The organism is Haladaptatus sp. W1 (genome assembly GCF_001723155.1).
GTDB classification, from domain to species: domain Archaea; phylum Halobacteriota; class Halobacteria; order Halobacteriales; family Haladaptataceae; genus Haladaptatus; species Haladaptatus paucihalophilus.
The window spans coordinates 1-56,497 of the sequence record NZ_MEIH01000351.1; the positions used below are offsets into that span (position 1 = coordinate 1).

Here is a 56,497-nt window from a genome sequence, read left to right on the forward strand (position 1 = left end):
GATCACAGCGTACGTCGAACAGTCACAATCTCTAATCGACCAAGCACCACAAATGGATGAGGAAAATACGAAGATGAAACTCATCCAGCCACTCATCAAGCTGCTTGGGTGGGATATGTTTTCACCAGAAGTCGAACTCGAATATCCAATGCAAATCGGCCGAGGGAACACCCGTGCAGATTACGCCCTTCTCATCGAAACCGCTCCCGTCGTATTCATCGAAGCGAAGGGCTGCGACAGTACTCTCACTGACGCCGATAGAAGTCAACTGACGAGCTACATGCGGCAGAAAGGGGTCGATTGGGGGCTTCTAACGACTGGCAGTCAATTTGAGATATTCCGCCGTCGCAAAGACAGCTCTCGTCCTGATGAGGTCTCACTAGCACAGTTTTCAATTGCTGAACTCGAAGACAATTGGCACGTCTTGGAACTCCTCTCAAAGGAGCTTGTCAAGACAGGCGAAGCAGACACGATTGCTCATCGTATTGAAGCACGACAGCACGCCGTCGGAACACTCCAACAGCAAAAAGAAACCCTCGCTGAGCGAGTGACGCAGATTGTAATAGAGGAAATTGACGATTCGCTAGCCCAAGAAATCGAACCAAAGTCAAAGGAGTACATTGATTCGCTGATTCACACGCTCGCAAACGGTGATGAAGCAGATCTTCCGGTCGTTGAAAACGGGGGCGAGATTGTGACCACTCCAGATGAAGTCGTCTCTGATACTTCTTCTACAGCCGATACAGAGTATATCGTCCATCTTTCTGCAAACGGGGACTGCGTGTGGTCATGCTCTGATGAAAATCAATCCGATGTGATGGCAGAGACAGTTGATCTCCTGATTCAAGAGTACGATCTCATCGATCAGTTAGAGTCGTTTCCCTATGTTCCTGGCTCCAAAAATGCGATCCTCAATTCAGAGCCGACTCATCCCACCGGAGAGCCAATGCGGATGCAGCGGAACCTCTCTGATGACTACTATCTCTATGTCGCGTTAGATCAGGGGAGTAAGAAACGATATATCACGAGATTCGCCGAGCGATGTGGTTTGACTGCTGAATTCGACGGTGGATGGTGAGAAGATACCTTCTCAGTAATTTCTTTCTCGCCAGCGTCATTCCAACCTCTTCTGGATTTCTTGACTACCGGTTTGTATCGTAACCCTTGTCGCTCAACTTTATCAATTGCTGACCACTACGGGCCAGGAATCACTTCGTAATACATCCCCATACTCCCAAATTTTATTTCGTTGTCGTTAGTTCGGTGGCATATGGTTCTTTCCGATGAACGCCAGATTATTCGCGTTTGGGACGCGTTTGCTGAGGCCGATTTCAAGTATGTAACTGCAAGTGGTGAGTCACGTTCGCTCGATAGTTCGAGAGAGCAGCGCAACGAACGACTGCCTATCCGCCAGAAACTGCTTCAAGACTTTCTTAGTGAGGAGATCGGCGTCACGGAACTCAAAAACAAGATGGCGAGCGAAGTGGGTAGTCACAAACTCTGGGGCTTCAGTGGGTTCAGCGGCCAAATGTTCTTCAATATGCTTGTTTCGACGGCCGAAACAGATGGTGGTACGGATCTTTCGGAGTTGCTTCGAGACGTCCTCGCAGCGCCTGCCGGACGTGAGGAAGTCGCCGAACAAATCAAACAACTTGGGGAATACGTCGAGCAACTAAAGATTCGAGCAGAGGATCGAAACTCCGTACCGAGTCCTGGATACATTCCGTATTTTGTCTCCTATTTCTGGCAGCTACAGAATCCAAACACGTATCCTATCTACTATACGTCAATTCGGCGTGCGATGTCGGATCTCGCTATCTGGGAACCCTCAGGAGACCTGGCCGAAGACTACCTCGAATTCTGGGAACTCAACGAGGAAATCCGCGACACAATAGAGAACCACACGGGAGAGGAAATCCATCTCTGGACCATCGAACGGATGTGTCTCTTCTGGCTGAACAGGACTGAACTCAGCGAAGAAGCGACGATCACTCAAGACGGTTCGACAAACAGTGAGCCTACCCCTCAAGCAGAATCCCACTCTCTGCCCGATAGCTACATCCCACCGATCGTCTCTGTGCTTCCCGATCTCGCCCGGAACACAGAGGATATTCAGAGTATTGCCGAAGAGATGGGTCAAGCTGTCGAAACACTATTCGAAGATAGACTCGCGAAATGCCTTCGAATGCTCGGCTATGCCGTCGACGAACGTGGACAGGGGACAGGCCAGAATCCCGATGGCATAGCGAAAGCTCGCCAGTATAACTACGCCCTCATATACGACGCCAAAGTTCGGCAAAACGGCTACCGGTTTTCAACAAACGACGAACGACAGTTCCGAGACTATATCGACGCCGAAGTTCAGTACCTCCAAAACCAAGGCTTCCGAAACATCTACTTCGTAGTCTTTTCAGGCACCTTCGATGCCGACCGTCCGGACGCAATTCGAAGACTCAAGATCGCGACTCAAATTCAAGAAGTACGCCTCATTGAGGCTGCTGCACTCCTCGAACTTTTAGAAACCCGGCTCAGGGATCCCTCCTTTTCACTCGGGCCAACCGGAGCTAACGGCCCCGGAATGCAAGATCTCTTCGCGGAAAGTGGTGTGCTCACTTCAGCAGAAATCCAAGAACAGCATGGGCCGTGAACTCCCCCACTTCTAAAATAACATCTTCAGTAGAAGCCGGAGGATCATTAGCCAAAGATTCGTATGGTGTCCGGTACCGATAAAAACTCACCACACAGAATACCAAGTATCGATGGAGGACGTGCCCCAACCAGCGAGCGACCCCTACCAACTGGGCGACGACGTACAGGTCTATGTCTCAGAGACTGATCCTGATAGCGATCACCACGAGAAAGAAGGCACCATCACGGATGTCCTGCAGGACACTCTTGGAGACGAGACCGGGCGGGAACTAGACTCCTACAGCTACCGCATCGAAACCGATAGCGAGGAAATCGATGTCTGGTTCCGACATCGCGACTTGGTACCGGTATCACAGTAACCAATTACCGATACGTCCACTGGAATGGGCAACCACGAAACCAAACCAACGTGGCCACAGATCCGAGATGCACTCGGAGCCAACGTGGATCCCCTTTGCAGTGCGTGGCTCACGGGACGTTTTGTGAACCTGACGAAGGAAGTCACTCAAGTGAGTGATGTTGTCCTCGCATTCGAGAGCTTCGATGCTATGGACGAATTCGAATATGATGGACGCTATCCGGAGACGATTGCGGTCGATGGCATCACCCGAGAGCTAGATCTTATCATCGGTGATCCTGAGAGTGATTATGATGATGGTGAGAGCAAATTGCTCTATGCGCGTTCCAACGACGAATTCGAATACCGTCACTCAATCGAGAGGGTACGCAGATCACATTCTGAATGGCTTCTTTTGTTTGAGAGTGCTACCTTCCCATTAGATCGCGATCACCTATACCAACGAACGATTGCTATTCCGGTCGAACCTATATCACTCGCCGTGCTTCTAGCTTCTTTTTACGGACCTCACCATCGTCCGAAAGCCTGTTCAATACCTCCTACGCCGTCCGACGTGGCCACCCACGCTCTCTCGGAATCCCGTTTGTTATCGAAGCTCTCCACTCTCTTCTTCGATAGTCCGAAGTTCGATTGTCTAACTATGGAGAGAGAGTGAGATCATATGAACTGCAGAAGCTAGTGCATCACCATTCGATCGCACTTCTGATTTCGAAGTCTTCCTCCGGAGTCTCAAACCGATCTGGCGCAAAGATGTCGGCATCAAACGTCGGCGTGGCCCCAGTGAGCAACTCTGCGATCAGGTGACCAGCAACTGCGCTGTACATGATACCTTCACCGTTGAACCCACAGCATACGTAAACTCCGTTTGAATGGATTTCCCCGACCAGAGGATGGCGGTCAGGTGTTGCCGAACAAAGCCCTCCCCACTTCCCAGTCATCTGGCTTTCTTGAAGTTGGTCAGAGATCTGTGGTGCTTTCTCTGCAACCTCTTGGATGAACTCTTCACGGGCTGTCGAGCTGAACGTTTCGGGGTTAAGCTCAGTTTTTCCAGTGCCACCCCCGATCAGAATTTCCCCATTCACTTCTGATCGATAGTACAGCTCAAGATCGGGATCATTGATAAGTGGTAGCTCGACCGTTTGTCCAGGGTCTAACATTGCGATCTGACTGACCCGGGGCTTTAACGGAAGTGAGACATTGATATCGCTCACCAGCGATTTGCTCCATGCTCCTGCTGCCACGATCACCGCCGAAGCGGTATATGACCTTTCGCTCGTCGTCACACGAGTGCTACCTGATGCGAGGGTGTCAATTGATTCGACCGACTCACTTAGCACATCTGCACCCTCACATATTGCGTCCTCCAGAACGGTGACAGTCGCTGTGTATGGGTCGAGCGAGAACCCATTCTCGAACATAAATCCAGCTTCGATATCATCCGTGATGAGTGCTGGAACCCGATCTCCGATCTCGTCACCAGTCAGTAGGTGCGATTCGATCGTGGTTTCTTCGTGCAACTGTTCGAGGTACGTTACTGACGTTGCGTCTCGTGCAAGCGTGTACGCATCTCCATAATGGAGATCGAGTTTTGAATCCTGAGCCATCTCTTCCCAGAATCGGATGATGTACTTGTGCTCGTCCGGATGCGTTCCCGTACTCAAGAACTGATCGGGGGTAATAAACCCAGCAGCACGTCCGCTTGCTTTGCTTGCTGGCTGGTCTTTTTCGAATACGGCGACGTCCTCAATCCCCGCAGCAGTGAGATGGTAGGCACAGCTGGCACCGGCTACTCCGCCACCGATGATGATGACTTCAAAATCATTCATAGATGGACCCTCAAATACTACTCCGATTCCACGTCTACATCGTACACGTCAGCTGCAGTCTCTGGACTAACCATTCCATTACGCACATCCTCGCGGACTGCATCTAGATCTCGATTAGTTGGATCGCCCCATCCGCCTCCGCCTTGGGTCTCGATGGTGAACGATTCACCTGGTTGGAACGGTTCGCTCCCGATCAGACACATCTCCCACTCGTCGCCGTCTTTTTTCCAGCCGCCAATCACTTCTTCGTCGTCCATACCATGGTTTTTGATGAGCCGTCCGAGACCACCAGAATGGCCGTCGTTGACGCCGGGACTGCCTTCTTTGGTTCGACTTGTTTCAACACTCAGCTCGGCGTACCCGTGGAAGCGGAACGTTTCACGCAGACCTAGTCCACCACGATGTTTACCATCACCACCAGAGTCAGTGATGAACTCGCGTTCCTCCACAGTCACTGGGAAGAGCAGTTCTGCACGTTCGACAGGCAAGTCCATGCAGTTTCCAAGTGGATCTGCAGTCGTCTCCATCCCATCTCCAGTGGGTGTACCACCCCATCCACCAGGGGGAAGATCTGACCACACGTATCCAGCGTCTGTTTCCGGGTCTTCTTGCTGGACAGTAAACCAATTACACTCAGAGTAGGTCGGAGCGACGATTTTGTCCGGGATGGCATCCGCAAGTGCTTGCCAAATTACGGCACAGATCTTCGAGGCAGCGAACGTTGTACATCCGATCACGGGCCGTGGCCAGTTGGGATTCACCCACGAACCTTCAGGCAGTTCGATATCGATCGGTCTGTACATCCCCGCATTGGCTGGTGCCTCGGGGTCAGTAAAGAATTTCAGTGCGTAGTAGACTGCTGAATATGTATTTGCTTTCGGCGAATTCACGGATCCGGGCACTGCATCATCGGTTCCTTCGAAGTCCACTGTAATCTCATCACCGTCTACGATGAGTGTCACATCGAGATAGATCGAATCCTTCGTGATTCCGTCACAGTCACCGTAGTCCTGGGCGCTGTATTCGCCGTCTGGAATCTTGCGGATCGCTTCTCGCGTCCGCTCTTCGGTGTAATCCAATACATCATGCATTCCCTGTCGTACCGTGCCAGCACCGTACTTCCGTTCGAGCCGATGTAGTTCATCTTTGGCGGCTGTCAGCGCAGCACGATGGGCTTGTACGTCTCCTTCGATGTACTGTGGAACTCGGGTATTACTTTTCAGCACCCCAAGAAGCGCCTCGTTTATTTCCCCGTCCTCGACAATCTTCGTGGGCGGGATTCGAAGTCCCTCCTCCGCGAGGTGGGTTCCCCACGACTGTCCTCCTGGACCTCCACCACCGAGATCTGTCCAGTGCCCACGACTGACGCCAAAGCCCAAGAGCTCGTCGGACTCATCGTAGATTGGTTGTGTCCAAGTAACGTCGTTGATGTGCGTTCCTCCATTGTATGGGTCGTTAAGCAAGACGATATCATCTGCATCGAGTTCGTCTTTGCCGAACTCGTCAAGCGATGCTTCTGCACTGAAATGCATCGCGGCAAGGTGGACTGGACAGTTGGCTGTTTGTCCAACGAGATTCACATCTGGTGTGAAGATTGCGTTTGAAAAGTCCACCATATCATAGATGATCGGTGAGAACGATGTCCGTTGTAGCACCGTACTCATCCGGTCAGCGGTATGTTCGTACGCACTTCGTAGGACTTCGAACGTTACTGTATCGATATTCTGTTTCTGATTTGTTTTTTGGGACATTGTGGACACTCCGTTAGTTACTTGAGCTAATGATGATGTTCTCGTGCTCGTCGACCGATGCGTTCATACCTGGGTTCAGGGTGATCGTTGAATGGTCATCCTCGACGATGCTAGGGCCGTCGAGATTCATGCCGGGCTCGAGACCTGCACGGTAATAAATCGAAGTCTCTTGCCACTCGCCATTGAAGTATACATCCCGAGTTCCGGAGCTATCGTCGTGGCCACCACTCATCTCTGCATTTCGGAATCCGTGATCGACTGTCTGTTTACTTCCTGCCACACGTAAATTCACGAATGTGACTGGGAATTGGTCAGAGGAAATTCCGTACTCTTGCTCATGTTGCTCGTGGAATTTTTCAACGAGCCGTTCAATAGTTCCGGCATCGAGTGATTCGTCGGTAACGGGAACGTCGACTTCGTAGGTTTGGCCGACGTACCGCATCTCTGCAGTCCGTTCGAACGAAATCTCTTCTGGTGTAGCCCCCCCTTCGCTGAATCTGGCTAGAATTTCCCGTTCAAGATCCTGAAATTCGGATTCCAACTCCGATGGATCGACTGCCTCTACTGGCGTATAGAACGTCTTATCATCGTTGTACTGGATGTCCATTACCGTTCCGCCAACCGCCGAAAGGACACCAGAAGCACTCGGAATAATGACCGACGAAACATCGAGACTCCTCGCAACCTCTCCAGCGTGCATCGGTCCACAGCCACCGAATCCAACGAGCGAGTAATCGCGGGGATCTTGTCCACGTTCGATTGTCGTCTCACGAACCGCCGCCGCCATGTTTTCATTCGCGATTTCGAGGATGCCCTCTGCAGCTTCGAGAACGTCCATCTCCAACTTCCCAGCAAGCTCTGCGATCGAGTCGTGGGCTGCTTCTTCGTTGAGCGTTTGTGTCCCTCCCAAGTACGTATCAGGATCTAAGCGGCCGAGGATAAGGTGTGCATCGGTAATCGTGGGTTCGGTGCCACCCATATCATAACAGACAGGCCCTGGATCGGCACCAGCACTCTGTGGACCGACACGAAGAGATCCACCATCGTCGATCCATGCAATGCTGCCCCCACCAGAACCGATGGTGGTCACATCAAGCATCGGCTTTACTAGCGGAATGTCGAACTTGACCTCGTATTCTGTCGTGACTAGCGGTTCTCCATCTTCGACCAGTGAGACGTCTGTTGAGGTCCCACCGATATCCATCCCGATGACATCTGACTGGCCGACTGCCTCTCCAATAGCTTGACTGCCTCTGACACCAGCTGCTGGTCCAGAGAGAATTGTCGATTCAGCCCGACGTTTCGTTTGTGCTGTTCCAGCGACGCCACCATCGGATCGAATAACGTAAAATGAACCGCTAAACCCGTCATCAACAAGCTTCCCGTCCAGCTCATCTAAATAATCCGCCATTATCGGCTCAAGAGCAGCGTTCATGATTGTGCTATTGAACCGGGCAATCGACCCAAGTTTTCGACTCAGTTCCGAGGAGAGTGCCACATAGAGATCATCGACAGTCTCTGTGAGAATTTCTTTGACACGCTGTTCGTGTTCCGGGTTCGCGTATGAATTAACAAAACCAACAGCAACACTTTTCACATCGTTGTGCTGGAGTTCATCGGCGAGGTCGCGCACAGCCTGCTCATCGAGTGGTTCCGTCACCTCGCCGGAGTCATCAATACGCTCTGTAACTGTGTATCGATGGCTTCGATCGGTGAGGGGATCTGGTTTCGATTGATACGGGTTGTACAGTTCCTCACGATGATAACGCCCAATCTCGATGAGGTCTCGGAACCCCTTTGTCGTAATTAATGGAGTTACTGCGTATTCTCCTTCAATTACGGCGTTCGTTGCGATTGTACTTCCATGCATGAAAGTATCAACTGTCGACAGGTCTACGTCCACACTTCCAAGCGCATTCATCACTCCGACAGTCGGATCATCGGATGTTGTTGGGACTTTCCCGTGAACCGCTTTCTGTTCATCACTCAGCCATCCATATAGGTCGGTATGTGTGCCACCGACATCCACGGCTATTGTGGACATGCACCAAGATACATGATATCACTACATATACTGCGAGGATGGTCGAACGCGCCCGTTAACGTCCGATACTATAAAAAGACGCCACTAGCACACACCCCCAAACTCAAAGAATCGTCCGGTATACTGATGTCAATACTCGAGGTTGAGTTCGATAGTATTCGCCGTTTCCACGATTGCCTTTCGCATTTTTTGGTCGTAGTCTTCATCTTGAAATCGTGCCGATGGCCCTGCGATACTCACACCTCCATAGACTGTGCCGTCTTGTTTTATCGGCGCTCCAACGGCGTGAACGCCTTTAACTTCCTCACCGGCATTATATGCGTATCCCTGGTCACGCACCTCTTGTAATTCGTTTAAAAGAGTTCTCCGTTCTGTTATCGTATTATCTGTTTGTTCTGGCAGTCCGTGACGGTCAAGTATCTGATGTACTTCTTCCTCGTCTAAGTTCGCCAAAATACACTTCCCTGCTGCAACAAAGTGGAGCGACGTGCGAAGGCCACGTCTGCCATTTGTCTGGACTGCCCGGTCACCTTTTGCTCGATCTAAGTACACTGCTCGTCCATGCTCTTCGACGATGAGCCATACCACTTCTCCCGTCTCTTCCGCTGTTCGTTTCAGGATCGGATGGGCAACCGATGTCAACTTATTTTTCTGCTTTGAGTACGTTCCATGGTCGAGAAATTTCAAACTCAGGTCGTACGTTTTCCCGTCTTTGACCACGTATTCTTTCTGTTCTAATGTGGCGAGATACGTATGGACCGTGCTTTTCGCCAAGCCGAGATAGTCTGCTAACTCAGTAATCGTGCTTCCATCAAGTTCTTGGAGTGCTGTTACGATTTCAAAGACCGTATCAGCCGTTTTTACCGTCCGGCTAGTGTTAAACTCTGACATGGGTGAGAAATTGGATGGTCCCTTACTTATACCCTAATAAAATTCAAGCAAAGTGAATATAATTTAAAAATTTAAATTAGGTATTTGTGAATAAGGATCAATATTGAAGAGCCAATCTAAGATGGAGAATGTAACCGCTCTAGACGATAGGTGGACAATTTTCAAAATTTAATTCCTGAAATCAAATTAAATTCTAGTATTTTTGTTCGGTATTTACGAAACCTACTGAAGCCAAGATATCTGGGACTCTCTTTATATTGTCGAGAGTGGCACAACTCTGCTCAGTGTTCGTAGAATCAACTATCGAATTTCGAGACGGAGTAGATTGAGTAATCATTCAACTACTTATTCCCCATAATATCGAAAAATGTCTATTTCATGCTGACAAATCCACAAACCGTTTTCACCGCAGCCATCTGTTATAGCAGAGATGACTGATAACACACCCAAGGACGTCACTGGTTCTATTCGTTATCAAGGAAAAGCGATCGATGATCCCGCATGGATACTTGAATTTCTCGCCGACCAGGAAACGGGTGTGCTCGGTCTCATCGATGACGACATTCCGCATCTTGTGACACAACTCTTCGTCTACAATCGAGATGAAGGCGTGATTTACCTCCACGGTGCACAGGCGGGACGTGTTCACGAACTCGTCGAGAGCGGCGACCAACCGCGCGCTTCCTTCACAACGAGTGAAAAAGGGCGGTATATCCCGGCTGACGAACCGGTAAACTTCACCGTCGAATATTCAAGCGTGGTCGCCTACGGAACCATTGATTTGCTCGCTGATAGAGAGGATAAACGAGCGGTTCTTGAGCAATTCATGGAGAAATTTGCACCCCAGCTGGCTGAAGGCGAGGACTATGAGCGAATAGCACAGGAGTCAATCGATCGGACGGCCGTCTACCGTCTCGACGTCGAATCATGGAGTGGCAAAGAGGGGTGGAAAGATCCCGATCATCCGGGAGCGTACAGTCTCGATTCAACCCAGTAATCATGATCGTTTTCTCCACATTCTCTCCTACTTGTTGAGTCCTGGTGCCGTCGATGAGCGGATGGCCGCTCAATCCTAAGCGTGTCCACTACCCACCGAGCGGTCACAGCCCGAAACTCAGACTCATGCTCCGAATTGCAAGTCTTTTTCAACTAATTTGCCACTGCTCTTTTGTAGTATTATACCATCTGAACGCTTGTATGGCTGATTTGATTGTCCAATCCGCAGTGAAAGACCAGCTCGAAGGACAGAATGTGGCGAGTAACTTCTACGATGCACTCGATGAAGAAGTTGCAGCAGTCCTCGACAACGCTGCTCGTCGAGCCGAAGAAAACGATCGCAAAACCGTCCAAGCGCGCGATTTGTAGCGATCCAACGCCCCACTTTGGCGTCAAACCGTTCGTGTCCGTCACTACGCAGATAATGTTGTCTCTGCTTGTCAACCATGGCCAATGACAGCACCACACATAATTATACCCTATCTACAAATAATACAATCGAGTACCAATGGCGAAGATCGAACAATACACGGCAGTTGGTCTCTCTCCAACCGTCTGGGGCGCGACAGAACGCAGCGATATACAGAAGAATCTTGACCACATTCATGACAATCTCAAAGCGGCAACGTGGCTGAGTGGTCTCGAATTACCAGTGAAGCTTGCTGTCATTCCTGAGGGGGCGCTTCAAGGATTCACTGATGAGGTCATGGACATGGATCACGCGACGTACGCAGACGAGATTGCGATAGACATCCCCGGTGACGAGACCAACACGCTCGGTGAATATGCTACAGAATTCGAGACCTACATCGTCGCCTCAGCGAAGGAGAAAGCTGAACCGAAGTTTCCAAATAAGTTCTTTAATACTGCATTCATTATCGACCCAGACGGTGACATCATCCTAAAACACCGGAAGGTGACGCCACTCCTCCCCGTTGAACGATCGGTCAGCCCGCACGACGTCTGGGATGCGTGGGTCGAAGAATACGGCAAAGATTTAGACGCTTTCTTCCCAGTTGCAGACACGGATATCGGACGTCTTGGCATCTCATTGGCGATCGAAGGGGCCTATCCGGAGTATGTTCGCGGCCTCGCGATGAATGGGGCAGAGGTTATTTGTCGGATTTCTTGTCCCGAACCTCTCGTTGCTAATGACGGATGGCGTATTCAGAATCGAGCCCGGGCACTCGACAACACCGCCTACCTTGTTGCACCAAATTTGGGGACCTACTATCTTACACCGAATGAAGAGACGCCCGTTGATACCTTTGGTGGTGGGTCGATGGTCGTTAACCATCGAGGTGACGTACTTGCCGAACACGACTATGGTGCCGGATCCTCATATGTCGGTGCCCCCATCGATATCGAAGGGTTGCGTGAACACCGTACTCGATCGCCGCTGACAAATTGGTTGAAAGACCTTCGCACTGAGCTATGCCAGGTCATTTACGATCGAGAACTCTACCCAAAGAACCGTTATCTCGATGCACAACCACCTCGCCATGACGAGTATGCCGAAGAAGTCACGCAGGCGCGTATCGACTCCATGATTGAACAAGATATCTGGGTACCACCGTATCAAGATCGAGACGAAGCTAACGAATCCATAGAGTAACGACTTCGAACTTATTTTTCACCACCAGAATAGTGTTTAGTTAACTAGGTCTCTTGGAGGCGGATCTCTAGTATCCAAGGTCCGTCCACCATTGCTCTCGAATCCGATCCTATTGAATGCTGGGTTGACGAACGCACCGCATGCAAACCCCTCCGCAGCCCTTGAAGCTGACGAGACGGCACAGCAACGCGCACAGGCCGACCAATTTCCCTTCGACATCGATGCCCCCGGACTCATCGACGTCACCAACCAGAGCCACAAGAACCCTGCAGCCCACCAGTACACTGTCCCCATCGACGATGTGACTCACGACCTGATGGCCTGTACGTGCCCGCATCACGTCCACCGAAGCGCGTTCTGCAAGCACATGGCCGCCGTCGAACACGCAACCACCGACGGGACGCTTGAGGTCTTCCCCTCGGAGGACGACGATACCGAACCCGAAGACTGCGACTGTGAGGGCCTCGGTGACTTCCCCTGCTGGCCGTGCGTGCGAACGGGATGGAAGGAACTGCCGAACGAACCACCGCTTCAGCTCTTTGTATCCATGACACGCCAATTGACATTCACAGATATTACCGACCAGCGAACGCTTACGATGTGTATGGAGACAGCAATCGACAAATGCAATGTAACTCCGGTGACGGAGAGAGTACTACTTGATATCATCAAGAACTGACAGTCCGTGACTGAGGTTATCCACTACGCGTTACAAATCTTGGGAGACCAACGCCAACAACAAGCAGTACGAAAAATGAGATCATGAAGGCCGTATCTTGAGCGATACCGTTTGATTCCAGTAAGATGTTGGCAGCGTACGCTGCGGGGAGGGCTACGACGACAAAGACGATTGTTATCCAATTTTCACGGCTTACCATCGATATATTTGGATTAACACTCTATTCAGAAATAATTTGTGCGTAGTAACGACCACGCCGCAGAACTGTTTCTTGTCGATTCTACTCAAAACAATTGCAGAGTAATAAGGGTGCAACAGAAGTGCCTGGCAGTACCACGAGTTCGGCTTCGTGGGGGCGGAGGCGGTCGAGGATTTCGTCGATGTCGTCGACTGTGAACATGATACGGCGAATCCCAGGGTGTTCACCGCCGGTTTCTCGGATCCGTCATGGATGGCCTCGGGTGTGATGAATTTCGAGAGCTCGACGTGGCCGTCGGGGGTCCGCATCATAGCTCGTCCTAATCACTCGAATCCTTCTAAATCTCCATCTGGTCACAAACGCCATACTAAACCCCATGAAGTCGAGCTATCGAAAAACGCTAGTCTTCAAGACCGGCAACGTGCGCTGCAACAGCCGAAAGACTCTCGGCTGCAACACCAGTTTCTCGTGCTTCAACCCGCTTACGGGCACTCCGGATGTACTCCCGAGCGTCGACGTGTGCGGATTCGTTCTTGCTCATACTACTACCTCGGGACTGAGGAACCATAACGGTTGGGTCACAATCGACTTGCGAAGACGCGTTTCCCATCATCTCTCTGCGTAAGCAACTCCGATGCCCCTGCTCGTTGGAGATAATCCGTTGCAAACTCCTCCCAGACGTGGTCATGCTTAACAGCGTAGTACGCCCATGGATCGTCAACACTGGGTGGATACGTCTCGAATGGGATGACAACATCATTCTTTCTGCGGACGCCAGTCACCCCCAAAGATTGAAGAAACGAAAAGAGAGCTGCTTTCCGTCGGACCGTGAGGATTCGCTTCGATTCGCGAATGTACTCATTTGCCCACGTTGCCCAGTCGTCTCCATGATTCGTCTGTGGAGCGTCGGAAAACGTGTGAAAGGTCCGAGTGTACAATTCAAAAAATGCGATTGACGTTCGATGGTTCGCATTCGGAAGGCCGTGGGACCGAATGAGTTCTGAGATAAGACTCCCGCCGACAGTCGGGATCAATTGCTTCCACGTCACTGCCTCAATGGCATCTGCAATGTTCGTCGGTTCAAGCGGCTTGTACCACTCGGTCTCTTGGTCGTCGCTAATTTGGCCGAAAAGACTGATGACAGTATCGACGATATCGCGTGTGTCAGCACTGTAGTCTGATAGATCGCCACCTTCGATCTCCTCTTCTTGCGCTTCTGCAAGCGTGTAGACCCCATATACATCATCGTCCAATTCGAGGAGCCGAAGAACAGCTGGTTCATCACGGCTCTGTAGATCCTCTTGTGCTTCTGGTTTAGACGAGTGAACGTATGAGAGCGAATAGTAGTTCCCATCGATTTCGAGATGATAAGGAACGAGAGTCATTACCGACTAGTATACGGAGAGGAGGCTTAATATCCAGGGAGACATTCATCCCGCCTTACGGCAGTAGACCGGTGGTTTCTTCTTGCGAATCATACCATCGTCCGCAAGCTCATTCAATACCTCGTAAGCAGTCCATTGTGGCCACCAGACCCTTCCCCACTTCACTCGTCATAGAGGCTTCAAACGGTTCCATGACCTCTATTAGTACTCCTATCGAGTCTGGTAATTGATGAGTGAAACAACTATTTGATTCTAACTTGGATTTATCACATCTTGCGACCACGGTATGAGTATGAATCGCCGTCGATTTCTCAGTGTCGCTGCTGGCATTGGCGTTCTCCTCTCAGGCTGTCTCACTGACAATACTGGACAAGCAACTAACTCATCGACCCAAACTGGTACATCCACTCCTATCCACTCACAGGTTGACATCCCGCCCTGCCCAGAGACCCCGGACTCTCTCACCCCCAATAGTGTGGGACAGTTCGCCATGGATTTCGAAGAAGCGTACGCCACCAGAGAGGTTCTCCGAGAACAGAACTCCAAGAATATCGTCTCGGTCACCATGTCTGCCCAGAGCGATACCGTAGATGTAATCCAATCCGAGGATGGTTGGGTGGTGCGATTCCAGGTTGTCGGACCGGCAATCCAGTACGAAGAGGGTCACGTCGATCCAGGGATGTACGTTGCCAGCTACTTCATCTCGGACCAAACGATACGGCGAGTGCAAGCGGACGAAACAACTGTGGATCCGCGCACGAAGGGGTTCAGCGTGTCCTGTCCCTCAGCATGAAGTCATTCGGAGCACGATCATATCCGAATTCGTCCAGCGGATAACTAACTCTCTCCGATATCGAGGGCGATAATCATCAGTGAGTTACTGCCCAAACGTTGTTCTCAAATAATGAAAATACGCTTCATCAGTAACGTCTTGCACTCATACTATTCCCATCAGTGTCGATCCTCGTTCCATTTGTTCGTACCCCCCTACTACTTTGGAAGAAATTGGAGGTACAGATCGGGATTTGACGGCTTTAAAATCGCATAGAATCGCTTAGGGCTGGTTTCCGGCCATAGAATCCAGCCTTAGGATTCTAAGGCTGGATCGAAATCATAGATGCAGCCTTTCACGGCTTTAAATGACTGAAAACTGGACTTGACCGTGTCATCCTGCTTCCTGTTACTATTCCAACCTTAGACTCTCTTTTTCCTGTTACTATTCCAACCTTAGGTTTGCGGGTCGATATGGGTTCACGCAGGTAGTATCGCAGAGTAGAACGTCTATATCCAACCTTAGATTCAAATTATTAAAATCCAGTAAATACTACTACATGTACTTGTAGCTTTGGAGACACACCCGTCGATTCGGTCGTCGAATCACGACACCACTTGCGTTCCCAAAGTAGTTGGTACAGGAACCCATTGAGGAATGAAATGGATCCTGGCCTCACTCAATGTCCTGCTGTGGATGGACCGGTAAGACAAGTGATTGCGTAATCGATGAACTCGAACGAGCGTGTCCTGTCTGCAGCTACGTCTTTCGACGTACTTCGTGAACCGGGAAATCTACTCATTCCTCCTCCGGAATCCACCCGATGACCACCCGTGGACTCAATTATCCCTCGTTCTAACTCACCTCGCTTATGCAACTCCTCCAACCGTCGATGCACGGACGGCCGCTCAATGCCAAGCATATCTGCCACCCACCGAACGGTCACCACAGGAAATTCTGACTTTAGTTGTGCATCAAGAGTTTTGCTGTCAGTGGCACGAATTACCGGTCCTTTTCCACTATTTTGCCGCTGTCTTTTTGTAGTATTCTACCGTCTGGACGCTTGTATGGCCGATTTGATTGTCAAATCTGCAGTGAAAGAACAGCTCGAAGGACAAAATGTGGCGAGTGACTTCTACGATGCACTCGATGAGGAAGTCGCAGAAGTCCTCGACAACGCTGCTCGACGAGCCGAAGAAAACGATCGCAAAACCGTCCAAGCGCGCGATTTGTAGCTGCTCATCGCCTCACTGTAGCATCAACCTATTTTTAGGTCGGCGCTACACAGCACTCATTTCCCTAATATCGGACCGCTACTCCGGTCGAATCCAGATCACACGACGCGCCTCGGGCTTCTTCTTTCGAATCTCGTCACTCCCATGCAGTCGAGTGAGTACGTTATATGCTGATCGTCGCGACCATCCAAGCTCGTCCGCGATCTCGCTCGTCATGTAGGGTTCGAGCGGCTTCATTACCTCTAAAACGGCCTCTTCGGTGTGTTCTTGGACATACTCCCCGCTCTCATTGCGCGGCCTCTCATCGTCTTCTGTCATACTCACTCTTTCACTTCTGCATGACATAATCTTATTCCTTGTAAGGAATACGGTGGTTTTATCACCTATGCCGTACAAGGAATAAGTAGGAAGAACGGTGCCCTCGGGCGTGTGTAGAAACGCACCGGGTGTTACAGCACCCGGCACCGGTCTTCCGAAATCAAGCCAGAAGACCATGTCAACGAAAACGCCTAGTGAACTTGAAGCTGACGAGACGGCACAGAAACGCGCACAGTGGGAACAGTTCTCCTTCGACGTCGATGCCCCCGGACTCATCGAAGTCACCAACGAGAGCCACGAGAACCCTGCAGACCACCAATACGTGGTCTCCATCGACGACGTAACCGAGGAACTGATGGCCTGCACGTGCCCGCATCACGTCCACCGCAACGCCTTCTGCAAACACATGGCCGCGGTCGAAGACGCAACCGACGATGGGACACTCGATGCCTTCCCACCAGAGGACAACGAGACCGAACCCGAAGACTGTGACTGTGACGGCCTCGGTGACTTCCCATGCTGGCCGTGCGTGCGAACGGGACGGAAAGAACCGCCGAACTAACCACCACTTCAGCTGTTTTTATCCATGGCACGCCAAGTGACGGTCTCGGAGATCACCGACTAGCGAACGCTCATGGAGACTATTACGGTGGATTTTGAGCGGTATTGAGCTCGGCAAAACTCTCAGTCTCGTAAGCCCGACGCCACAGTTTCAATACAGCCCGTGTCACAAGCCGTGGTTCCTCAACTTCTATGCATGACTGAATCGCCGTTTGCGAGTCTGCTTCCGGTGGTTTGTGGAAATGCTTTTCAGGAGAATGGGTATTCGGATGTCGATCAAATCGCCAGTTCATATCGACTTCATCCACGTAGTGAAATCGGTATGCTCCAGATGCGTACCACGTTATATCGAATCGACTCCACGTAGCGTCTCCAATTCCATCAGCGAACGTGACATGGAGTTCTTTTGGAGAGAGAATATTATCGAACACCGCGTCCTCGACAACGGGTTCTTCGTTGAGAACAATATCCCGTATCGTCTGCATTTCAGCAGCATCAGGCGGTCCGATAGCACCACTTAGCTCGTCAGAAGAAATTCCTGCGGAAGAATCGCCCACCATCTATCAGACGAGTGTTCCAGAATCGGTTCCATGGGCGAACGCTCCACGAGACTCATTACTTCCCGTTGCCTCGGTACGATCACCACTATCAGGAGTGAAATCATAGAGTGCAAGTGCCGCTTGTGCAACGTGAAGGTTCTTTTCGAGTGCTCGCCATTCAGAAACGGCTGTCCACTCGTCAGTCTCTGCGGACTCTATTTGAAGTGCAAGATCATCGGGAGTCGTTGCACTATATTCGTCTTGATACGCCTGTATCTGCTCTCGCAGGTCCTGAATACCATTTGCAAGCTCTTCCCGTGAGAGTTGGGTATGCAACTCGCTAATGCGTTGCATCGCGACAGTCTGTCGCGAGCGTTTGTATTGTTCTCCGCGTCCTGTCCTCTCCGTCTGAGCGATACCTGCCTCGACGAGAATTTGAAGATGTTTTCGAGCAGTTGGTTCGCTAACACGGGCACGTTCGGCGAGTTCTTTGGCGTACTGTGGGTTAGTCGTCGAGAGAAGTACCTCACGGACGCGTTCGAATGGTGTCGTCTCCGCTTTCCATTCTTCAACGACTGCTTCGTTAACGTCCCCTTCCCATGGTGGATCTGTATCTGGCATTATACTCCTCTAAGAGCCACAACCAAATATAGATTTTCCCAAGAATCCATATTTTCCTTGTCTGATAACCACCGAGATGCCATCACAGTGTTTCTCGAAATTGATCAGAAACGCGCACAGGCCGAACAGTTTTCCTTCGACGTCGATGCCCCCGGACTCATCGAAGTGACCAACGAGAGCCACGAGAACCCCGCAGCCCACCAGTACACCGTCTCCATCGATGACGTGACCAACGAACTGATGGCCTGCACGTGTCCGCATCACGTCCACCGCGACGCCTTCTGCAAACACATGGCCGCCGTCGAACATGCAACCGACGACGGGACGCTTGACGCATTCCCATCGGACGACGAGCGTATTAGTGGCCCGTACACCGGCTACGACAAGTACGGCAACGTCGATCACACCTACTGGACGTGTGAAAACTGTGGCGCGGAAGCCACCCGAAAGGGCGCACTCACCGACTGCTGCTAACCTCGTCCCACTTTTTTCATTTCTGTCACGCCAAACAACGCTAGCCGATGGTGCCCAGCGAACGCTGAACGAGTGCACGGAGACAACCGAACACGACGACAGGCCGACGACAAAGCGCCTTGATTGACCGAGCGCAAACACATCAATTTCTGTTTGTACTTCTCCTATCTGAGTAAAAATCGTCCATATCCAAAATTAGTTACAAAAAATTATAGAATATCTTTTCCTTTCGCCTATAGAAGTGATTCGAAAGGTTGAAAATGAACATTCATCAATAAGAGGTACTCTGTGATGTCGGATTCGCTTCGCAATCAAATTCGGGGTCTCTATGAGACTTCTCCAGCACAGTATGGAATGCTCCGATCATATTCTAAAGAACTCGAAGTACTTCTCACAGGATGTTCGCATAATTACCCCACAGTCAAACAATTATTAGCATCACCTGATACGCCAGCTATTCCACCACAAGTAGTGGGAAATCTCCTCACACTCTGTGACCAATTCGGGATTCTTGTGACCCACAGCGAGCGAAATACGAGCAATCGATATGATCTCACTCAGTTCAACCAGAACCGAATGCAGGAGTTAGTTCACCTGCTGAGTCAGGAACCGCTCGACTGAACACGTAACCATCATTCGCACTCGAAATAGGCGACCTGCGGCATCATCACCGAATCCATTTCACTGTATAGCTCGCCACCGATGACCTCCCTGGAACAAGCGCGAATGCATACTGAAACAACCAAGCTCGTTCATTTTATTTCACAATTTCACAATTTCACATTGTGGTCAAAATCTATCTAATGCCACCGCTGGTAACCACCGTCTCGCCCATGACTGACCAACCCCGCACCAGCCGACGCACCGCACTCAAACTCACCGGCAGTGCCCTCACAGCAACGGCTCTCGCTGGCTGTACTGGCAGCTTACCTGGGAGCGGTGAGAGCAAGCAAAAGAGCAGTTCAAAGAACAAGCAGAAGGGGAAGGAGATTCGCTTGGGAGCCAAACAAAGCGGGTGGCAGGGCGGTGCGCCAAAGTCCATCAAAGGTAAGAAAAACCCGACACTCACGCTCCAACCGGGACAGAAGTACACGCTCACGTGGGAGAGCCTCGACGGCAAAGAACACGAACTCTACATCGTCAATAAGAAAGACAATCCGATTGTCAAAAGCGAAGACGCTGAAGAGAAAGGCAAGACCGTGAGTACAACCTTCACCGCTTCGAAAAAGATGGTTCAGTACTACTGCGAATACCACCCGCAATCGATGCGCGGCAATATCAAACTCCAGCAAAAATAGAACACTATTTCTCCAGTGTATGCGGTGGACATCGCTGCCGAGTACTTCCCTGACTTGCCTGTCGAAGCAATCGACTGAGAAGTCTCACATCGAGTACAACGACTGGCAGCGGTCACGAAGTGCGATCTAGAAACGGACGAAAATGAGAACACAAACTAGCAGAGGGCCTACTCGAGTGAAATTCACTGACTGACTTCAGCTGTGATATTGATACACTCTTCTAGTACAACTACGTAATGATCATTCGTATGTTTTCATCAACTGCCAGAGTATGTTTATAACTACCGTCCTTAGCACTGATGAAGTTCTCACGAGGGGTTTGAATGTGGGGCTTCAGAATGAGAGTGAGACACAATGGGAGAGAGCAATACCAATACCCCAGATGACGACCAGAGTAGAGCAACAAAGCCATCCATCACTGTCCTCATTCAGAAAGCGATTACAGCACGAGAACAATCTGAATGGAGTGACTGTCCGCCATTGTACAGCGTTATTGATCCAGATGCACTCGATAGATTGTTTGCACCCACACAGGCAGGTACCGAACGTCGTGGGACTGTGACCTTTCACTACTGTGGTTACGAGGTAACAGTCAACACCGACAGAACGGTTGATCTCGATCCGATCAACGCAGATGAGACCTGATCTTGTATCGCTATTTCTAAAGAAAACAGCAAGAGTTCCACGGGTCACCTGACCCGTGGGTGAATCGCGTACGCTTGCCTAATGTTCGGTCTCCTCAATGTACCGACGAACCACATCTTCGGAAACTGCACCAGTCGTCCCGACGTAGTATCCGTCCTTCCACAAACCGCTTTCCCAGAAGTACCGCTGTTTGATTTCTGGGTGATGTTTCAGAATTGTTCGACCCGAGTAGCCCTTGAATTGTTTCGCTATCTCGGCAGGACTCCATTTCGGATCTGCCTCCACGAACAAGTGAACGTGGTCGTTGGCAATCTCCATCGACACAATCTCGTGACCGAACCGCTCGGCAGTTCCTCGGAACAATTCTGCAACTTCGTCTCGAACAATCTCCAGCACCCGTGTCGATACTTCGGACACCAGACGACATGATACTTGCACGAACTAATCGAATGTGCATGACTCCGGTGCTCTCCCATCCAAATCCCTATTTTTATTAGCACTTGATTCGATAGTCAAGGTATGGGTATCGAAGAAGTCACGAAGACCGCACGCACTCGACTCTGCATAGAGTCTGGTGAGCGGCCGTGGCTCAAAGATGCCCGATTCACTGCACGAGACATCTCCAACGACACACTCCGACTCAAACAACAAGGCTACAACCGCACTGAGATTCAGAAGGAGGTTGACCGCGATGACTTTCTTCGGAATAACAAGTGTGCGGTCGTCGGTAAAGCCCTGCAAGCGTGGGATTCCTACAAAGAACTCCTCACCTGGTGGCACGACCAAGACGACACCAGCGTCGGCAAACCGTCGCCACCAGCTACGGACAAGAACGGTGCCTACCCGCTCGTCATGGCTCATACTGAAGGCTACCGACTCACCTACGACGACGAGAACGACCGTATTCGGTTCCGTGTGAGTCCGAAGCCGTACAAGAAGGTGAACGGACACCTTCGAGGGCGACCGGAAGACCTCAACCTTATCGAGTCAGCCTTGACGGAGGATGAGTGGTCGTTGGGACAGGCCGAACTTCTGTACCGAGATGGCGTGTACTACCTACACGTCACGGTCAAAACAGAGGTTGAAGTGCCTGAACCCGAAGACGCAGACACACTCGTCGGCGTCGATATTAACGAGCGAAACATTTCTCTCACCGCTCTTAATCGCGAGACAATGGAGACGCTCGGAACACTCGTGCTGGACTACGGCTCGGTGAAAGCCGAACGCCAACGCTACCACACCATCACAAAACGCTGTCAAGAACACGGCCAACGCTCAATCCACCACCAGCTCGGTGAGAAAGAAGACCGCTACATCGAGTGGATTCTTCACCGACTGTCCCGAGTCGTGGTGGAGTTCGCACAACAGTTCCCGAACCCAGTTATCGTGTTTGAGGACTTGAGCGGGATTCGAGACGCTATCAAGTACGGAACGTACATGAACCGGCGGTTGCACAAACTACCGTTCCACAAGTTCGAGCAACAGGTTCGCTACAAAGCGACGTGGAATCAGATTCCGTGTGAGACCGTTGAGTCGCCGTACAACTCGAAGTCCTGCTCGTGCTGTGGACACCGTGGCTACCGTCAGGGTCGGCGGTTCCGGTGTACGAATGATTCGTGTGAGGTCCAGCAAGACCATGCTGACCGGAACGCGAGTGTGAATGTAGCGTGGCGAGCGTGGTCGAAACACGCTAACGTAGATATTGAATCGGTTAATTACCGGACTCACAAAACCCAACCACAAGTTCGGTTGGTGCGTCTGTCCGGGTCGGGGCGTTCTGTAAACCGCCCATCCTCATCCCGCGACATCGCGTCGCGTGGAGTGCTTACGACGTAGGCTGAGGGAACAAGAAAAGCCACGGGTCACCCGACCCGTGGTCGTTTACGCCCAAGGGTGATTCCTTGCCTACCCAGAATTGTGTGGATTTTAGCGCACCTGTACCGCCACCAGTACACATTCTTCACGATGCCACGGCTATACCACAGTCGGTCCAAATTCTCTCAACGAATGAACAATTGCGTTCCTCGACTGGTTCAAAACTACAGATTAGCGGTGGTTCCTCCGTGATGAACGCACTCTTTCACTTGGCAGTTACAAGTCCCCTGCCCAAGTTACTAAGATGGTAAGAATAGATAGTCCACGAACACATGGCGGTCATTATCGAGTTATCACTTCCCTCCGAGAACTTCCCTCTAGGAACGATGCTCACCGCCGGTACAGAACTGCATATCGAGTTCGAACGGATCGTCCCAGTCGGCGGCGATGTCGTGCCGATTTTCTGGGCATGGGATGGCGACTTAGATGCCTTCGAACAGCGTGTTCGCGAGGATCCAAATGTCCAGCAATTCGTTGAAATTGACCAGGTAGAAAATCGTCGTCTATATCTCCTGAATTGGGATATTCCACCCGGCGCGTTTCTCGAAGGCCTCACTGTCGCGGAAGGAATCATCCGGAACGCGCATGGCTATGGCGATGACGATTGGGAGTTTGAGTTATTGTTCCCCTCCCAAGACCAGCTGACGCGATTCCATAATTTGAGCCGCGACAACGGAATCGAATACACACTCGGTAAAATGCAAGCATTGAGCGACGCCGGAGCCTCACAATTAGCGAACATCGTTACCGACAAACAACGTGAAGCACTCGTGCTTGCATTCCAACGTGGCTATTTTGAGACTCCCCGACAGGTGACTCTCTCGGAATTGGCGGACGAACTCGACATCAGTCAACAATCGTTGTCTGACCGGATTCGCCATGGTATCGAAGCAGTTGTGGAGTATGTGCTGTTCGGTGCGTCCCAGTAATGAAATTTCAGACTGTCTTTCATTCCCCACCTGACTTTTAAACGGCCCTGTTTGAACAGACCTAGCCCTTTTACAACTACATCCGATAGTAGCTAGGAAATGGGCTCCTCTTCTGACGATGACGATGATCAGCAATGTTCAGTTGATGAGATATTCGAACTTGTAGCTGATGCACAACGCCGACAGATTCTCACCTATCTCATCCAGAACGCTGACCGTCCGATTCCGCTCGAAGCACTTCTTGAAGAACTCATGACCCAGACAGATACCAGTGAATCAGATCAGCCAACTGAACGAGAACATCTTTTAACACGACTTCACCACCTCCAACTCCCCAAATTGGCTGATTATGGTGTGATTGAGTACAACGAATCGCTCCAGCTCATTTCGTATATCGAACAGCCACGAATTGAGACACTATTACAGTCAGAGCATATCGCTAGTGGTGGAGCAGAAAATAGTACTGGGGACGATCACGACTCGTAACTCTTTCTCACTACTATTCTCTCCCTATCTCTAGTCTGGTTCTCCTGATGTTGTCCTCAACAGCTTCCCGTGTTGGGAATGCGTAAAAACGGATCGACGAGAGATTCCAGAGAAACTCAGCCCCTCTTCTCTATAGCCCGTTAACAAATGCTTCCGCAAATCGCTGATCAGTGTCCACTCCTGAAGTGTATCCACACTGTGATCGTTAAGAGTGACAACTGTATCGCGCCAGAGACACCGCCGGCTTCTCCGCTTGGGCGCGTACGTAGTGCAGATGAGAATGTTATGACAAGTACCGTGCCGATTCACTCACTAGGACGAGCGAGACGGCCGAATTTGATGGGAGGAAACGAAGGATCAAGAATGAGCGATAGACCGATTCTCACATGAAGGCGGTATAGGTTCAGCTGTCAGAATCTACCCGAGGACATACTCGAGGATGGGGTAGCGCTCGAGGAGTGACTGCCCACTGATCTCGTAGTTCTCAATCCAGGCATCGAGACCGAGGATCCGGCCGGCACCGAACGCTGCAACGGCCAGGAAGACGAGCATGTACGCGAAGTCGCCATTGATAACGCCGTGAGCGATGTCCCAGTTTCCGAAGTAGAACATGAGCATCATGAGCGCGCCGAAGAACGCCGCAAGGCGGACGACCGCGCCGACGAGCAGTCCAAGACCGATGAACAGCTCGCCCCACGGGACGGCGACGTTCGCGAAGTCGACGAACCACGGGGTCGAGCCCATCCAGGCGAATAGGCCTGCGATCGGGTTGCCGTTGGTCGCCGCGACGTTCGCCAGGTAGCCACCGGCAGAGAACGGTTCGGCGGCGACGATTTTCGTGAATCCCGAGTATGCGAACGCCCACCCCATCATGAGCCGAAGCGCGAGGACGAACCAAGCTGAGAGGCTGTGGGCACGGGTGCCAACCGTGTAGCCACCGATGGTGCTTTCGAAGGTGTTGCGAGTGTCTGGAGAGATGGTGGATGCAGTCATGGTATCGGAAGAAAAACTTCCTACTTTCTAAAACGACGGCGAAGTATATAAGTGTATTTAGATAGGCTGTGTCATGGATTTGTATTGGTTATACAAATTATTTAGCACCGCTATCGACTCATTTTTGTCTCGGTGAATAGCGACGAGAGTGAAGATACTGAGACACCTATCGACGACGAGAGCGGGCCACCGGAGGACTGTGGCTGCGATGGCCTCGATGGCTTCCCAGGCGATCCATCGTGAAAGCGAGACGGAAGGAACTGCCGAACAAACCTGCGCTTCCGTTTTAACCGATGTCTCGTCAATTCTCAGTGTCGCCAATTTATCAAATAAAGCCCAATCACAGAGTCACATATCGATATTTATTGCTGAGTAGATTAAGAATCATTTTATAAATTTTAGGAGACAAAGTATATATGGCGGAGTTGCTTGTATCCCATACCAGACTATGGAAATACTTCATCGATTACGTGACGCCTTCAGTCCGGAAGAGGTCGCTCAGCAAACGGAAAAGCAAGTCCGAGCAACCGGTGATATTTTTGAATGTGAAGACTGTGGTACAACGTTCATTTCAAAGCCAACCCAGTGTCCAAAGTGCGATCATAACGAGTTCCGGAATCACGGCAGCTGTTAATATTCTGCTCAATCCAGGCGTTCTAGACCGTGTTTGCCCTTACATTCTCCCTGCGCTAAAGCGCGAGACTTCCCACGAGTTGGGATATTAGGGTTCCCGGTTGACAACTCTCCGAGTTTTAATAAAATATTCTTAACACAATTTGGAGCAAGAATTTTCTCCGGGATGGTGGTCGAATCCACAATCACTATCGTCGACGATTGGCTAGACGTTGATGGGAAACATGGCGACATTAGACACTATCTTCGACCTATTCAGTAAGAAGCGGCGACGACACGCACTATACTATCTCGATCAACAGAGTGGAACAGTAACGGTTGATGAGGTTGTGGAGTATGTTGCAAATCACGAAAACGACGCGACTGATGAAACAATTCCTGACGAGCAGTACGATCGGATCGAACTCTCTCTTCGCCAGGTGCATATCCCGAAAACAGCTGAAATTGACTCGATTGAATATGATCGCAATGAAGGAGAAATTACCATTCAGGGGACGCCAACCGAATTTGACGCAATTGTGACCGTCGCGAAGGTCCTCGAACACGCCGATTGAGCCGAGTAGATAACCCTTCAATGGCGATCTCAGCAGGATACTTTCGAGATCTAGCAGTCAAAGTAGTTTGCTCGGGAGATTTCGAAGAGCGTCCAGGCACTTACAGAGGTCACAAAGTACGACCTGACAACGGACGAGATTATGATCATCATTCACCCATGGCAGTATCACGAGTTCGGCGAGGCGGGTCGAGCAACATTAACCAATGGATAGACCGCCTCAACACCTCTATCGCCAAAATGGGCACCATGCCTATACAACCGAGTGGAGAAACCCGTTAGAACCAAATCTAATGAACAATAATATTCTTTTATCCACTGCCAGAACATGTTTATAACTACCATCCTTAGCGAGGATGGAGTGCTCATGGGGGTTTGTACTTGAGGAGGGATTCCCTCCTGTGAGTGCCCAGACGTGAGATACAATGGGAGAGAGCACTGATAATCCACTTAACGATCGCCAGCGTACAGCAACAGAACCATCGATCTCATTCCTCATTCTTGAAGCAGTTACGGCACGAGAAGAGATCAATCCAGGTGACTGCCCACCATTATATGATGTCATTGATCCAGATGCCCTCGACAACTTGTTCGCAACAACGCAAGCAGGAAATGAACGCCACGGGAAGGTGACCTTCCAATACTGTGGCTATCACATCACAGTTTCCGGTGATAGAACAATTTCTCTTGATCCGGTTACTGCAGATGATTCCTGATTCCGGCAACCCATTCGTTAGTCTGTACTTGTTTTCTGTTCTGGTTCAGTGATTGTTGTCTCTGTGGGTTCTGCTGTCTCATCATTCGTACCAAGCACAATGCAAATCAACCGGTCCTACTCAAAATACTGCGAACACTTCACGACGCCCAAGTGGTAGCTCGTCTGCGAGGACCGCGGCGGTCGGATTGCTCGGTACCGACGCTCGAAAACCGTCCGCAACACCGAGCAGTACAGCTGTAGTGAGTGCCGTGGATCACTACACGTCAAGTAGGGCGCCGGCCACTAACCAATTCCCGTTTAAGTAGTTCTCGCGATAAGGAATAGATACGAGGAAGATTTTCGCGAGCTGTGTTCTGCGTGAGTCGATTCTGTCCCTCGTGCTTCGAATTTTGAGCCAGTAGTGAGTTGACAGATTATACTAACCTTCGTGTTTCCACTTCTCTTCGGCTGGCGACGATCTCCGACCCTTTGCTCGGTAGCAGTGGTGTCTACTCCGAGGAATGCCCCTTTTCGCACTACTCGTCTGTTTCAGTCAGTGAACGTTCACCGTCTGACTCTGGTTCTGATTCGATCTGGTGGAACGTAATCTGTCCACTGCTATCGATTCTGACGCGGTATGCATCGTACGTGAACAGCACCCGTCCATTCGTGTCACGCGGCGTTTCACCAGCTTTTGGTCCGAAGAGTGCATCAAGTGCCTCGGGGTCGACAAACTCCGAGAGCAGTGCGAGTTCAGTTGGGTCAGCGTCGTTCACTGTCGCAATCGCCCTGATCAGCTCTTCACTGACGTTGTCTGTTATCGGATCAAACTCAGTCTGGTAGGCCTCATCGTCTGTTTGCTTGTGCTCGTCGTTGGAATGGGGATGTTCGGTCATGGTGTGGGTGCGAGAAGTGATAACTATAGAATGCACCCACACATGGCATGTGAAACAGCCAGACTGTTTCTGAAAGGTTTGTTTCCCCGCCTGGAAACAGATACACAGTATGTCCTTGCTCCTTCGTCAGAGAAACCTATGCACACCAGTCACATAAAGCTCTGGCTGGGAATCGAACACAATTGAAGTGAAGGATACTCCGTGCCACTCGTACATCCGTCCCTCACGAACACAAACGATACAGCAGAAGGTAGTCAGTCGCCGTACGCAGTAGGCTCGGACACCGTAATCCACCCATCACTCGCAACCTCGACGTGATACTGGTTATATCGGAAGGAAACACTCCCCTCACTATCACGGGTCTGTCCGGCGACCTTCGGCCCGAAGAAGCCGTCTTCAATCGCGGCAATATCCACACACTCGTATAACGGGGGATCTTTGATGTCGACGGGCGCAACGTCTGCGGCGTCCGCGATTGCGAACATGATTTCGGTGGTGAGATCGCGGTGGCTCTCTCGTTCGTAATGGGCCTGTGTCATAAACGCCATGTCGGGATCGTCGGGTCCGTTTCCGTCCTGTGCAAGTTTGGTGCCATCATCGGTTTGGTCATTACTTGTGGTCATCTGTCGTCCTCCGTGTGAAAATATCCTATCGTACTGTCGAGCCCGAGGCAGTGATACCTCTTTGGGCAGCCATGGGTTACCGAGTGTCCTCCCGGTCGAACTCGCTGCGAGCGTGTGTTTCTTGTCGATTGTCGAGACTGCCACCGGCACCCTCCAACGCCGTCAACACCTGCACTGCATGTGGACCTGGCGTGATCGTCTCGGTATCTGCATCAAACTCGATCACGTCCAAGTCGACGAGTTTCGGAACATGAGAGTGATAGAGCGACGTGTACATCCCCTGGCGCGTGAGCGTCGCGATGTTCGCCTCTTTCGTATCAGTCTCCCAGGCAGCGAGTTTGGTCGCAAGGTCATCGAGTGACCATTCGGTTTCTTCGGCGAGGGTATAGACGAGGTAGCGTCGTCGTGGATGGGAAATCGCCTCGAATACGGGTTGTAATTCGAGGACAACTTCCGAGACATCGATGTCGAGATCACGCTCGGCAGCACTCTCCCCGGTGGACTGACTGGAATCGTTCTCCCACTCGTCGGGAGGTGGCTCGTTCCCCGCCATAGTCGATGCTGAGGCGTCAAACAAAAAAAAATACCGGTAGACACTGTTTTTCCGACCATATTGGACAGATACGCACTTCATCGCTGTATCGTACTATCTATGGGTACTGGTATGTTCCAAACGCGACCATTTGGAGTCACCTAGTAAAGACTAGCGGTGCTGTTCTTCTGTCGGTAGCAGATGTACCCACGTCTGCCTATTGCACCATGGAGCAGTAAATGTCCAATACAGAACGTTCGTCAACTGAGAGTGATCAAGCTGCTGTCGTGGTCGTGTTCCAGCGGCCATAGCCGCGTTGTTTGGCCTGCTGTTGTTTGCGCATGAACTCCTGGCGTTTGCTGAACTGACCGTCTGGCACGCGAGCGTAGCCGATACAGACCAAATCCGTGTTGAACATGAAATTGCCGATGTAGACGTACGGGTGCATGTGACCGTCATCTGTTGTGTCCACCTGTGGATCAGAGACGACGGTCACGATTTGATGATCCACTTGGGACTTCGTATAGCGAACTGCCTTCGTGTGGATTGGACCGCTCTCAGGAACACTCACGCCGATCAAGTCGACGATTCGGTTCTTCCCGTCGTATTTGATCTCGAGCGTCGTCGGATCGACGACTTTAGTCACACGCGCTTGGAAGCGCTCGCTATCCTCTGGAGTATCAATATTCGCGGTCGTTGGTTGCCGTAGATACGTCGTCTGCGTCCATGCCTCCGACTGGGGTTCTGTGGTGGTCATTGTTGCAGTAGTCGGTTCTGCTGTGGTCGTGCTACCGATCGAGGTCGTCTGTGTTTCCATTCCCGTCGTTGTTGTTGTGGCGTCGTTACTACCACCGAATCCAAGCCCACCGAGACAACCTGCGAGGATGATAACCAGGAGAAGTCCGAAAAGAGGGAGGGATCGCTGCATCCTGGAGATGGTTACTCTGCTTAGTTCAACATTGGGAATGCCGAATAATGTCCGGCGGTGAACGGAAACACATCAAATTGCCTCGCCCGAATGCTCGTCGCCGAGCACTTCCCTTGATCTGCTGCTGACTGTCCTGTGCTGTCTCACCATCGTGTCTGCGCCTGTTCCCCCGACGAACGTCATCGGAATTCGGCTCTCGGCGAGAGTTGCAAGGTTAAGACCCCCACTCCCGTACAGCAATCTGCTGTCCCTTTCACGCGGGGAGCAGCAGAACATGGAGCAGGGATATTTCCCCTGCTTTGAGGGTGATGGGTGGACCTTCATGGCCACCAACATCCTTTCACTGATGATACGGCTACTCGACTATCTCCTGTTCGCGATGAGTAGCTCCTGGTGATGTGATTCTTGAATAACTTCGATTGAATATTAACTTTAAATGATTCCGATTGTCGTTCTCGGATGTCACCATCAGTGACCGCTTGCAGTGTACAGCGGTCACTACGAGATTTCCCTGATCTTAATTCTATGTTGCAACACAGTTGCACAAGACATGGGGGTTTTGACGACACAATACCTACCCGTTGCTAATGGCGGATAAACCACTAGACAACGCCTCAAGACGTTCTACAGCAAATGACGACTTTCCACCCAAAAACCCACGCCTCAGACTCGAATTTCATTCTGATGATCTCGCAAAGCCATTTCAAGAGGCGTTCGATGAACCGATAACGATCACAGTTAATTCGATTGTCCAACTTGCTGATGAGACTCACCTCCAGTACTGGACGGTCACTCACACCTCCCCCGATCGACTTTGTAAAACAGTCGTGAATTTCCCAACCACTCTCGATGCCCGACTATTGAGCACGGTTGGCGATATCCATCGCCTCGAGGTTCACGGTGATACCTCGTCGTTGTTCTCAGCCTTCGATACATTCGATGGCGACACCAAAGCCGCCGTGTATGATGCGGATGGGGTCCATGTCGTCGCAGAATTTCCGTCGAGTGTCAACACAGACTTGGTTGTCGATGCTGTCCATGACATCTATCCGGGTCTCGATCTCGTTTCCTCGCACACGATCCAAACAGTCCACGTCTTTCGACACATCATCGAAGACCAGCTGACTGACCGGCAACTGACTGCATTGCGGATCGCATATTTCAGTGGGTACTACGAGCAACCTCGGATGAGTACGGGTGAGGAACTAGCAGAGCGAATGGGAATTTCAAAGCAAGCCTTTCATGAACATCTCCGGAAAGCATACGCCACAATATTTGAACACCTCTTGGAGAACGATGAACTCAGCATGGAGGTTGACCAGTAAAGTACAACTTTAATCTGCCAGCAAATCCATTTTACTGGCAGTGAAATTGATGGACTCTTCTTCGGATAACCCAGACAAGCGATGTTCGCTTGACGAGCTATTCAACCTCCTGGCAGATAGACACCGCCGTCATATCCTTACATACCTTGTTACACATGCCGATCAGCCTGTGCCGCTCGAAGCACTCGTGGAACATCTCGAGAGACACACAGACACTGACCGAGAGCGCCTCGTGATCCGGCTCCATCATCTCCATCTTCCCAAACTCGCTGATTATGGCGTGATCGAGTACAATTCCTCACTGCAGCTCATTTCGTACACAGAACACCCTCGCCTCGAAGCACTATTGCAGGCAGGACAGAGCCTCGGTGACGGTGGCAATGAATCGGATGTGACCGAATCCAACTCGTAGCACTCTCGCTCTGTATCCTAGGCGGTAGATACCCCACGAGACACCCCCTCAAACCAGTGAGGGACGTGGTTTCTCGAAAGTTTTGTCCGTATACGTTTCTACCGTTGTCTCCACCGGTACTCTCATACGCACGTTCCATGTTTGCTAGCATATGCCAGAGTTTGTCGTCAAGATTGACGATCATCCGAAACTCGAGCTCGACAACCTTGACGTGGGTGTCGAGAAAGACGTCATTGCCTTCGATGTAACAGGCACGATCCGAGACCTCGACGAGGATCTCCTTGATGCACTCACTGACACAACCCTTCGACCAACCGAGATCCACTTCACAACAGACGAGTAGTGTACAGTACGACTTCTATCTAGTTAGGTTGCGAAATTACCAACAATTGGTGCACTACATCGGTCTTGGGTAGGAGTTCTATGCGGTACTCGCAAAATGGATGCCTGAAATTGTGAAAAGTGCAATTGGAGGAGCTGGCAATTAGCTCTCATGCTGCTCATCGGCACCCTCCTCGCTAAAGTGGAAATGGTCGAACGGCTGGATATGCCGCTCGCGCAGGATCTCGGAACTCTCGACCGTGACCCCCGACTCGTGGAGTGTGTCCGTGATACGCGTGATATCTTGGGTACTCGTGCCAACCACTTCCACGTAGATATTCCGTCGCCCAACCAGCATCTCACGGACATCCACCACGCCTTGTATCTCGAGCAGTTGCGAGACGTAATCGGCGCGCTCGGTTGCTGGCACAGTACAGACGAACAGGACACGAAGCGGGAGATTTGCGGCCTCGTAGTCGATTTCAGGATGATAGCCTTTGATGATCCCATCGTCTTCGAGCGCTTCGATTCGGTTGCGCACCGTACTTGCTGAAACGCCCACGGTTTCGGCGATTTCTTGGGTCGTGGTGTTGCGTGCATCGCGCTGGAGATGATAGAGAATGCCACGATCCACGTTGTCAAGTGGTCGGCCCATAGGTGAGAATTAGTGGAGTGAGCATAAATAATGTGTGAGAAAGTGAGTGAACTTCCTCTCATTGAATCAGTTACTGATGGTTCACTCAGTTCCTCAAACGTAGGCCAACCCGTAATATCGGGGCAGTTTAATCGTGTGTGGTGTGATACCTATACGGTTGACAACGATGCTTGATACGCAGCTCTCAATACTCTCGAATCACCACAGACGGCGGGTTCTCTTCGCGTTGATCGACAATGCGCCGCAAACCATACCCACCGGTTCCACCGCCACGGTGGAGACCGATGGTGGAGACCAACCCCAGACAATTGCGATGCAGCACATCCATCTCCCGAAGTTAGCAGATCACGGGTTCATCGACTGGGATCGAGAATCACAGCGCGTGACGAAGGGACCGCAATTTGATGAGATCGAGCCGCTGCTCACCGTTTTGAGTGAGAACCAAGATATGTTTCCGACTGATGGTGTTCCCGACTAATCGATCGTAATCGAAAACTGCCACAGGTGTGGCAGTTCAGGTACGGAGTGACGATTGGTTGGGACCCGTCAGAACTCCGTACCACTTCGTCCTTTGCGCTCGTCCTCTATAACCCTACTGTGATTATGTGGGTTACTGATTATATATCCGAGTAGTGAGGGTAGGAATTTGCATCTTAAATTATTGGTTCCATCGAAACCACGTTCGTCGGTGCTGTGAAATAAGCAATTATAAAGTAATAAATTGCTTATTTAGCACCACTCCCCTACGTTTATCTGATTGAATACCGTGATAGCTGGTGAATTAGCAACCTGACTGTTCGGGGATGGGTGACATTGATGTGTGTTGACGTCCATACCCTATTGGATAATGGACAGTGCTGTTGGGCGGGCGCGACGACTTCAACAACAACTGTCTTATGAGCGACGACAAAACGGTTTGAACGACCCCGGTGTTCCCGGGCGAATGGTTGGGACCCATGAACGAGATATCTAATCAAGAGCAAGCGACCGATTTGTTGCAGAAACTCGGATTGAAAGAGTACGAAGCACGCTGTTTCGTGGCCTTAGCACGCCTCCCAAAAGGGACGGCCAAACAGATCAGCGAGACCTCCGAGGTTCCGCGAACACGCGTCTATGATGCGATCCGAGTGTTAGAAACCAAGGGACTGGTCGAGATCCAACACTCGAATCCCCAGCAATTTCGCGCCGTGCCAATCGAGGAAGCCGCAGAGACGTTGCGCCAGGAGTACGAATCACGGACGGAGACGCTTATCGAGGCGCTCTCTGCAATCGAGCCTGCAGAATCGAACGGAGGTGATGAAGAGATCACCCACGAAGTCTGGGCGCTCTCGGGAACGGCTGCGATTACGAATCGCACCCAGCAACTCATTGACGCCGCTGGACGAGAAATTATTCTCGTTATCGGACGAGAAGACGTTGTCACTGAGGAACTACTCGAACAACTCCAAGAGGCGCTAGAAACGGGTCTTGATGTGCTAATTGGCACGCAGACCGAGGACCTTCACGAACGGATTGCAGAGACACTGCCCGACGCAGAAGTGTTCGTCTCGGGGTTGGAGTGGTTGCATAGCTCGCCTCTCGAGGTTGCTGACGATACGACAATCAGTCGGTTGGTGTTGATCGACAAGAACACGATTCTGGTGAGTTCGGTCCACGAGACGGACACTGGTGGGATTGAAACTGAGAAGGCCGTATTTGGACGGGGCTTCGATAATGGGATTGTGGTGATTGCTCGGCGATTGATGGCGACCGGCTTACAGCCGGCTGATGATCCTGAAATGCCTGACGACGACTGATGGGTAGTGCGTTATCGGGAGGCTGTTTTTCAGGCGCAAACTCTCCGCGTGATCGGTGGTTTTGAAAGCGTGTGGGTTCGATTCGAGATATGTTCTTAGACGGGAGCAACATGAACAGTGCCAGTGCTTTGGACCGTGACAGAGTAGCCAGCGTACGTGAACGAGATTGACGTGGTCGTATCGGTGTTTGTTGTCGTTGGTGGTGCAAGAATCGCGTCAAGGGCATCAGGGTCGATGGAATCGTAGAGTGGACCGAGTTCCTGGTGGTCACAGTTCGCTGCCTGGGCAGTTGTTTCGACGACAGCGGCGCTTGGTTCTGTCGACGACCAGTCATACTGAAGTTGAATTCCTTCGGGTGGGTCGCCGTCATCAGAGTTCGGCGAGTCCTCATTACTCATGAATAGCCAGTACTACGAAGACAGTTGGCAAAAGTGTTGTGTGAGTAATTGGGAGACAATGCGATAGAGCTGTTGAGACGCGGGAATTCGGGTGATTATCTGTTCCTTACAGACTGAGTTTAAGGTTGGTATACTATACTAACTTTTGCACCACTATCGAATCAAGGATCTCACTCGCCGCAGTCCCCGTACAGCAGCTACCACTCATTCGTTTTCGTTGCTCCAATCTATCTTGCCTAAGAAGGAGCGCCTTGTAACTAGACCTTATGCCTCAGTCCTTAGGATCAGCCAATGTACCCACCAGTCAGCATTGGAATTCTCGGCGGACAAGAGCCACTTTATGCGTAGAGAAGATGTCAGACATTCTGAATCTGGGAGTTATCCACTTGCACTGCCGCTTATACTGCCCACAGGAAGTCAATCGCCAAAATCGGCCAAATTAGAGAACTCAACCTCGCTGCCGTCGCACGTTCTACTTCAGTTATAGAACCAATCACGCACCTTGAAAGAGACTGAGCTCCTAGAAAACAGTGACTTCTCTCCCAGGTGTGGGTACTCTTTAGAAGCCACGTAGATGACAATTAACAATACATAATCACGTCTGGAAGTATTAACAATAGGTCTACCCTCAGCGAGTTGTAGCCCAAAAAGGGGGAAAAGGAATGAGTCAGTCACTTCCAGAGGAGTGGTTTATCAAGGACACACGAGTGAATGCAGCGATTGCATGGATCTTCGCAGTCATTTTCGTTGCGATCGCCGTCGTGAGTCTCTTGCAGATACTGTTCGTTGAGATGGTGATGGCTGCTCTTGCAGCCTTCGTCGCCATCTCACCTGCAGTTGTCTACCGGTCGTGGACGCGGACCGTTCCGTGGCCACTGTTGCTTGTTGCGTCACTTCCGCTCTTAGTCAGAACGTTTCAGCCGACAACGTTCGGCGAACTCGTGGCCGGCGTGAGCGTCGCGACTCTTGCGATGCTCGTTGTCGTCGCACTCGAACTGACGTCGACGGTTCGCATGACGCCACGGTTCGCGGTGTTTTTCACCGTTATTGTGACGCTCGCGACCGCCGGATTCTGGGCCGTGGGTCGGCGGTTTCGGCGGCGTATCTCGGCACAGAGTTCATCAAGACGAATAACGAACTCATGGTGATTTTCACCGAAATGCTCATTGCAGGCGTATTTACTGGACTCCTCTTCCGGTGGTACTTCCGGCGTCGACTCACCGCAAACGTTGAACAACCACCAGAGGTGACAGCATGAGTTTTCGCACCCGCGTCCATGTCTCGGCTCGCCGTGAGGAGCAATTGGTTCGATTCCTTCAGTTGGCAATCGCCGGCATCCTGGTCATCGGCCTGTTGCGGGGAAACAGCGGAATCGCCGTCAACGCTGGTGTCGGCCTGCTCGTCACGTTCCTCCCAGCGGTATTCGAACGTAATTACAGTATCACGATGAGTGTCGGCATCGTGCTCTGGATCACGGTCGCAATGTTCCTGCACGCATTCGGGACGTTATCGTTGCCTGCACTGGGGTTCCTGAGCCCATACCAGTCGACGTGGTGGTGGGATCACATGACCCACGCACTCTCGTCATCGCTGGTCGCCGGAACAGCATATGCCGTGACACGGGCACTCGAGGAGCACACGGAGTACGTTGAGATGCCACCGAAGTTCATGTTCGTCTATATGTTGTTGTTCGTCATGGCATTCGGCGTCATCTGGGAGCTCATTGAGTTCTATATCGGCGTCATGTCGACGCTCATCGGCGGCGGGAAGGTTCTCACACAGTATGGACTGGACGATACGATTCTCGACCTAATCTACAATTCAGTCGGTGGATTGATCGTTGCGCTTCTTGGAACAGTGTACTTGACCGATCTCGCTGACCAACTTCGGATGCGAATGGAATCCACAGATCAATAACAATTAATGCGAGGCGAACCGTTCCCAATGGTCTTCGGTGTGCTATTTCTTAGTTCGTCCATCTGTCTACCGTGAACCACCTCGGGGTCAAGCCCCGAGGCACTCGGCCAGCTCCACCTGTAGAAACCTACCGACGGTGGCCAGTAGCTATCGGGATTGCAGTATTGGATACATCGCTAGAATAGTGCTTGTCGGTATACTCTCGGTTCTCAAACGGCTCGTCATTCAACATGAGCGTCCAAAATCGCCACCGTCAGGGGGCTTTCTTCGTTCACCCCGTGAGGTTGCTGACCGTAATAGCGATGAAAAGCAGGAGGACGATCTCGTTGATGATCCAGGAGTTCGTTTCCATCCAGTCACGCGCTTTCGGCAGGAATGCCTCCGCCCGTTCACCGAACGCGAGCAAGATAAGCGATGGGAGCGCTAGAATCAAAAGCGTAACTCCAATAAACGGGAGAGCATCTCTCCAGGGTGCCCCTTGTGCCGCGAGATATGAACCGACGGCGGCGGACGTGAGGAGATCACTCGGGAAAAGTCCCATCAGGAGGAATCCAAGCCTGAACGAGAACCGTGGGTTTGCCGATGTGAGCTTCCCCATCCATTTTGGCGGGTCCGTCTCTCCTCTCGTCCGGAAGACGTTTACCATTGCCACCAGGAGCAGGACAAGGATGATGACATAGAGTGTATCGTTTGTTGTGCCTTGTCCAAGTGCGAACTCGTCAGCGAAGTAAACGATGGTCACGACCAGGGAGATCGAGATTGCAGCGCCGAGGACGTATGCGGCTGAGTTCTGTCGCCAGTTTTCACTCGTCGCGAGGAAGATGGCGCTGAGAATCTGTGGCCCCGCAACCATCACAAACGCCAGTGGGAGAACATCGAGAAAGCTCATCGTGATCTCTCTACCTACTCCCCAAATTTTGTGAATGGCAGCTCATCACGAATCGAATTGTGACGGTCATTTCATTGTCTCCGTATCTCCACTTCACACACGACGTTAATTGGCCGTTTTTCTCACCGCTCAAGATTACGTCACAGTGGTAGACAACTGAGTAGTACAAAAAGACGACAGATTGTTCATAGAAATCTTGCTCTTCTGTGTCCCTCCAACCTATAATTATCGAGAAAATACAGTCGGCACCGTGTGTTTTGACAAATCAACAAAGGGATGTACCATTGTCCTGTGGTCGCACGAAAGAAATACCCTTGGCGGCGAGAGCACGTGGTAGGCAATCCTTACGTCCAATTATAGATCACATGGGAGGACACGATCGGCTATCTCTTCCGTCCCGCTCGGATGATTCCTTCAAATTCATCGGGAGTATCTACATTTTTGACAATAGCGACGCGATACAAGTACTCGTCACCGGAAATGTTATAGACAGTTCGCAAACACCACCTCGTGCTTGGGCCCCGCTCGAATGATAGAATCGGAAAAGTGCGCTGTTCTCCGCTGCAGGAAGTCACCTCGAGCGACTGAGCTCGCCACGTTCTTCGACCAATAAGTCGACGATTTCCTTGGACAATCCGATCAAGACGGGACCGACAAAGAGACCGAGGAACCCGAAGATGGCCACACCACCGAAGATGCCCAAGATGAGAAGCCCAGAGTTGAGACGTGCACCGCGTTGCATCGCAAGTGGTCTGATGACGTTATCCGAACCGCTGATGACGAGGGAGCCGTACACGAGTAGTCCCACCGCTTCTGGAATGCTGCCAACGAAGAGGAGATAAATCACGGCCGGAATCCAGACGAACGAGGCCCCAATCACTGGGAGTAGCGACAAGACGAACGTGACCACGCCCCAGAAGACGAGATCACCGAATCCGATGACGAGGAACCCAAGGACAGTCAGTATCGCCTGCACACCGGCAACGATGACGTTGCCAACCACGGCGGCCCAGAGGAGGTCGTCGGTGCGTGCGATCAGTTCGGTCGTCACGTCTTGGTCGAACGGAGCGGCTGTTCGAACCCAGTTGACGAACTGCTCTCCATCCCGTAAGAGATAGAAGAAGGTGAAGAGGAAGATCACGGTTTCGACGACGAACGCCGGGATACCGCCGACGATCTCGACAATACTCCCCAGAAGTCCCCGAATACCGGTTTCGATTGCGCCGGATAGCGGTTCGATGAGAGTCGAGAGGTCGGCCTGTGTTCCGAACAACTCCTGAAAGTACGCTTCGACAGTTGCGATGTCGGGGAGTTCGGCTCCCTGTGCCAGCGCGGCTCCTTGGTCGACCGCGACGCTGACTATCAACAGGAGCGGAACGAGAACGACGACGACCGTGATAAGTATCGTTACGACCGCTCCGATTGTCGCACCCCATCGGCGCGAGAGTCGGTCGTTTATCGGTGCGACGAGATATGCCATCAATCCGCCAAATAGGATAGCCTGGAAAAAGGGCAACACGAGGACGATCGTGAGCGTACCGACGACTAAGAGAAGAAACCTGAGGGCGGTCGTCGAGGACAGGTCGTCACCTTCGGTCATGGTCGGTTGTCACTGGCCCCCCAATTGGCGGTGGCATTGAGCCAGCCCCGATGCTGACGCCACAAACGAGAATAGAAGCGACGTAACCATGCTGTACGACGGATAACTCGTCGTTCGGTGTGATCTCCCCCTGCTGGTTTCTCCCTCTGCATCCACTAATCCCAACAGTCTGACAATCCCCGTGGTAATAGACCTTGTGTCGACGGCTCGCACGCCGAAGCAGGTAACCACCGTTTCTCCAACTGTCCCTCGAAGGCAAGGCAATCCTATACTAAGAGACGTTATTTCCGCTGGTGAGGAAGATCACCACGAGAGGGAAGCGTTCCGGGCGTTCCAACCCGTCACCGTCTCCGATTCTCGACTGGATTCACCATTAGGTTTTCACGAAGCCGCCATCGACATCGGCACAAACAATCTCTTCGTCTGTTCCACACCGACTGATTTCCTGCGCAAAATTCTCAAGTTGCCTCTGTGGAGTCGGATAGCCGACCCCAACGGAGGAGTCCTCGCGCTTCAACGCGGGGAGAGTGGCACGTCAGCGGACCTCTGCTCTCGCTGGTTCACGAGTCGTGGTGCGGCGATCTTTCACCCATCCACCGACGGCGCCAGCAAGAGCACCCGGGATCGCCGCTAGGAGCAGGATAAAGAGGCCGAACGAGAACCCTACAATGGCCGGAACAAGACCGGCAAAGAGGACGCCAAATATCGCCCACACAATGAGGAGCACGACGCTCCCGACGATGGTGGCGAGTCCGCCGTGTATCGCGCCACGCCCCGCACCGACGACCATGTAGCCGGCGACGACGCCTCCCATGAGTCCGGGTATTGCATACACGAGTGTCGTTAACTGTGTAAGGGGGACGAGCCAAACCACGAGTAGTCCGAGGACGAACGCGGTCGCGAATCCGGTGAGTACTGCTCTCCAGTTGATTGCCATAGTCGCATAGAAGTACATGGTCAATAGTGATAAACATGTTATAAAAGATGCGGATAGGTCGCAGATTTACATTTTCTCATCTCTCCCTTCACACAGCCACACGACTGGTTACAGGTTGAGAGTAACGGTGATGCAGTCAAAAAAGCCGTCCCTAAATGCCTGCTCACGCGGACACGTCTTCGGCGGCGAACGCGTCGCGAAGCTTCTCCTCGTCTTCAGGAGAGAGGTTCGTCTGAAGGACGGTCGGGTCGAACTCCGACAGTTTTTCAACGATGCGGCCTTCCTGCACTTGGGTCACGAGCAGGAATAACGCTGATTGGCCGGGCTTGACAGTCTCGCCGACTTCTTTGATGAACTCGTCGTCGACGCCCACGTCTTCGTATTTACCACCGATGGCGCCGGACAGGGCACCGACGGCTGCCCCGAGTATTGGTGCAAGGAAGATGAGGCCGATGAGCATCCCCCAGAATGCGCCGCCGAGCGCACCGGCTCCGACCAGACTCTGTGCCTGTTTAACTTTGACCTTCCCGTCAGGCCGCCGGACCACGACTGCCGCGTCTTCGAGCGTGATTAGTTCTTGTTTTTGTAATTCGTAGAGTTTGTCCGTGCTTCGGACGCACCGGTTTCGGAATCAAACGCTAGTACGATTAGTGATTTCACTGTTTGTTCCCCCCGGAACCGGGTTACTACGCCGTTTTACATAGTCCTTATCCCCTTCCAGATTCCGCTACAGAAACGTCAGCACCTGCGATTCACTGCTCTCACTACGAACGACAAGGGGAGAGCAACGTGAATACTCTCACCTCAGTACGACAAGCTGAAGAATCACGGCTTCTCACTCCTGACCACCGTCGGTTGCTTCGCCGCCCTCCATCGCGTCGTCACGGCTCTCACCCGTCTCTTGGGTTGCTGTTGGCCCAATCTCAATGTCAGACATGGGCTCCTCACCACGAAGTTGTGGGACGGCGACCTGAAGAAACTGGACAACGATGACCATCAGCAGTGGACCGAGGAAGATGCCGTACCACCCGAACAGGCTTGGGCCGAGGAGATAGGCAAACATGACGAGCGAGAGATGGAACATCTTCCCCGAGAGGTACGGTCGGATGTAGGTTCGGACGACGTTGTCGAACGCTAGTGCCATAAACAGGAAGAAGATGAACGGATACCAGATGAACGTCGGGTCACGCTGGATCGCTCCGACCGCAAGAATCGCGGCGATACCGAGATAGATGATGGATCGACCGACGATTGGGACGAGCGTGAAGATGCCCGTGATGACCGCCAGCAGTATGGTCGCGGGAATGAGAAGATTTCCTGGTGCGAAGAGATTGAACACGTTGTAGATGATAGCGGTCAGAATCATGATGGCAAAAATGGTCAGTGTGTACCCGAAATACACGGAGTTCAGTCCCTCATCGACCGCTTCGAGATAGCTGATAGACAGTGCGTCGTCTCCGAGCACATACTTTTTCCCCATCGTGCGAGGCGCTGATCCTCACTCAGCAGGAAGAATGCGAACAACACCGAGAGAAACATCATGGAGAGACTGGCCGCAGTACCCCCAACGATAGCCTGCAGATCGGCGATCACCGATTGCACTGATGGATCTTGGAGTGTTGTCGTTGCTGCTTTGACCAACTGATCAGGATCGTTCGGTATCGTCCCGACGTCGACCGGTGATTGTGCGAGGAATTGCGTCGCCATGTCAGAGCTCGCGAAGGCGGCGAGTTGTCCGATCGCAACGGCGAGAAACACGCCGAGGAAAATCACAACTGGGACGACGATGAGGAGCAGTGAGACTGCGGGAGAGAAGCCCCGAGTCGGGGTCGAAGCCGCCGGTTGATTGGGCGAGCGACATAATAAACGAACAATCCGAGGACGACCCATGGTAGAAACGTGAACACGACGGCGGCGATGATGCCAAACACTATCAGACCAGCAATCCACCACTTCAGATCTGGTCGCACGATACGAATTCGCGTCGCTTCCGGATTCTCCCCTTCCCCCACCATATGCTCCCATACACCATCGATGGAGTTAGCGTTGTCGTTGGAAATGGAGATATCGTCTGAGTATGGGAGAATTATCGCAAGTAGGGTGGCGATACAGGGCCTGAATTCAGGAAATGCAGATTCGGATGTTATGTCGGTAGTCAGTCAGTAGTCGATATTTCAAATTCTATCTTTCTGCGCTCGCCTCACTCGACCGACCGGATCTCGGGGAACTGACAGCTCCTGTTGCGAATTGGCTCGCGCGGTTGATAGAGCGCGGTTGATAGAGCGATTTGACAATATCATTTGCAATTTTATTGCCGTGTTGAATAGATGCCGAGTCGCGGTTAGAGTGGCTCACAGAGCGGTTCTATGTTCGAGATGGCGAACATGAGGATAATTTCACGGAACTGCCGATACCAGCCGAGCGAGCGCTTCGTTGTTGAGTACGATGTTTCGGCCATCCAGCGCTGAGAGCAGCCTTTTGCCTGGATGAGCGCGTTATGTCCTAGCGTCAACGGTCTCGATCCACGCTGTAAGATGAGTGGCTCGACACCCAGCGCGTAGAACTTGTATTTCGTAACCCACGTTCAAGGAACTCAGGTGAAAATGACCGACCGAGGGATTGTGGGTATCTTCGATGCTTTGAATCACGTATTCACCAACCAGGTCGATCCTCCACCCTCGGGTTGAAACTCCCTCCCGATGAATCATACTCAGCGTTCGATCGTCGGTGGGGTGGCGGCCTTCGATTGACTGATCTGGGTGATTTCGAGGACCGTCATCAGGTCTGTCCGCGAGATCAGACCGGCGAGCGAGCCGTCGCCTTCGGTTACGAGAAGCCGACCGATATCCTCCTGCTGGAGGGTCGTGAGCGCATTCGTCGCCTCGCCGTCGGGTCTGACCGTCACCAGATCTGTCGACATGATGTCTTTGACTGTTGCATCTTCTTGGCGGTCGGATGCTCGTTCTTGGATGTCTTCGAGCGTGACGATGCCGACGAGGTCATTACCGTCGACGACCGGATACCCGGTGTGACGTTCGCGGACCATCCGGTCAAGCAAGGTATCGATCGACGTCTCGGGTGCTACCGTATCGAGTTCGGCCGCCGGCGTCATTATCTCCCTAACGGTCAGTCCCTCGAAGGCCGCCTGCATAACCTCCTGGCTGGTCTCGCTTGTCGCGGCGATATAGATGAAGAAGGCGATAAGAATCCAGAACAGGTTAAACGTAAAGACTCCAGCGATTCCGAGCAGGAACGCGAACCCCTTCCCGACGGCAGCGGCGATGCGGGTTGCCTGCAGGCGCGACCGGTTACGCGAGAGCACCGCACGGAGGACTCGCCCACCATCCATTGGGAATCCCGGAAGCATATTGAACACCGCGAGCACCACGTTGAGCACCGCTAAGTAGCCGATCACGAACCGAACTGCGGGGAGCCTGCCAGCGAGCAGTTCGAACGACCCGTAGAACAGGACCCCGAGTGCGACGCTGACGATCGGGCCGGCGATGGCGATCGTGAACTCCTGGCGCCAGTCGTCAGGCAACTCCGCAAACTGTGCGAGACCGCCTAAGAACCACAGCGTGATCGATTCAGTCTCAAGGCCGTACCGGCGTGCTACAAGTGAGTGGCCTAGTTCGTGCAAGAGAACGCTGGCGAAGAGACCGAGTACAGCGCCCACTCCCAAGAGCCAGGGGAGCAACCCCGCGGTAAGCGGCTCAGGATCGAGTGGAGTCCTGAAGATCCCGTTGATCAAGTTCACTGTGAGGCCAACCTGCGAACCGATGAGATAGGCCAGCAGTGGGAGGATCAACAAGAACGAAACGCCCAGTCTGATCGGGATGCCGAACAGCGAACCGAGACGGAGACTCGCCATGTGACTACTACAGGCTCAAGCCCTATCAGGTAATCCCCCAGATCTCGAACGTTGTTGGTTCGGTCGGTATCACCCCCAGCAATTTCATCCGACGATGGCAACACTGTACTTGGCCACTATCGTCTCCAACCCTTGAGAACGAATATTCTCTGAACAGGGCACTGTTAAATCGAGAATAAGCGTAGAAGGCACTGGGGAGATTTATCTCTGGTTTTTATTGAGATTCGTAGATATCTGCTTAGACGGCCGATTCAGGGTGTCTAAGCAAAAACTGACCATCACATCCGTCTGGTGATAATAAGGCAACGGTGACCATGACGTGGGCTTTCTCGGTCTCGGCAAAACGGCCTCCAAATTCGACGTAAACTTCAGGAACCGTACCAGCAGGGAAATCGATTTCTGAAGAAGCACCGATAGATCGTGTATTGGCCACTCGATTAGGTTATCGAGGGGTCGCAACAGAGTACAGCTGTAGCTGCGAGAATGATGGGGTAGCAGGTAATCACCAGAGGGTCACGTTCGGTTCCCGACAGTGGGATTGACCTGTAATGGATGTTAGAGTCGGAGACGTGAATTTCAACGAGTAGTAAACGAGTGTTATACGGGCGTTGGTGAGAGGTTGTAGTATTCGTGTTGTCAGGGCATGACGTGAACGATTGGACTCTTTTTTCTACTTACCCCACAGGGATATGGTTGGGTAAGAATCATGAATCACATTGCAGCAATTCCGGCCGGCGAAATGGAATCTGAACAGGGTGGCGTGCTTGCAGGAGCTATCATCGCGATTCTCGGCATCCTCGCGATAGTATTCCCGTTTGTTACTGGGATTTCGCTCTCGCTTCTTCTTGGTGCGCTTCTGGTGGTCGGTGCAATTATCCATATTGCACATGCGTTCTCGGCGGGGAGTTTTTGGGGGGCATTTTGGCAGATCGTGCTCGGCATCCTCTATGGATTTGCAGGGATTTCATTCATGGCAAATCCCGTGATCGGTTTGACGACACTGACAATCCTCGCGATCGCGTTTTTCATTGTCGACGGTATCCTCGAGATCGGGTGGGCGATTACCGGTCATGGGAATAGAGGATGGCTGTGGCTTCTCGCGAGCGGTACGTTGTCACTGCTCGTTGCTGGCCTCCTCTGGATCGGATTCCCGGTGACCGCACTGTGGGCAGTGGGTGTCCTGTTTGGCGTGAATTTGCTCGCCACAGGTCTCTCGATGCTCATGGTCGGAATGGCAAATCGGCGAGCCGCACGAGAAGAGACGCCGGTGGAAGGAAGCCAGGAAGTCTAAAGAGGACAGGTGACATCTGAAAGCGACGTCGACTCCTCCCCTTCGATCGGCGTCACCAACATACTATCGACGATGCCGTGTATAATGCGCCACCCATGCTCCTTGAGGACTGCTTTCGTCTCTAACAGAATCTCCCACACATACGCGTTGATCGCCTCGTGGCACTCGATCCGTTCAAACTTCGCATTCGAGAAGCCCTGATAACAATATTGTAGTTTAATTTTATCCGTTCCGGACCGGTCACGGATGATTTTCCACGATTGATCTCTTCTCGTCTTCGAAGCCTTTCCCGCGGATTTCACCGAACGACAGTGACCATCATCGGCGCGCGGCGCATCACCCGATCCGCGACCGATCCGAGGAGAATATCTGTGATGTCGTCCCGACCGTGCGTTCCGATGACGATGTGATCCACGTCGTTCTCCCGAGCGTAAGTGAGGATCTGGCGCGTCGGTTGGCCCATCTTGACGACGCTCTCGAATGGAACCCCCCGTTCGTCTGCCAACTTGTGCATCTCTTCGTGGAGTTGTTTTGCATTTTTCCACTCTTTCTGGTACCACTCTTGTGAGTACGCTGGCATCCCCGCCTTTCCGAGCGGTGACTGTAACCCCGGCGTTAATGGGTCGATGTCGAACGGATTGACGACGGTGATGACCGTGATATCCACGTCCGGCATTCTCAACGCATAGTCGAACGCTTCCTCTGCCTTCGGTGAGCCATCAAGCGGAACGAGAACGTGATCCCCCATGAGAACTCAAAACAACAGTCACGAAGTAAAACGGTTTTCTCTGCTTTCGTCATGAATCGAGACGAAGGATTCGGGAGATGAACACGACAGAATTACAACGCGACTTTATAGCGAACACGACCGAACGACTCACCCAACGTGCAAGACAAACGCGAAGACGAGATACGACCCAATGACTGAGAGGGTCGGCGAGAGAATCCACAATAGGACGATTCGACTCGTCGCCGCTGGGTCGAACAGGCTCTCGGCCGCCAGTTCCTCGATGTCCTCCTCACCAATGGGTGGCACCTGTCCGACCTCGCCACCGTCGCCAACCGTGGATGGGTCGGGAACTTCACCCTCCGCGACTTCGCTGACCGTCGGGCCAGGTGGCACGTCGGATTCGCTCGTCTCGGCGATGAGCGCCCCCGACGACAGATCGGCGGTTGGTGTCGATTCGCCCTCGATGGCGGCGTCAGCCACCTCCGCGACCGTTACCGCGCGACTGGCGCGTCCCCAGCCGAGTCCGATGATACACGACGTAGTACTCACCGCGAGACTCGCTGGAATGCCGAGTCGAGAGAGGATAGTGATGATGGTCGCGCCGATGAGCGAAACGATGAGGGCCGCCAGAATCGGCAGGTCGGTGATTCCCTCGCTGATGGTGTCGAGCGTCCGCCGAGCGATAGTGAACCCACCGAGGCCGATCGCGCCGATGGCCAACAGAATTCCTTGGCTGGCGGTGATGGCTCCGTTCCCGATAAGTGGCGCGACGGCGTTCGCCGCGTTCGACGCGCCCGCACTGAAACCCATGTAGCAGGCGATGATAAGAACGGAGACCGCGCCGCCGACCTCGCGGCCACCGACGCCGCGTCCGAATCGCAACCGCGGAACCGACCCGGAGCGATCGATCGACACTAGCCCCTCCTCGATTCGGGCGAACGAAAACCGTGCGTCCAGATACGGATAGATATATCGACCGATGACCAACCCGGCGACGAACGCCGAAAGCGGTGCGACGATCCACGCCGAGACGATGGTGAACATCAGCTGATAGTTGAGCGAGTCCGATGCCAGTCCCAATCCAACGATGGCACCGACGGCGGTCATCGACGTGGACGCCGGGACGCCGTAGAGGTTCGAGATGAGCAGCGCGACTCCGGCGAAAAAGAGGACAACGATACTTGTCTCTAGCGTAAACTGGCTGGCTGGGACGATGCCGTTGCTCATCGTCTCGATGACGTTTCGCCCGACCGTCCAGCCACCGAGTAACGCAAACCCGGTAAAGAGCGCTGCTGCTCCGATTTTCCCGACGATACGACTGCCGACTGCGGGACCGAACGCGACCCCCGTTGAAGAGCCGCCGATGTTGTATCCGACGAATATGGCGACGAACAATCCCACGAGTAGTAGCGCAGTGACCACATTAATTCCCCCAATCTGTACAACGGGAGCGAGCTATTTCGTTCTTGCTCAACAAACTCTCTTTCGCCCAATAAGATCGCCAAAAGTCGAGCTATCATTGAAGCCAAAACCAAGGATTGATCAAGGTTTTTAATCTAGACGATAACCGTCCAATAGTATCGGAACACGCTTATCGGCGTATTTGACCGTACAATCATAGCGTGAAATATGATCTCGGAGAATCACTGTCGACGGCGCTGCGCTGTTGTCACTCAGCAACTCGATAGTAAGTGTCGCTGGGGTTCCCGTCGAAATAGTACTTTTTGGAACCTTGTTCAGTAGGATGTTTGCGGCGGTCTCTTTTGGAATATCGAGGAACAGCGTCGAGTGTTCCATTTCTCTTCCCCCCTCCCCAGCCATCTATCAGAATCGACTTATAAATAATTTATTTTAGTTGTCATTCTATCTGATGACATAGCAAGAGAATCTCTTCATCATACCAAGACAGTCATACAATTTCAAGTACATCCGTCCGAAGTACGCAAAGTACAGTATCTCGAAAGGTTTCGATACATCTCAACTCGCACTGCACAACACAAGATGGTGCAGAGGTCAGAGAGTTCAAATTAATTTCAGAAATGGAATAGTAACTAACATGTCGTGAGGCGATATAAGATACGGGCTTGTTGTTAGCAAGGTGAAATAGCTTTACCGAAATCAACAACACACCCATTATTCGATTAGAATATTAGCTTGACGTATAACAGAGAAATCGCCAATTATGGACATAACCATTTAGACAGTACAGGAAGTCAGTCTTAGGTGGTGGGGACCATTAGCTGGGATTCCATTCAGATCCGACTGACCGAACGACCCAGAGTCATACTGTCACTGAAAGTGATCGGAGTGATTGTGCTATTTCTGTTCGCCATTCGATTACTGGGTGCGACGACGGACGCACTTGCTCCGGCTCTGCGACAAAATTTTCAACAAATCGTGGTCGGGGACTCCCCAGCTCTTGGCGCGAGTTGGTTCGCCTCCTACGTCCTTGCGAACGGATCAGTCGTTGCCGCGCTCGCACTCACGTTGTTCAACTCGAACGTTATCGTACCATCACAATTGTTCCTAATGATAATTGGATCCCGACTTGGCGCAGCTGCTATTGTCATTTTCATTGGAGCGTTTGATTACTTCAACACCGAACTCGAATCGCTTCGAGAATCTGTACGAATGGGGTTACTCACGTTTCTGCTCACACATACTATCTACCTCCCGGTGATGATTCTCGGCTACCTCTCGATGCCGTTGGTTCGCACTGCCGTCTCGACGAATCAGAATGTTTCTACAGGAGGCGTATCGACACCGAGTGTATTCTCTGCACTAACCGGCGGACTCATCGATATTCTCGGCGCAGGCGTGGCGTTTCTCGTCGCGATTGGTTGCATTCTCCTCAGTATGCGATTGTTCGACCGAATACTGAAGGGGATTGATAAGCAACGACTCAGAGAGCGGTATCTTTCCCGACTCCAACACAAGTGGGTTTCGTTCGGAATCGGGCTTATCGTCACTGGATTAACAACGAGTATCGCGTTCTCTCTCGGCGTAATTGTCCCGCTCTATAATCGTGGACACATCAAGCGTGACGAAATCATCCCATACATTCTGGGGGCAAACATTGGGACCCTGGTCGACACACTCATCGTTGCGTTAGCTCTCCATACGCCCATTGGTGTGATGACCGTGGTTTTGTTGCTGGTCATCGGCTTCATCGTGACGCTTCTCTCGCTCGTAGCCTATCCACTGTATACATCGTTTATTGACGCGATGCAGAACGCGATCGTCGGAACCGTCGTCTATTTCGTCGGGTTTCTTCTCTCGCTTCTCCTCGTTCCACTGTTGCTCATTTTATTCGGGTGGATGTGAACCGACAATGCTCAGAAGTCAGACGGGAAGTAGATAATCCTAATAGAAAGGTAGCCAAAATAGAGCAGTATCAATAGTAGCGCACCGCTACGTCCTAAACGGCGTTCCTCGATTGATTCGAGTGACAGTGCCGCACCATCCATGCCGAGTTTTCTGGCTATCGAGCCCAACAGCTCCCCGAAATCGTCTTTTAGCAGCAGATATGTGAGTAGGATACCTGCTGTTACGGTCTCCATAGGAAGGTCCCAGTATATCAGTGGTTTCGGGACATGGTACGTCGAGATGAGTGAGCCAAGGCCGATGCCGAGGAGTGGATTCGTGATGTTGCTTCCGATCAGTGTTCCTAACGAAATCCCCTCCGCACCTTCTTGTAATCCAGTTATCGCAGTCGTCATCTCAGGTGAGGCCGCACCGATACCAAGTACGAGAACGCCGATGAGTGATCCTGCGAGCGCAGTTCGACTGACGAAGTATTCGACGCTCTGAAACAGGAAGTGGGCGGAGACGACCAAGGCAACGAGTGCGACGAGTGCAACAAAAAGATCCACACGAGGATTTTCAGATGGCGGGCTAGTTCCCTGTTCTTGTAGAATTTCGTTCCGTGTCGTATAAAGAAAGTACATGTAGAGAATGAACAATCCTACTAAGAGTGCGCCGTCTAATCGGGTGAGCATCCCATCCCATGCGAGGACCAACGTGACGAGGGTCGTCCCGATCATTGGGAGATAATCTCGAAACAGGAATGTTCGTGAAAACTGAAACCCACCGACCAGAATGACGACTAAGCCTAACACGAGCGTCTGCTGGACGACGTCAGATCCGATGTTACCCCCAAGTACGGCCGCCGAAACTGGTCTCGGTCGTCCGACACCAACAACGATTCGATACGATGCGACAAGATGGGAGGCGATCTCGGGGAGACTTGTCCCGACCGACACGACCGTCATTCCGATGACAACCTCCGAGAGGCCGTAATATTTCGAGACTCGAACCAGTTTTCGGACGACGACTTGGGCCGAAATTATCAATGCGAGGATAGCAATAAGGCCAATAATTGTGTATCCCGCCATCCCACCGAAGGTCATTCTAGGTGAGGAGCGTCAACCCAGTCGTGCATAAACACTATGCGTCGATGAACTAGCCGGCATTAGATGAATTGCGGGCGCTAAAACCTCGCCGTTTAGAGTGGAGAGAATGTCACTGAAATCGTCATCCCTCGAGTCTAAATTCTCACGGAGCTCCCTACCCGGGTTAAGCTGTTCATCCGCTAGTTTTAGCTTCCTCTTACCATGGTTAATTAGAACAAAACAAAGACATATCTTCACTATTTGGAAAGTATGTCTACAGAATCCATCACAATCGACCAGGAATTCACGGAAACGATTCACTCATTTCTCGACGATGCTGACACAGTCCTCGTCGTCAATCCAGCACCGGAAGTCTTCCAAATAATAATCCAGACGGCAACCCAGTTTGACGATGATCTACCCGGATTTCAGGTGCTTGCCACTCCCGATGTGCTCAAAACAGGGGCCGAAGATTTCATCCTCGCGAGTCAGGTGGCTGATTTGATTGACCGAGGCACACTAGAACTTCGAACGACTACTGACATCGCGAGAAATTCGTTGCTTGTCAGCGATGACGAAGTCATAACCGTAGTGACGTTGGAAGATAAGTTGACGGGGCTGCGCTCAACAGATGACGATCTGGTCGAGAACGTCCGATCGACGTTTGAAGATGAGTGGAACGATAGTGAGACGTTCACTCTACGAACCCCACCACTCTCACGTATCCAAGAAACGCTTGGTGAGGAATTTGGAGACGCGATCGAAGGCGATTTCATGATGATTGTTGAATCAGCCGAGACGATTCCTGAAGAAGGTGGTGACCTCGATGAAGTGGCCCTCGCGTTATTAGTGGCGGCAAACAACGAGGTACTTCTCTATGATATTAGTAAGTGGGGAGAAGACATTGGTCTCGCGAGTAAAGCGACCTTTTCACGGACTAAAACACAACTCGAGGATCGCGGCCTTATCGAGACAGAGAAAGTACCAATCGATGTTGGTCGGCCACGGCTTCGATTGCTCTTGGCATCAGACGAGCTTGAGGATGTTGACAGTCTTCCAGACCAGATGACGGCATAGTGTGTTGTGGTTCACTACGGGGTCAAGTCCCGGCTCATCAACCTCGTGGGGGATTACGAGACCGAAGAGAGTGTTGACGACGACTCGCCGAACCTCGCTGCGGAAGCAACCACTGCAGGTCGCCAGCTCTTCGAGACGGTCCAGCACTCAGAACAGAATACTGAGCTCGTGAACTTCTCAAGAAACTCCACTCGGGGCAGACGTCTTCGAGTGGAGGCGCACCCTGTCAGTGTGCGCTAATGTCAGGGACGCTGAACCTGAACGGCGATTTCCACGCCTCCGTCGATTCGACGGCAGAAGGGGAGTCCACTGACAAGCCCACGACTTCAGTCGTGGGTTACCGACTTGAGAGAACGACGTTGAGACAGGCACCGAGGAGGATGAGCAGACCAACGAAGTAGAGCCAGAGAATGAAAATGATGAATGTACCGAACACCCCGAACACGGAGACATTCGAGAAGTACTGCGTGTAGATTCCAAACCCGAACTCAAGAACAATCCACCCGCTGGCTGTGAGCACTGTCCCTGGGAGGGCATCCCGAACCCGATGTGGTATTGGGGGAAGGAGATAGTACAGTGGGAACAACATGAGACAGAGGAAAATGAACTGTTCGAGCCTCCCTATTTCGCCGAACAACGGCAATTGTGCCTGAAAAATGGCAGCAGGGAGCGAGACAGCGAGCTGAATGGCGACCGAAATGATCAGCGCGACGATGACGATGCCCCCGTTTCGGATCGAAGTGATTGGGCTGCCTTCGAATGGGACATCGTATATCTGTGAAAACGCGAACACTAGACTTCGAAAGATCTTCAGGCCGCTCCAGAACAGGAGACCGATACCAAGGAGTGAGGCTTCTGAATGTGCCGCCGGGTAGATGAGCGCGTCTCGGACGAGTTCCTGGCCATCCGAAGTGAGAATTCCGGTGAGTGCTACCTGTTGGAGTACAGTCCGGGCCAGTTCTTCGCCCGCAATCGTGGAGACAACCAAAAAGATCAACAGTAATAGCGGGAGTATCGAGACGAAAGTGTAGTATGCGAAGCTAGCGGCCAAGAAACCAAGTTCGTTCTCACGGACGAGCGCGATGAACTGCCGAGCGGTACTTTCTACGTCCATGCTAGTTCTGATTTGTCCTCGTTGCATCTGTGGACCATGACAGAGCGACTCATCAACGGTACAATCGTACCTGTTGGATAGATGATGTGGTACATCGTCCTTCGCCTTAATTCTGCTAGCGGGCTGTCCATCCCTGATTAGGGTTGAGCGGCGAGGGGTTCGCAGACAAATACCACATCGAAAAGTAGTTTCATTCCATCAATCAATATCATTTGCCATTTTATCGGTATCGACATCAGTTATCACTAGCACAATTAACTCTCGTACCAGTGTTTCCGCAGTGGCACCCTATCGCTGGTCGTCATTGGCCCGCTCTGGATTGGGTTCCCGGCCACCGCCCACAGTGCAGTGGGCGTCCTGTTCGGCCTAAATTTGCTCGCCATAGGTCTCTCCCGCGGAACTCGCGATCTCGCCAATAGTATTCTTATCCACCATAGAATCTTCTCGCCGAATGAATCGAGTGAGCAGTAAATCCGTACCACGGATTGCGCATGGATCGATTCGGGGGTCCTGGAGTGGTTCCACTTCCACTTATCAAATCAAGAAGAAATGAGGTTACAGGTTCCGGTCATAAACGTTCTTTCGATGACCGACTGCAAGCACCCGCAGCACATCGGCATCCCGCTTCCAATCGATTATGATGCGATAATCACCGGCTCGAAGTTTGTAATAGGGATAATTAGTCAATGGCTCAAGTCTGTGTTCTGTCCACTCAGTGGCTTCGTCGAGTTTAGTGAGAATTCGGTCTTGAATGTCATGTTCCAAGTCTTCTATCTGCTCTACTCCTCTATCAGACCACTCGACTGTGGTCATTCTTCGCGATGCCCAAGTCGTTCACGCACTTCATTTTGAGAGACAGTCTTTCCTTCCTCGAATTGCTGTTCACTGATTCGGATGTCCTCAAGCGTCTGGTCTGAGAGCGTGATTGGGTTCTCCTCCATGTATCGACGGATGGTATGACGGGCGAAATCACTTTTATTGATGAATTTACCGGTTTCTTCGATATATTCGTTGATATCGTCGTCCATTCCATCGGGAACCTTGATTGTCAGTGTTGTCATCGTACTACGATAGTAGTTCTATCGTATTGAATATTGCGTTGATAGTCACTATGAGCAATGAGTCGTTTGACCTGAGAGGCGTATCGCTTCCACTTATGTGATTATGAGTTAGAAAATTGGGAGCAGTGAACGGAGTTCCGATCGATCATGCTGTTTAGTGTGGTTGACAAATAAAGCTCAAAATCTCACTAGAGGTTTATGACATTTCGTCGCGAATAACGATATATGTCAACCAATAACCGGTCGCACAATATTCAGTATCCACTTGGAGTTGTCGGACTCATTCTCGTAGCGTTTCTGCTCAGGGCAGGACTTAGTTTGCTTGTCGATACGCTGGTTGCTGGTTCGCCCTCATGGGTTCCAGTGTTCGGTACGATTGGGCAAACAGTTACAATTTACAGCTGGGGTGTGTCTCTATTTGCGTTTGTGTTTGTTCCTCTCGTTGCCTTCTGGCTTGGTAAGAGGTGTGGTCAGAACTCGGGATAAGTGTGTCTGACTTATCGAACTGATGGTCGATCGAGACTTCGTTTGAGTTACGAATTGCGCACAGATTTCATTGAGAGTCCCGGGGGTAGTCTACTTCCGCTTATAGATTTAACCGGAAGTAAAATACACACCACCACTTCCAATGTAACTATCCGATAGAACATCTCTATCTGCCGGAAACAGCCATTCAGCTATTGATAAATCATATTTCGCAATATGGAATCACGATCTCTGTGAGATCACAATCTCGGAGGATGGGTTTGATGCGCGCCTTCTATGCATACTAGTATTCGGTGAACCAAGAGAAATTTATCGATTATAAACCCCTACCGTTTGTAAGAGTCCTTGAACTTCGTCTTCGATCTGATTCAGAAACCGCTATACTGGTACCCGAATATTTGGTTTCGTGGTGAGAATAAGCGCGCATCAGAACTCAACCCTCACAGCAGGTGGTTTTTACAGGAATCGAATAAGTGAGAGTTCATTACACGGAAGACACTAACCATGAGCATTACACCGTTTCAAGAATGTTATCTCACGGCTACATTGTTGGGGAAATCTGGGAGATTGAAGCATTTTATTTAAAACTCTAGTAAATATATTGGTTCTCAATAGTAATAGTTGATAATATAGTTCTGCAAAGATATCTTTTCAAATTTTAACCAGCATCCATCTAAGATATAAATTTTTATTAAATTCATAGAAAATTATAAATAGATGTGTTGCTATACTATTTTTGTACATTATGAAAGATGCAAACATCGGTGTAGGAGGAGAAAAGAAACTGAGCAGCTTCAGTCGCCGTTCGGTCTTAACCTCGGCGGCAGCACTGGGACTCGCAGGTTCTTCCGGGATCGTCGGTGCGGTAGCTCGCCAGGGCTCACCGATGACGTTGGTGGAACAGTCATACAACAATCCAGTCCCAGCCGAGAAAGTAAACGAAATTCGTTCGAGTACCGTCACACAGGCAGCCACTCGACACGGTGCTGACGACGACAAACAAGTTAGCATCGGAGCAGAAGGGAGCGGGCGACTCGTCGCCGTGGCCGCTGGAGCCACGCCCGATGGTGTCGTGTTGCAGGTACTTGGATTTGCGGGATCCCCAGAGTCGGTTGGAGACGTACAGAAGGAAGTTCGTGAGGAAGCAGCAGAGTACAGTAAGCGAATCAAGGCAGCCCGACACGGAAAGTCGACGACAATCTCTGGCGTATTGACGACCGCCAGTGAAGGAGACTGGACGGAACTCGAAAGCGACACGATTATATCCGCGACGAAACCCCGAGGGAAGCTGAAAAACAAGTACACGCTGAGTAGGGATCTTGGAGCGGCGATGTACGTCTTTGAAGACAAATGGACGACATATCCTGGAATGATCGAGTGGCCTGACGACCCTTCAATAACTGGCACAACGAGGATGGTGAAGATCAGCATGACTTCTACGAGTCTAACGACCTCATCGTGGAAGATTGGAAACCTGAGCAGTCCACGCCTGGAACGATTGGGCAATCAATTACACTAACAGGTGACACATCTGGTGGTGGGTCGGTCGGATACTCCTACACTTACACGCAGAGCGACTTTGACATTGATGTCGTAACGAGTGACAACGAGCAGATGGGTGCGTGGGACATCAACATTGACGGCGACGCCGGTGACGACACTTGTACGTTCCGACCGGCAACGATGGCGAGTTGGCACGGTAATGAGGGTCAGTTCAATCTGATGCGACTCTACTCCCGGAGTACGTTCTCTGCAAATGGGAGTAACTTCAACCGGGAGACGGTAGACCACTCAATCGTCTTCTATGAGGACATTTGCGGAGGGTGCGTCTAAATAAAATTTATACCTAGAGTTATACGATACGAGAGCGTTACTGTACATATGTTGGCCCCCACTAACGGTTCACTGAACCGTCGTTCGTTCCTCGCTCTCGGTATCGGCCTCTCGCTCTCTGGCTGCTTACACCGAGCACCGGGAACACAGAGCGTACCGATCCAGATCGAAACAAAACCCACGAACGAGAAGATTCAATTCGGACGCTGGCCGACGTACCGAAGCAATGCCAAGCGAACCGGACACGTCACTACCAGTGGACCGGGTGAAAACGCCGTCGTCGCGTGGCAGACTCCGCTAACGGCCGAAACTGAGCCGAGTGTCGTGACCCCTGTCGTGGATGAATCAGGTATATACGCCCCAGTTACAGCCGGTAAATATCTCGGCGTCTT

61 protein-coding genes and 3 pseudogenes (1 of these 64 cut by a window edge) are annotated in these 56,497 nt (G+C 51.7%); 31 read left to right on the top strand and 33 right to left on the bottom strand.

Going from position 1 to position 56,497, the window contains the following annotated elements; all coding sequences use genetic code 11:
- The 4 genes from BG842_RS20625 to BG842_RS32035 form a co-directional block, all read left to right on the top strand.
- On the top strand, positions 1-1,078 hold a 1,078-nt coding region (locus BG842_RS20625), incomplete at its 5' end, for a type I restriction enzyme HsdR N-terminal domain-containing protein (RefSeq protein ID WP_069452307.1).
- Positions 1,079-1,270: 192 nt separating this feature from the next.
- Entirely contained in the window at positions 1,271-2,647 is a 1,377-nt protein-coding gene (locus tag BG842_RS20630; RefSeq protein WP_069452263.1) for a hypothetical protein, read from the top strand.
- Positions 2,648-2,759: 112 nt separating this feature from the next.
- Positions 2,760-3,008 (top strand): hypothetical protein, encoded by a 249-nt coding sequence (locus tag BG842_RS20635; RefSeq protein ID WP_069452264.1) that lies wholly within the window; start codon positions 2,760-2,762, stop codon positions 3,006-3,008.
- 24 nt (positions 3,009-3,032) lie between these two features.
- Positions 3,033-3,662: a hypothetical protein gene (locus BG842_RS32035; protein ID WP_254663341.1), complete on the top strand. Its 630-nt coding sequence runs from the start codon at positions 3,033-3,035 to the stop codon at positions 3,660-3,662.
- Positions 3,663-3,690: 28 nt separating this feature from the next.
- Here the strand turns inward: BG842_RS32035 and BG842_RS20645 are convergent, their stop codons facing one another.
- The 4 genes from BG842_RS20645 to BG842_RS20660 all read right to left on the bottom strand — a co-directional run bounded on the left by BG842_RS20645 (position 3,691) and on the right by BG842_RS20660 (position 9,519).
- Positions 3,691-4,833: an FAD-binding oxidoreductase gene (locus tag BG842_RS20645; RefSeq protein WP_069452265.1), complete on the bottom strand. Its 1,143-nt coding sequence runs from the start codon at positions 4,831-4,833 to the stop codon at positions 3,691-3,693.
- A gap of 17 nt (positions 4,834-4,850) precedes the next feature.
- Entirely contained in the window at positions 4,851-6,584 is a 1,734-nt protein-coding gene (locus BG842_RS20650; RefSeq protein WP_069452266.1) for a hydantoinase B/oxoprolinase family protein, read from the bottom strand.
- Between the two features lie 13 nt (positions 6,585-6,597).
- The gene (locus BG842_RS20655; RefSeq protein ID WP_069452267.1) at positions 6,598-8,628 is read right to left on the bottom strand and encodes a hydantoinase/oxoprolinase family protein; all 2,031 of its coding nucleotides are present in this window, start codon (positions 8,626-8,628) and stop codon (positions 6,598-6,600) included.
- A gap of 129 nt (positions 8,629-8,757) precedes the next feature.
- Positions 8,758-9,519, bottom strand: a complete 762-nt coding sequence (locus tag BG842_RS20660; RefSeq protein WP_069452268.1) for an IclR family transcriptional regulator — start codon at positions 9,517-9,519, stop codon at positions 8,758-8,760.
- Positions 9,520-9,949: 430 nt separating this feature from the next.
- Here BG842_RS20660 and BG842_RS20665 point away from each other — a divergent pair, with 430 nt between their 5' ends.
- The 4 genes from BG842_RS20665 (at position 9,950) to BG842_RS32040 (ending at position 12,809) form a co-directional block, all read left to right on the top strand.
- The gene (locus tag BG842_RS20665) at positions 9,950-10,516 is read left to right on the top strand and encodes a pyridoxamine 5'-phosphate oxidase family protein (protein ID WP_069452269.1); all 567 of its coding nucleotides are present in this window, start codon (positions 9,950-9,952) and stop codon (positions 10,514-10,516) included.
- 200 nt (positions 10,517-10,716) lie between these two features.
- Positions 10,717-10,884, top strand: coding sequence for a DUF1931 domain-containing protein (locus tag BG842_RS28075; protein WP_083252674.1), 168 nt, complete (start codon positions 10,717-10,719; stop codon positions 10,882-10,884).
- 139 nt (positions 10,885-11,023) lie between these two features.
- On the top strand, positions 11,024-12,130 hold the full coding sequence (locus tag BG842_RS20675) for a nitrilase-related carbon-nitrogen hydrolase (protein ID WP_069452271.1): 1,107 nt from the start codon (positions 11,024-11,026) through the stop codon (positions 12,128-12,130).
- A 124-nt stretch (positions 12,131-12,254) separates the two neighbouring features.
- Positions 12,255-12,809, top strand: coding sequence for a hypothetical protein (locus tag BG842_RS32040; RefSeq protein ID WP_254663342.1), 555 nt, complete (start codon positions 12,255-12,257; stop codon positions 12,807-12,809).
- Positions 12,810-13,408: 599 nt separating this feature from the next.
- Here BG842_RS32040 and BG842_RS30205 read toward each other — a convergent pair.
- Entirely contained in the window at positions 13,409-13,549 is a 141-nt protein-coding gene (locus BG842_RS30205) for a hypothetical protein (protein WP_175424231.1), read from the bottom strand.
- Between the two features lie 37 nt (positions 13,550-13,586).
- Positions 13,587-14,393, bottom strand: coding sequence for a hypothetical protein (locus BG842_RS20690; RefSeq protein WP_069452274.1), 807 nt, complete (start codon positions 14,391-14,393; stop codon positions 13,587-13,589).
- A gap of 490 nt (positions 14,394-14,883) precedes the next feature.
- Here BG842_RS20690 and BG842_RS20695 point away from each other — a divergent pair, with 490 nt between their 5' ends.
- Both BG842_RS20695 and BG842_RS20700 read left to right on the top strand, forming a co-directional pair.
- Positions 14,884-15,186: a hypothetical protein gene (locus BG842_RS20695; protein ID WP_069452275.1), complete on the top strand. Its 303-nt coding sequence runs from the start codon at positions 14,884-14,886 to the stop codon at positions 15,184-15,186.
- A 1,046-nt stretch (positions 15,187-16,232) separates the two neighbouring features.
- Positions 16,233-16,400 carry a DUF1931 domain-containing protein gene (locus tag BG842_RS20700; protein ID WP_069452276.1) on the top strand — a complete coding sequence of 56 codons (168 nt, stop codon included), beginning with the start codon at positions 16,233-16,235 and terminating at the stop codon, positions 16,398-16,400.
- 78 nt (positions 16,401-16,478) lie between these two features.
- Here the strand turns inward: BG842_RS20700 and BG842_RS20705 are convergent, their stop codons facing one another.
- Positions 16,479-16,718, bottom strand: a complete 240-nt coding sequence (locus BG842_RS20705; protein ID WP_069452308.1) for a hypothetical protein — start codon at positions 16,716-16,718, stop codon at positions 16,479-16,481.
- A gap of 175 nt (positions 16,719-16,893) precedes the next feature.
- Between BG842_RS20705 and BG842_RS30210 the strand changes: the two genes are divergently transcribed.
- Positions 16,894-17,280 carry an SWIM zinc finger family protein gene (locus BG842_RS30210; RefSeq protein WP_069452277.1) on the top strand — a complete coding sequence of 129 codons (387 nt, stop codon included), beginning with the start codon at positions 16,894-16,896 and terminating at the stop codon, positions 17,278-17,280.
- 82 nt (positions 17,281-17,362) lie between these two features.
- Here BG842_RS30210 and BG842_RS28095 read toward each other — a convergent pair whose 3' ends face one another.
- Positions 17,363-17,815, bottom strand: a complete 453-nt coding sequence (locus BG842_RS28095) for a hypothetical protein (protein ID WP_083252685.1) — start codon at positions 17,813-17,815, stop codon at positions 17,363-17,365.
- 27 nt (positions 17,816-17,842) lie between these two features.
- Positions 17,843-18,439 (bottom strand): winged helix-turn-helix domain-containing protein, encoded by a 597-nt coding sequence (locus BG842_RS28100; protein ID WP_083252678.1) that lies wholly within the window; start codon positions 18,437-18,439, stop codon positions 17,843-17,845.
- Positions 18,440-18,526: 87 nt separating this feature from the next.
- Here BG842_RS28100 and BG842_RS32045 point away from each other — a divergent pair, with 87 nt between their 5' ends.
- The 3 genes from BG842_RS32045 to BG842_RS33275 all read left to right on the top strand — a co-directional run bounded on the left by BG842_RS32045 (position 18,527) and on the right by BG842_RS33275 (position 20,856).
- On the top strand, positions 18,527-18,913 hold the full coding sequence (locus tag BG842_RS32045; protein ID WP_254663344.1) for an SWIM zinc finger family protein: 387 nt from the start codon (positions 18,527-18,529) through the stop codon (positions 18,911-18,913).
- Between the two features lie 833 nt (positions 18,914-19,746).
- Entirely contained in the window at positions 19,747-20,211 is a 465-nt protein-coding gene (locus tag BG842_RS20720; RefSeq protein ID WP_069452278.1) for a plastocyanin/azurin family copper-binding protein, read from the top strand.
- A 354-nt stretch (positions 20,212-20,565) separates the two neighbouring features.
- On the top strand, positions 20,566-20,856 hold the full coding sequence (locus tag BG842_RS33275; protein ID WP_175424232.1) for a HalOD1 output domain-containing protein: 291 nt from the start codon (positions 20,566-20,568) through the stop codon (positions 20,854-20,856).
- 78 nt (positions 20,857-20,934) lie between these two features.
- Here the strand turns inward: BG842_RS33275 and tnpA are convergent.
- A pseudogene (tnpA, locus tag BG842_RS20725) lies at positions 20,935-21,332 on the bottom strand (IS200/IS605 family transposase).
- Between the two features lie 43 nt (positions 21,333-21,375).
- On the opposite strand from tnpA, the gene BG842_RS20730 reads away from it, so the two are divergent.
- From BG842_RS20730 to BG842_RS20740, 3 genes are all read left to right on the top strand, one after another.
- Entirely contained in the window at positions 21,376-22,692 is a 1,317-nt protein-coding gene (locus BG842_RS20730; RefSeq protein WP_069452279.1) for an RNA-guided endonuclease TnpB family protein, read from the top strand.
- Between the two features lie 311 nt (positions 22,693-23,003).
- Positions 23,004-23,660 carry a helix-turn-helix domain-containing protein gene (locus BG842_RS20735; RefSeq protein ID WP_069452280.1) on the top strand — a complete coding sequence of 219 codons (657 nt, stop codon included), beginning with the start codon at positions 23,004-23,006 and terminating at the stop codon, positions 23,658-23,660.
- A gap of 99 nt (positions 23,661-23,759) precedes the next feature.
- On the top strand, positions 23,760-24,146 hold the full coding sequence (locus tag BG842_RS20740; protein WP_069452281.1) for a hypothetical protein: 387 nt from the start codon (positions 23,760-23,762) through the stop codon (positions 24,144-24,146).
- A 417-nt stretch (positions 24,147-24,563) separates the two neighbouring features.
- Here BG842_RS20740 and BG842_RS20745 read toward each other — a convergent pair whose 3' ends face one another.
- Complete coding sequence (locus BG842_RS20745; protein WP_069452282.1) at positions 24,564-25,139, bottom strand: DoxX family protein; 576 nt, start codon at positions 25,137-25,139, stop codon at positions 24,564-24,566.
- 857 nt (positions 25,140-25,996) lie between these two features.
- Between BG842_RS20745 and BG842_RS20755 the strand changes: the two genes are divergently transcribed.
- The gene (locus tag BG842_RS20755) at positions 25,997-26,326 is read left to right on the top strand and encodes a hypothetical protein (RefSeq protein WP_069452310.1); all 330 of its coding nucleotides are present in this window, start codon (positions 25,997-25,999) and stop codon (positions 26,324-26,326) included.
- 424 nt (positions 26,327-26,750) lie between these two features.
- Positions 26,751-27,041, top strand: a complete 291-nt coding sequence (locus BG842_RS28105; RefSeq protein ID WP_083252679.1) for a HalOD1 output domain-containing protein — start codon at positions 26,751-26,753, stop codon at positions 27,039-27,041.
- Between the two features lie 517 nt (positions 27,042-27,558).
- Here the strand turns inward: BG842_RS28105 and BG842_RS20760 are convergent.
- From BG842_RS20760 to BG842_RS29210, 5 genes are all read right to left on the bottom strand, one after another.
- Positions 27,559-27,918, bottom strand: coding sequence for a HalOD1 output domain-containing protein (locus BG842_RS20760; protein WP_069452284.1), 360 nt, complete (start codon positions 27,916-27,918; stop codon positions 27,559-27,561).
- A 254-nt stretch (positions 27,919-28,172) separates the two neighbouring features.
- Positions 28,173-28,541, bottom strand: coding sequence for a HalOD1 output domain-containing protein (locus BG842_RS20765; RefSeq protein ID WP_083252680.1), 369 nt, complete (start codon positions 28,539-28,541; stop codon positions 28,173-28,175).
- Positions 28,542-28,617: 76 nt separating this feature from the next.
- Positions 28,618-29,094 (bottom strand): hypothetical protein, encoded by a 477-nt coding sequence (locus BG842_RS20770; protein WP_069452285.1) that lies wholly within the window; start codon positions 29,092-29,094, stop codon positions 28,618-28,620.
- A gap of 253 nt (positions 29,095-29,347) precedes the next feature.
- Positions 29,348-29,890: a thermonuclease family protein gene (locus BG842_RS20775; RefSeq protein WP_254663345.1), complete on the bottom strand. Its 543-nt coding sequence runs from the start codon at positions 29,888-29,890 to the stop codon at positions 29,348-29,350.
- 183 nt (positions 29,891-30,073) lie between these two features.
- Positions 30,074-30,325: a hypothetical protein gene (locus tag BG842_RS29210; RefSeq protein ID WP_139136219.1), complete on the bottom strand. Its 252-nt coding sequence runs from the start codon at positions 30,323-30,325 to the stop codon at positions 30,074-30,076.
- A gap of 263 nt (positions 30,326-30,588) precedes the next feature.
- Between BG842_RS29210 and BG842_RS20780 the strand changes: the two genes are divergently transcribed.
- Entirely contained in the window at positions 30,589-31,326 is a 738-nt protein-coding gene (locus tag BG842_RS20780) for a helix-turn-helix domain-containing protein (protein ID WP_069452286.1), read from the top strand.
- Between the two features lie 97 nt (positions 31,327-31,423).
- Here BG842_RS20780 and BG842_RS30220 read toward each other — a convergent pair whose 3' ends face one another.
- Positions 31,424-31,582: a hypothetical protein gene (locus BG842_RS30220; protein WP_175424233.1), complete on the bottom strand. Its 159-nt coding sequence runs from the start codon at positions 31,580-31,582 to the stop codon at positions 31,424-31,426.
- Positions 31,583-31,889: 307 nt separating this feature from the next.
- On the opposite strand from BG842_RS30220, the gene BG842_RS20785 reads away from it, so the two are divergent.
- A complete protein-coding gene (locus BG842_RS20785) occupies positions 31,890-32,081 on the top strand; it encodes a hypothetical protein (RefSeq protein WP_069452287.1) in 192 nt (63 codons plus the stop codon).
- 141 nt (positions 32,082-32,222) lie between these two features.
- On the opposite strand, the gene BG842_RS20790 is transcribed toward BG842_RS20785, so the two are convergent.
- Entirely contained in the window at positions 32,223-32,714 is a 492-nt protein-coding gene (locus tag BG842_RS20790; RefSeq protein ID WP_069452288.1) for an Lrp/AsnC family transcriptional regulator, read from the bottom strand.
- Between the two features lie 166 nt (positions 32,715-32,880).
- Here BG842_RS20790 and BG842_RS20795 point away from each other — a divergent pair, with 166 nt between their 5' ends.
- Positions 32,881-33,192, top strand: a complete 312-nt coding sequence (locus tag BG842_RS20795) for a helix-turn-helix transcriptional regulator (protein ID WP_069450550.1) — start codon at positions 32,881-32,883, stop codon at positions 33,190-33,192.
- Positions 33,193-33,670: 478 nt separating this feature from the next.
- On the top strand, positions 33,671-34,510 hold the full coding sequence (locus tag BG842_RS20800; RefSeq protein ID WP_175424234.1) for a TrmB family transcriptional regulator: 840 nt from the start codon (positions 33,671-33,673) through the stop codon (positions 34,508-34,510).
- Between the two features lie 95 nt (positions 34,511-34,605).
- On the opposite strand, the gene BG842_RS28110 is transcribed toward BG842_RS20800, so the two are convergent.
- Complete coding sequence (locus BG842_RS28110) at positions 34,606-34,908, bottom strand: HalOD1 output domain-containing protein (RefSeq protein ID WP_083252681.1); 303 nt, start codon at positions 34,906-34,908, stop codon at positions 34,606-34,608.
- Positions 34,909-35,570: 662 nt separating this feature from the next.
- Between BG842_RS28110 and BG842_RS20805 the strand changes: the two genes are divergently transcribed.
- Positions 35,571-36,056, top strand: a complete 486-nt coding sequence (locus tag BG842_RS20805) for a hypothetical protein (RefSeq protein ID WP_254663346.1) — start codon at positions 35,571-35,573, stop codon at positions 36,054-36,056.
- 106 nt (positions 36,057-36,162) lie between these two features.
- Positions 36,163-36,825, top strand: a complete 663-nt coding sequence (locus BG842_RS20810; protein WP_069452289.1) for a hypothetical protein — start codon at positions 36,163-36,165, stop codon at positions 36,823-36,825.
- Between the two features lie 271 nt (positions 36,826-37,096).
- On the opposite strand, the gene BG842_RS20815 is transcribed toward BG842_RS20810, so the two are convergent.
- The 8 genes and pseudogenes from BG842_RS20815 to BG842_RS20845 all read right to left on the bottom strand — a co-directional run bounded on the left by BG842_RS20815 (position 37,097) and on the right by BG842_RS20845 (position 44,122).
- Positions 37,097-37,714, bottom strand: coding sequence for a GAP family protein (locus tag BG842_RS20815; RefSeq protein WP_069452290.1), 618 nt, complete (start codon positions 37,712-37,714; stop codon positions 37,097-37,099).
- Positions 37,715-38,285: 571 nt separating this feature from the next.
- Entirely contained in the window at positions 38,286-39,314 is a 1,029-nt protein-coding gene (locus BG842_RS20820; RefSeq protein ID WP_069452291.1) for an AI-2E family transporter, read from the bottom strand.
- A gap of 535 nt (positions 39,315-39,849) precedes the next feature.
- Positions 39,850-40,269, bottom strand: a complete 420-nt coding sequence (locus BG842_RS30225; RefSeq protein ID WP_175424235.1) for a DUF5518 domain-containing protein — start codon at positions 40,267-40,269, stop codon at positions 39,850-39,852.
- A gap of 145 nt (positions 40,270-40,414) precedes the next feature.
- On the bottom strand, positions 40,415-40,798 hold the full coding sequence (locus tag BG842_RS20830; RefSeq protein WP_254663347.1) for a DUF1269 domain-containing protein: 384 nt from the start codon (positions 40,796-40,798) through the stop codon (positions 40,415-40,417).
- Between the two features lie 288 nt (positions 40,799-41,086).
- Positions 41,087-41,716, bottom strand: coding sequence for an AI-2E family transporter (locus tag BG842_RS32050; protein WP_254663348.1), 630 nt, complete (start codon positions 41,714-41,716; stop codon positions 41,087-41,089).
- Positions 41,659-42,024 carry a hypothetical protein gene (locus BG842_RS32055; protein WP_254663349.1) on the bottom strand — a complete coding sequence of 122 codons (366 nt, stop codon included), beginning with the start codon at positions 42,022-42,024 and terminating at the stop codon, positions 41,659-41,661. Before BG842_RS32055 ends, BG842_RS32050 begins: the two co-directional genes overlap by 58 nt.
- Before the next feature lie 568 nt (positions 42,025-42,592).
- A pseudogene (locus BG842_RS28120) lies at positions 42,593-42,832 on the bottom strand (IS5/IS1182 family transposase); the annotation flags it as partial.
- 129 nt (positions 42,833-42,961) lie between these two features.
- Positions 42,962-44,122: a CBS domain-containing protein gene (locus BG842_RS20845; protein ID WP_069452294.1), complete on the bottom strand. Its 1,161-nt coding sequence runs from the start codon at positions 44,120-44,122 to the stop codon at positions 42,962-42,964.
- Positions 44,123-44,828: 706 nt separating this feature from the next.
- Between BG842_RS20845 and BG842_RS20850 the strand changes: the two genes are divergently transcribed.
- Positions 44,829-45,413, top strand: coding sequence for an HdeD family acid-resistance protein (locus BG842_RS20850; protein WP_254663350.1), 585 nt, complete (start codon positions 44,829-44,831; stop codon positions 45,411-45,413).
- A gap of 298 nt (positions 45,414-45,711) precedes the next feature.
- Here the strand turns inward: BG842_RS20850 and BG842_RS20860 are convergent, their stop codons facing one another.
- Positions 45,712-46,161, bottom strand: a complete 450-nt coding sequence (locus BG842_RS20860; protein WP_069452296.1) for a universal stress protein — start codon at positions 46,159-46,161, stop codon at positions 45,712-45,714.
- Positions 46,162-46,290: 129 nt separating this feature from the next.
- Positions 46,291-47,565, bottom strand: coding sequence for an inorganic phosphate transporter (locus BG842_RS20865; protein ID WP_069452297.1), 1,275 nt, complete (start codon positions 47,563-47,565; stop codon positions 46,291-46,293).
- Positions 47,566-48,366: 801 nt separating this feature from the next.
- Here BG842_RS20865 and BG842_RS20875 point away from each other — a divergent pair.
- Positions 48,367-49,467 carry a sodium:phosphate symporter gene (locus BG842_RS20875; RefSeq protein WP_254663351.1) on the top strand — a complete coding sequence of 367 codons (1,101 nt, stop codon included), beginning with the start codon at positions 48,367-48,369 and terminating at the stop codon, positions 49,465-49,467.
- A gap of 11 nt (positions 49,468-49,478) precedes the next feature.
- Here the strand turns inward: BG842_RS20875 and BG842_RS20880 are convergent, their stop codons facing one another.
- Entirely contained in the window at positions 49,479-50,552 is a 1,074-nt protein-coding gene (locus tag BG842_RS20880; RefSeq protein ID WP_069452299.1) for a sodium:calcium antiporter, read from the bottom strand.
- A gap of 252 nt (positions 50,553-50,804) precedes the next feature.
- Between BG842_RS20880 and tbsP the strand changes: the two genes are divergently transcribed.
- Together tbsP and BG842_RS33280 are read left to right on the top strand one after the other, a co-directional pair.
- Complete coding sequence (tbsP, locus tag BG842_RS20885; protein ID WP_069452300.1) at positions 50,805-51,611, top strand: transcriptional regulator TbsP; 807 nt, start codon at positions 50,805-50,807, stop codon at positions 51,609-51,611.
- A gap of 164 nt (positions 51,612-51,775) precedes the next feature.
- Positions 51,776-51,952, top strand: a pseudogene (locus tag BG842_RS33280) (RNA-guided endonuclease TnpB family protein); the annotation flags it as partial.
- Here the strand turns inward: BG842_RS33280 and BG842_RS20895 are convergent.
- The 3 genes from BG842_RS20895 to BG842_RS20905 all read right to left on the bottom strand — a co-directional run bounded on the left by BG842_RS20895 (position 51,949) and on the right by BG842_RS20905 (position 53,786).
- Positions 51,949-52,752, bottom strand: coding sequence for a YihY/virulence factor BrkB family protein (locus BG842_RS20895; RefSeq protein ID WP_083252683.1), 804 nt, complete (start codon positions 52,750-52,752; stop codon positions 51,949-51,951). The pseudogene BG842_RS33280 and the gene BG842_RS20895 sit on opposite strands and share 4 nt — an antisense overlap.
- Positions 52,753-53,280: 528 nt before the next feature.
- Positions 53,281-53,538, bottom strand: coding sequence for a type II toxin-antitoxin system RelE/ParE family toxin (locus tag BG842_RS20900; RefSeq protein ID WP_069452303.1), 258 nt, complete (start codon positions 53,536-53,538; stop codon positions 53,281-53,283).
- Positions 53,535-53,786, bottom strand: a complete 252-nt coding sequence (locus BG842_RS20905) for a hypothetical protein (protein WP_069452304.1) — start codon at positions 53,784-53,786, stop codon at positions 53,535-53,537. Before BG842_RS20905 ends, BG842_RS20900 begins: the two co-directional genes overlap by 4 nt.
- A 1,231-nt stretch (positions 53,787-55,017) precedes the next feature.
- Here BG842_RS20905 and BG842_RS20910 point away from each other — a divergent pair.
- Positions 55,018-55,791, top strand: a complete 774-nt coding sequence (locus BG842_RS20910) for a hypothetical protein (RefSeq protein WP_139136221.1) — start codon at positions 55,018-55,020, stop codon at positions 55,789-55,791.
- Between the two features lie 362 nt (positions 55,792-56,153).
- Positions 56,154-56,497, top strand: the 5' end (the start) of a protein-coding gene (locus BG842_RS28130; RefSeq protein WP_083252684.1) for a PQQ-binding-like beta-propeller repeat protein. 904 nt of this gene lie beyond the right edge of the window; the window shows 344 of its 1,248 coding nt (coding positions 1-344); it begins with the start codon at positions 56,154-56,156; its stop codon lies beyond the right edge, outside the window.

Bases quoted from the DNA above. Each gene is read 5' to 3' on its own strand.
- BG842_RS20630 (WP_069452263.1), top strand. From the start codon at position 1,271: ATGGTTCTTTCCGATGAACGCCAGATTATTCGCGTTTGGGACGCGTTT.
- BG842_RS20635 (WP_069452264.1), top strand. From the start codon at position 2,760: ATGGAGGACGTGCCCCAACCAGCGAGCGACCCCTACCAACTGGGCGAC.
- BG842_RS32035 (WP_254663341.1), top strand. From the start codon at position 3,033: ATGGGCAACCACGAAACCAAACCAACGTGGCCACAGATCCGAGATGCA.
- BG842_RS20645 (WP_069452265.1), bottom strand. From the start codon at position 4,833: ATGAATGATTTTGAAGTCATCATCATCGGTGGCGGAGTAGCCGGTGCC.
- BG842_RS20650 (WP_069452266.1), bottom strand. From the start codon at position 6,584: ATGTCCCAAAAAACAAATCAGAAACAGAATATCGATACAGTAACGTTC.
- BG842_RS20655 (WP_069452267.1), bottom strand. From the start codon at position 8,628: ATGTCCACAATAGCCGTGGATGTCGGTGGCACACATACCGACCTATAT.
- BG842_RS20660 (WP_069452268.1), bottom strand. From the start codon at position 9,519: ATGTCAGAGTTTAACACTAGCCGGACGGTAAAAACGGCTGATACGGTC.
- BG842_RS20665 (WP_069452269.1), top strand. From the start codon at position 9,950: ATGACTGATAACACACCCAAGGACGTCACTGGTTCTATTCGTTATCAA.
- BG842_RS28075 (WP_083252674.1), top strand. From the start codon at position 10,717: ATGGCTGATTTGATTGTCCAATCCGCAGTGAAAGACCAGCTCGAAGGA.
- BG842_RS20675 (WP_069452271.1), top strand. From the start codon at position 11,024: ATGGCGAAGATCGAACAATACACGGCAGTTGGTCTCTCTCCAACCGTC.
- BG842_RS30205 (WP_175424231.1), bottom strand. From the start codon at position 13,549: ATGAGCAAGAACGAATCCGCACACGTCGACGCTCGGGAGTACATCCGG.
- BG842_RS20690 (WP_069452274.1), bottom strand. From the start codon at position 14,393: ATGACTCTCGTTCCTTATCATCTCGAAATCGATGGGAACTACTATTCG.
- BG842_RS20695 (WP_069452275.1), top strand. From the start codon at position 14,884: ATGGATTTCGAAGAAGCGTACGCCACCAGAGAGGTTCTCCGAGAACAG.
- BG842_RS20700 (WP_069452276.1), top strand. From the start codon at position 16,233: ATGGCCGATTTGATTGTCAAATCTGCAGTGAAAGAACAGCTCGAAGGA.
- BG842_RS20705 (WP_069452308.1), bottom strand. From the start codon at position 16,718: ATGACAGAAGACGATGAGAGGCCGCGCAATGAGAGCGGGGAGTATGTC.
- BG842_RS30210 (WP_069452277.1), top strand. From the start codon at position 16,894: ATGTCAACGAAAACGCCTAGTGAACTTGAAGCTGACGAGACGGCACAG.
- BG842_RS28100 (WP_083252678.1), bottom strand. From the start codon at position 18,439: ATGCCAGATACAGATCCACCATGGGAAGGGGACGTTAACGAAGCAGTC.
- BG842_RS20720 (WP_069452278.1), top strand. From the start codon at position 19,747: ATGACTGACCAACCCCGCACCAGCCGACGCACCGCACTCAAACTCACC.
- BG842_RS33275 (WP_175424232.1), top strand. From the start codon at position 20,566: ATGGGAGAGAGCAATACCAATACCCCAGATGACGACCAGAGTAGAGCA.
- BG842_RS20730 (WP_069452279.1), top strand. From the start codon at position 21,376: ATGGGTATCGAAGAAGTCACGAAGACCGCACGCACTCGACTCTGCATA.
- BG842_RS20735 (WP_069452280.1), top strand. From the start codon at position 23,004: ATGGCGGTCATTATCGAGTTATCACTTCCCTCCGAGAACTTCCCTCTA.
- BG842_RS20740 (WP_069452281.1), top strand. From the start codon at position 23,760: ATGGGCTCCTCTTCTGACGATGACGATGATCAGCAATGTTCAGTTGAT.
- BG842_RS20745 (WP_069452282.1), bottom strand. From the start codon at position 25,139: ATGACTGCATCCACCATCTCTCCAGACACTCGCAACACCTTCGAAAGC.
- BG842_RS20755 (WP_069452310.1), top strand. From the start codon at position 25,997: ATGGCGACATTAGACACTATCTTCGACCTATTCAGTAAGAAGCGGCGA.
- BG842_RS28105 (WP_083252679.1), top strand. From the start codon at position 26,751: ATGGGAGAGAGCACTGATAATCCACTTAACGATCGCCAGCGTACAGCA.
- BG842_RS20760 (WP_069452284.1), bottom strand. From the start codon at position 27,918: ATGACCGAACATCCCCATTCCAACGACGAGCACAAGCAAACAGACGAT.
- BG842_RS20765 (WP_083252680.1), bottom strand. From the start codon at position 28,541: ATGACCACAAGTAATGACCAAACCGATGATGGCACCAAACTTGCACAG.
- BG842_RS20770 (WP_069452285.1), bottom strand. From the start codon at position 29,094: ATGGCGGGGAACGAGCCACCTCCCGACGAGTGGGAGAACGATTCCAGT.
- BG842_RS20775 (WP_254663345.1), bottom strand. From the start codon at position 29,890: ATGGAAACACAGACGACCTCGATCGGTAGCACGACCACAGCAGAACCG.
- BG842_RS29210 (WP_139136219.1), bottom strand. From the start codon at position 30,325: ATGAAGGTCCACCCATCACCCTCAAAGCAGGGGAAATATCCCTGCTCC.
- BG842_RS20780 (WP_069452286.1), top strand. From the start codon at position 30,589: ATGGCGGATAAACCACTAGACAACGCCTCAAGACGTTCTACAGCAAAT.
- BG842_RS30220 (WP_175424233.1), bottom strand. From the start codon at position 31,582: ATGGAGATGATGGAGCCGGATCACGAGGCGCTCTCGGTCAGTGTCTGT.
- BG842_RS20785 (WP_069452287.1), top strand. From the start codon at position 31,890: ATGCCAGAGTTTGTCGTCAAGATTGACGATCATCCGAAACTCGAGCTC.
- BG842_RS20790 (WP_069452288.1), bottom strand. From the start codon at position 32,714: ATGGGCCGACCACTTGACAACGTGGATCGTGGCATTCTCTATCATCTC.
- BG842_RS20795 (WP_069450550.1), top strand. From the start codon at position 32,881: ATGCTTGATACGCAGCTCTCAATACTCTCGAATCACCACAGACGGCGG.
- BG842_RS20800 (WP_175424234.1), top strand. From the start codon at position 33,671: ATGAACGAGATATCTAATCAAGAGCAAGCGACCGATTTGTTGCAGAAA.
- BG842_RS28110 (WP_083252681.1), bottom strand. From the start codon at position 34,908: ATGAGTAATGAGGACTCGCCGAACTCTGATGACGGCGACCCACCCGAA.
- BG842_RS20805 (WP_254663346.1), top strand. From the start codon at position 35,571: ATGAGTCAGTCACTTCCAGAGGAGTGGTTTATCAAGGACACACGAGTG.
- BG842_RS20810 (WP_069452289.1), top strand. From the start codon at position 36,163: ATGAGTTTTCGCACCCGCGTCCATGTCTCGGCTCGCCGTGAGGAGCAA.
- BG842_RS20815 (WP_069452290.1), bottom strand. From the start codon at position 37,714: ATGAGCTTTCTCGATGTTCTCCCACTGGCGTTTGTGATGGTTGCGGGG.
- BG842_RS20820 (WP_069452291.1), bottom strand. From the start codon at position 39,314: ATGACCGAAGGTGACGACCTGTCCTCGACGACCGCCCTCAGGTTTCTT.
- BG842_RS30225 (WP_175424235.1), bottom strand. From the start codon at position 40,269: ATGTACTTCTATGCGACTATGGCAATCAACTGGAGAGCAGTACTCACC.
- BG842_RS20845 (WP_069452294.1), bottom strand. From the start codon at position 44,122: ATGGCGAGTCTCCGTCTCGGTTCGCTGTTCGGCATCCCGATCAGACTG.
- BG842_RS20850 (WP_254663350.1), top strand. From the start codon at position 44,829: ATGAATCACATTGCAGCAATTCCGGCCGGCGAAATGGAATCTGAACAG.
- BG842_RS20860 (WP_069452296.1), bottom strand. From the start codon at position 46,161: ATGGGGGATCACGTTCTCGTTCCGCTTGATGGCTCACCGAAGGCAGAG.
- BG842_RS20880 (WP_069452299.1), bottom strand. From the start codon at position 50,552: ATGACCTTCGGTGGGATGGCGGGATACACAATTATTGGCCTTATTGCT.
- tbsP (WP_069452300.1), top strand. From the start codon at position 50,805: ATGTCTACAGAATCCATCACAATCGACCAGGAATTCACGGAAACGATT.
- BG842_RS20895 (WP_083252683.1), bottom strand. From the start codon at position 52,752: ATGCAACGAGGACAAATCAGAACTAGCATGGACGTAGAAAGTACCGCT.
- BG842_RS20900 (WP_069452303.1), bottom strand. From the start codon at position 53,538: ATGACCACAGTCGAGTGGTCTGATAGAGGAGTAGAGCAGATAGAAGAC.
- BG842_RS20905 (WP_069452304.1), bottom strand. From the start codon at position 53,786: ATGACAACACTGACAATCAAGGTTCCCGATGGAATGGACGACGATATC.
- BG842_RS20910 (WP_139136221.1), top strand. From the start codon at position 55,018: ATGAAAGATGCAAACATCGGTGTAGGAGGAGAAAAGAAACTGAGCAGC.